The sequence below is a fragment of the Streptomyces sp. NPDC053493 genome (assembly GCF_044544825.1).
GTDB lineage: Bacteria > Actinomycetota > Actinomycetes > Streptomycetales > Streptomycetaceae > Streptomyces.
Window position 1 is genome coordinate 338,126 of record NZ_JBITXS010000005.1, and the last position, 54,779, is coordinate 392,904.

56 protein-coding genes and 1 riboswitch (2 of these 57 running past the window's edge) are annotated in these 54,779 nt (G+C 72.6%); of the genes, 29 read left to right on the forward strand and 27 right to left on the reverse strand.

What is annotated here, in order from left to right; genetic code table 11:
- Together ACIGO8_RS17800 and ACIGO8_RS17805 are read right to left on the reverse strand one after the other, a co-directional pair.
- A protein-coding gene (locus ACIGO8_RS17800; RefSeq protein WP_399730897.1) for a trans-sulfuration enzyme family protein crosses the window boundary here: on the reverse strand, window positions 1-567 show its beginning. 615 nt of this gene lie to the left of the window's left edge; the window shows 567 of its 1,182 coding nt (coding positions 1-567); it begins with the start codon at window positions 565-567; the stop codon falls past the left edge of the window.
- A gap of 224 nt (window positions 568-791) precedes the next feature.
- Window positions 792-2,240, reverse strand: coding sequence for an MFS transporter (locus ACIGO8_RS17805; RefSeq protein ID WP_399730900.1), 1,449 nt, complete (start codon window positions 2,238-2,240; stop codon window positions 792-794).
- Window positions 2,241-2,383: 143 nt separating this feature from the next.
- Between ACIGO8_RS17805 and ACIGO8_RS17810 the strand changes: the two genes are divergently transcribed.
- A complete protein-coding gene (locus ACIGO8_RS17810; protein ID WP_399730903.1) occupies window positions 2,384-3,076 on the forward strand; it encodes a hypothetical protein in 693 nt (230 codons plus the stop codon).
- 17 nt (window positions 3,077-3,093) lie between these two features.
- On the opposite strand, the gene ACIGO8_RS17815 is transcribed toward ACIGO8_RS17810, so the two are convergent.
- The gene (locus ACIGO8_RS17815; protein ID WP_399730905.1) at window positions 3,094-3,435 is read right to left on the reverse strand and encodes a hypothetical protein; all 342 of its coding nucleotides are present in this window, start codon (window positions 3,433-3,435) and stop codon (window positions 3,094-3,096) included.
- A 286-nt stretch (window positions 3,436-3,721) separates the two neighbouring features.
- Between ACIGO8_RS17815 and ACIGO8_RS17820 the strand changes: the two genes are divergently transcribed.
- Together ACIGO8_RS17820 and ACIGO8_RS17825 are read left to right on the forward strand one after the other, a co-directional pair.
- On the forward strand, window positions 3,722-4,951 hold the full coding sequence (locus ACIGO8_RS17820) for a Cmx/CmrA family chloramphenicol efflux MFS transporter (RefSeq protein ID WP_399731308.1): 1,230 nt from the start codon (window positions 3,722-3,724) through the stop codon (window positions 4,949-4,951).
- Window positions 4,952-4,999: 48 nt separating this feature from the next.
- Complete coding sequence (locus ACIGO8_RS17825) at window positions 5,000-6,019, forward strand: hypothetical protein (RefSeq protein ID WP_399730908.1); 1,020 nt, start codon at window positions 5,000-5,002, stop codon at window positions 6,017-6,019.
- Window positions 6,020-6,094: 75 nt separating this feature from the next.
- Here the strand turns inward: ACIGO8_RS17825 and ACIGO8_RS17830 are convergent, their stop codons facing one another.
- Window positions 6,095-6,391, reverse strand: coding sequence for a DUF4031 domain-containing protein (locus tag ACIGO8_RS17830; protein ID WP_399730910.1), 297 nt, complete (start codon window positions 6,389-6,391; stop codon window positions 6,095-6,097).
- Window positions 6,388-6,744 (reverse strand): hypothetical protein, encoded by a 357-nt coding sequence (locus ACIGO8_RS17835; RefSeq protein ID WP_399730913.1) that lies wholly within the window; start codon window positions 6,742-6,744, stop codon window positions 6,388-6,390. The genes ACIGO8_RS17830 and ACIGO8_RS17835 overlap by 4 nt, the downstream gene beginning before the upstream one ends.
- A gap of 103 nt (window positions 6,745-6,847) precedes the next feature.
- On the opposite strand from ACIGO8_RS17835, the gene ACIGO8_RS17840 reads away from it, so the two are divergent.
- Genes ACIGO8_RS17840 through ACIGO8_RS17850 form a run of 3 tightly spaced genes read left to right on the forward strand, consistent with a single transcriptional unit; the run spans window position 6,848 to window position 10,470 of the window.
- Complete coding sequence (locus tag ACIGO8_RS17840) at window positions 6,848-7,846, forward strand: MurR/RpiR family transcriptional regulator (protein ID WP_399730916.1); 999 nt, start codon at window positions 6,848-6,850, stop codon at window positions 7,844-7,846.
- A 20-nt stretch (window positions 7,847-7,866) separates the two neighbouring features.
- Window positions 7,867-8,787 carry an N-acetylmuramic acid 6-phosphate etherase gene (gene murQ, locus ACIGO8_RS17845; RefSeq protein ID WP_399730919.1) on the forward strand — a complete coding sequence of 307 codons (921 nt, stop codon included), beginning with the start codon at window positions 7,867-7,869 and terminating at the stop codon, window positions 8,785-8,787.
- Between the two features lie 33 nt (window positions 8,788-8,820).
- A complete protein-coding gene (locus ACIGO8_RS17850) occupies window positions 8,821-10,470 on the forward strand; it encodes a PTS transporter subunit EIIC (RefSeq protein WP_399730921.1) in 1,650 nt (549 codons plus the stop codon).
- 8 nt (window positions 10,471-10,478) lie between these two features.
- Here the strand turns inward: ACIGO8_RS17850 and ACIGO8_RS17855 are convergent, their stop codons facing one another.
- Entirely contained in the window at window positions 10,479-11,966 is a 1,488-nt protein-coding gene (locus tag ACIGO8_RS17855; RefSeq protein ID WP_399730923.1) for an alpha/beta hydrolase, read from the reverse strand.
- A gap of 100 nt (window positions 11,967-12,066) precedes the next feature.
- Here ACIGO8_RS17855 and ACIGO8_RS17860 point away from each other — a divergent pair, with 100 nt between their 5' ends.
- The 3 genes from ACIGO8_RS17860 to ACIGO8_RS17870 all read left to right on the forward strand — a co-directional run bounded on the left by ACIGO8_RS17860 (window position 12,067) and on the right by ACIGO8_RS17870 (window position 15,040).
- On the forward strand, window positions 12,067-13,002 hold the full coding sequence (locus ACIGO8_RS17860; RefSeq protein ID WP_399730926.1) for an aldo/keto reductase: 936 nt from the start codon (window positions 12,067-12,069) through the stop codon (window positions 13,000-13,002).
- A gap of 130 nt (window positions 13,003-13,132) precedes the next feature.
- The gene (locus tag ACIGO8_RS17865; RefSeq protein ID WP_399730929.1) at window positions 13,133-13,939 is read left to right on the forward strand and encodes a transporter substrate-binding domain-containing protein; all 807 of its coding nucleotides are present in this window, start codon (window positions 13,133-13,135) and stop codon (window positions 13,937-13,939) included.
- Window positions 13,940-14,287: 348 nt separating this feature from the next.
- The gene (locus tag ACIGO8_RS17870) at window positions 14,288-15,040 is read left to right on the forward strand and encodes a class I SAM-dependent methyltransferase (RefSeq protein WP_399730932.1); all 753 of its coding nucleotides are present in this window, start codon (window positions 14,288-14,290) and stop codon (window positions 15,038-15,040) included.
- Here ACIGO8_RS17870 and ACIGO8_RS17875 read toward each other — a convergent pair.
- Entirely contained in the window at window positions 15,026-15,385 is a 360-nt protein-coding gene (locus ACIGO8_RS17875) for a VOC family protein (protein ID WP_399730935.1), read from the reverse strand. The two genes, ACIGO8_RS17870 and ACIGO8_RS17875, sit on opposite strands and share 15 nt — an antisense overlap.
- Before the next feature lie 60 nt (window positions 15,386-15,445).
- A complete protein-coding gene (locus ACIGO8_RS17880; protein WP_399730938.1) occupies window positions 15,446-15,916 on the reverse strand; it encodes an SRPBCC family protein in 471 nt (156 codons plus the stop codon).
- A 179-nt stretch (window positions 15,917-16,095) separates the two neighbouring features.
- On the opposite strand from ACIGO8_RS17880, the gene ACIGO8_RS17885 reads away from it, so the two are divergent.
- On the forward strand, window positions 16,096-17,772 hold the full coding sequence (locus ACIGO8_RS17885) for a hypothetical protein (RefSeq protein WP_399730940.1): 1,677 nt from the start codon (window positions 16,096-16,098) through the stop codon (window positions 17,770-17,772).
- Window positions 17,762-19,432 carry a carboxypeptidase-like regulatory domain-containing protein gene (locus tag ACIGO8_RS17890; protein WP_399730943.1) on the forward strand — a complete coding sequence of 557 codons (1,671 nt, stop codon included), beginning with the start codon at window positions 17,762-17,764 and terminating at the stop codon, window positions 19,430-19,432. Before ACIGO8_RS17885 ends, ACIGO8_RS17890 begins: the two co-directional genes overlap by 11 nt.
- A gap of 187 nt (window positions 19,433-19,619) precedes the next feature.
- Here the strand turns inward: ACIGO8_RS17890 and groL are convergent, their stop codons facing one another.
- The 4 genes from groL to thrC form a co-directional block, all read right to left on the reverse strand.
- Window positions 19,620-21,242, reverse strand: coding sequence for a chaperonin GroEL (gene groL / locus ACIGO8_RS17895; RefSeq protein ID WP_365347643.1), 1,623 nt, complete (start codon window positions 21,240-21,242; stop codon window positions 19,620-19,622).
- A gap of 333 nt (window positions 21,243-21,575) precedes the next feature.
- The gene (locus ACIGO8_RS17900; protein WP_005315736.1) at window positions 21,576-21,779 is read right to left on the reverse strand and encodes a cold-shock protein; all 204 of its coding nucleotides are present in this window, start codon (window positions 21,777-21,779) and stop codon (window positions 21,576-21,578) included.
- Window positions 21,780-22,225: 446 nt separating this feature from the next.
- Window positions 22,226-22,504 (reverse strand): MoaD/ThiS family protein, encoded by a 279-nt coding sequence (locus ACIGO8_RS17905; RefSeq protein ID WP_399730947.1) that lies wholly within the window; start codon window positions 22,502-22,504, stop codon window positions 22,226-22,228.
- A 17-nt stretch (window positions 22,505-22,521) separates the two neighbouring features.
- A complete protein-coding gene (gene thrC / locus ACIGO8_RS17910) occupies window positions 22,522-23,832 on the reverse strand; it encodes a threonine synthase (RefSeq protein ID WP_399730950.1) in 1,311 nt (436 codons plus the stop codon).
- Window positions 23,826-23,967: riboswitch (SAM riboswitch) on the reverse strand. (Overlaps the previous gene by 7 nt.)
- A 121-nt stretch (window positions 23,968-24,088) precedes the next feature.
- Between thrC and ACIGO8_RS17915 the strand changes: the two genes are divergently transcribed.
- Together ACIGO8_RS17915 and ACIGO8_RS17920 are read left to right on the forward strand one after the other, a co-directional pair.
- Window positions 24,089-25,033, forward strand: a complete 945-nt coding sequence (locus ACIGO8_RS17915) for a glucosyl-3-phosphoglycerate synthase (protein WP_399731310.1) — start codon at window positions 24,089-24,091, stop codon at window positions 25,031-25,033.
- Between the two features lie 253 nt (window positions 25,034-25,286).
- Complete coding sequence (locus ACIGO8_RS17920; protein WP_399730953.1) at window positions 25,287-26,666, forward strand: trehalose-6-phosphate synthase; 1,380 nt, start codon at window positions 25,287-25,289, stop codon at window positions 26,664-26,666.
- Between the two features lie 30 nt (window positions 26,667-26,696).
- On the opposite strand, the gene ACIGO8_RS17925 is transcribed toward ACIGO8_RS17920, so the two are convergent.
- The 3 genes from ACIGO8_RS17925 to ACIGO8_RS17935 form a co-directional block, all read right to left on the reverse strand.
- Window positions 26,697-26,825, reverse strand: coding sequence for a hypothetical protein (locus ACIGO8_RS17925; protein WP_399730956.1), 129 nt, complete (start codon window positions 26,823-26,825; stop codon window positions 26,697-26,699).
- 120 nt (window positions 26,826-26,945) lie between these two features.
- Window positions 26,946-27,713 carry a GntR family transcriptional regulator gene (locus ACIGO8_RS17930; protein ID WP_399730959.1) on the reverse strand — a complete coding sequence of 256 codons (768 nt, stop codon included), beginning with the start codon at window positions 27,711-27,713 and terminating at the stop codon, window positions 26,946-26,948.
- A complete protein-coding gene (locus ACIGO8_RS17935; RefSeq protein ID WP_399730962.1) occupies window positions 27,713-28,258 on the reverse strand; it encodes a GntR family transcriptional regulator in 546 nt (181 codons plus the stop codon). Before ACIGO8_RS17935 ends, ACIGO8_RS17930 begins: the two co-directional genes overlap by 1 nt.
- A 177-nt stretch (window positions 28,259-28,435) precedes the next feature.
- On the opposite strand from ACIGO8_RS17935, the gene ACIGO8_RS17940 reads away from it, so the two are divergent.
- The 4 genes from ACIGO8_RS17940 to ACIGO8_RS17955 all read left to right on the forward strand — a co-directional run bounded on the left by ACIGO8_RS17940 (window position 28,436) and on the right by ACIGO8_RS17955 (window position 32,493).
- Entirely contained in the window at window positions 28,436-28,846 is a 411-nt protein-coding gene (locus ACIGO8_RS17940) for an ATP-binding protein (protein ID WP_399730964.1), read from the forward strand.
- Window positions 28,847-28,953: 107 nt separating this feature from the next.
- Window positions 28,954-29,610 (forward strand): DUF433 domain-containing protein, encoded by a 657-nt coding sequence (locus ACIGO8_RS17945; protein WP_399730966.1) that lies wholly within the window; start codon window positions 28,954-28,956, stop codon window positions 29,608-29,610.
- Window positions 29,600-29,986, forward strand: coding sequence for a toxin-antitoxin system, toxin component, PIN family protein (locus ACIGO8_RS17950; RefSeq protein WP_399730969.1), 387 nt, complete (start codon window positions 29,600-29,602; stop codon window positions 29,984-29,986). Before ACIGO8_RS17945 ends, ACIGO8_RS17950 begins: the two co-directional genes overlap by 11 nt.
- 191 nt (window positions 29,987-30,177) lie before the next feature.
- The gene (locus ACIGO8_RS17955) at window positions 30,178-32,493 is read left to right on the forward strand and encodes an immune inhibitor A domain-containing protein (RefSeq protein WP_399730972.1); all 2,316 of its coding nucleotides are present in this window, start codon (window positions 30,178-30,180) and stop codon (window positions 32,491-32,493) included.
- Window positions 32,494-32,555: 62 nt separating this feature from the next.
- Here the strand turns inward: ACIGO8_RS17955 and otsB are convergent, their stop codons facing one another.
- Genes otsB through ACIGO8_RS17970 form a run of 3 tightly spaced genes read right to left on the reverse strand, consistent with a single transcriptional unit; the run spans window position 32,556 to window position 34,973 of the window.
- Entirely contained in the window at window positions 32,556-33,401 is an 846-nt protein-coding gene (gene otsB / locus ACIGO8_RS17960; RefSeq protein WP_399730975.1) for a trehalose-phosphatase, read from the reverse strand.
- A gap of 47 nt (window positions 33,402-33,448) precedes the next feature.
- Window positions 33,449-33,688: a DUF3263 domain-containing protein gene (locus ACIGO8_RS17965; protein WP_399730978.1), complete on the reverse strand. Its 240-nt coding sequence runs from the start codon at window positions 33,686-33,688 to the stop codon at window positions 33,449-33,451.
- 10 nt (window positions 33,689-33,698) lie between these two features.
- Window positions 33,699-34,973 carry an ABC transporter substrate-binding protein gene (locus ACIGO8_RS17970; RefSeq protein WP_399730981.1) on the reverse strand — a complete coding sequence of 425 codons (1,275 nt, stop codon included), beginning with the start codon at window positions 34,971-34,973 and terminating at the stop codon, window positions 33,699-33,701.
- A 240-nt stretch (window positions 34,974-35,213) separates the two neighbouring features.
- Here ACIGO8_RS17970 and ACIGO8_RS17975 point away from each other — a divergent pair, with 240 nt between their 5' ends.
- The 3 genes from ACIGO8_RS17975 (at window position 35,214) to ACIGO8_RS17985 (ending at window position 38,440) form a co-directional block, all read left to right on the forward strand.
- The gene (locus ACIGO8_RS17975) at window positions 35,214-36,230 is read left to right on the forward strand and encodes an ROK family protein (RefSeq protein ID WP_399730983.1); all 1,017 of its coding nucleotides are present in this window, start codon (window positions 35,214-35,216) and stop codon (window positions 36,228-36,230) included.
- The gene (gene nagA, locus ACIGO8_RS17980) at window positions 36,230-37,375 is read left to right on the forward strand and encodes an N-acetylglucosamine-6-phosphate deacetylase (protein ID WP_399730986.1); all 1,146 of its coding nucleotides are present in this window, start codon (window positions 36,230-36,232) and stop codon (window positions 37,373-37,375) included. The genes ACIGO8_RS17975 and nagA overlap by 1 nt, the downstream gene beginning before the upstream one ends.
- A gap of 120 nt (window positions 37,376-37,495) precedes the next feature.
- Window positions 37,496-38,440 carry a 1-phosphofructokinase family hexose kinase gene (locus tag ACIGO8_RS17985; protein WP_399731313.1) on the forward strand — a complete coding sequence of 315 codons (945 nt, stop codon included), beginning with the start codon at window positions 37,496-37,498 and terminating at the stop codon, window positions 38,438-38,440.
- A 51-nt stretch (window positions 38,441-38,491) separates the two neighbouring features.
- Here ACIGO8_RS17985 and ACIGO8_RS17990 read toward each other — a convergent pair whose 3' ends face one another.
- Complete coding sequence (locus ACIGO8_RS17990; RefSeq protein WP_399730988.1) at window positions 38,492-39,451, reverse strand: CBM35 domain-containing protein; 960 nt, start codon at window positions 39,449-39,451, stop codon at window positions 38,492-38,494.
- Window positions 39,452-39,571: 120 nt separating this feature from the next.
- A complete protein-coding gene (gene cdgB, locus ACIGO8_RS17995; protein ID WP_399730989.1) occupies window positions 39,572-41,254 on the reverse strand; it encodes a diguanylate cyclase CdgB in 1,683 nt (560 codons plus the stop codon).
- A gap of 276 nt (window positions 41,255-41,530) precedes the next feature.
- On the opposite strand from cdgB, the gene ACIGO8_RS18000 reads away from it, so the two are divergent.
- The gene (locus tag ACIGO8_RS18000; protein ID WP_399730992.1) at window positions 41,531-42,097 is read left to right on the forward strand and encodes a flavin reductase family protein; all 567 of its coding nucleotides are present in this window, start codon (window positions 41,531-41,533) and stop codon (window positions 42,095-42,097) included.
- A gap of 107 nt (window positions 42,098-42,204) precedes the next feature.
- Here ACIGO8_RS18000 and arfB read toward each other — a convergent pair whose 3' ends face one another.
- Window positions 42,205-42,642, reverse strand: a complete 438-nt coding sequence (arfB, locus tag ACIGO8_RS18005) for an alternative ribosome rescue aminoacyl-tRNA hydrolase ArfB (protein ID WP_399730995.1) — start codon at window positions 42,640-42,642, stop codon at window positions 42,205-42,207.
- A gap of 105 nt (window positions 42,643-42,747) precedes the next feature.
- Between arfB and ACIGO8_RS18010 the strand changes: the two genes are divergently transcribed.
- Both ACIGO8_RS18010 and ACIGO8_RS18015 read left to right on the forward strand, forming a co-directional pair.
- Window positions 42,748-43,323 (forward strand): TerD family protein, encoded by a 576-nt coding sequence (locus tag ACIGO8_RS18010; RefSeq protein WP_399730998.1) that lies wholly within the window; start codon window positions 42,748-42,750, stop codon window positions 43,321-43,323.
- Between the two features lie 63 nt (window positions 43,324-43,386).
- Complete coding sequence (locus tag ACIGO8_RS18015) at window positions 43,387-43,926, forward strand: GNAT family N-acetyltransferase (protein ID WP_399731001.1); 540 nt, start codon at window positions 43,387-43,389, stop codon at window positions 43,924-43,926.
- 21 nt (window positions 43,927-43,947) lie between these two features.
- On the opposite strand, the gene ACIGO8_RS18020 is transcribed toward ACIGO8_RS18015, so the two are convergent.
- Both ACIGO8_RS18020 and ACIGO8_RS18025 read right to left on the reverse strand, forming a co-directional pair.
- Window positions 43,948-45,369, reverse strand: a complete 1,422-nt coding sequence (locus ACIGO8_RS18020) for a M1 family metallopeptidase (protein ID WP_399731003.1) — start codon at window positions 45,367-45,369, stop codon at window positions 43,948-43,950.
- 156 nt (window positions 45,370-45,525) lie between these two features.
- The gene (locus ACIGO8_RS18025) at window positions 45,526-46,077 is read right to left on the reverse strand and encodes a heme-binding protein (RefSeq protein WP_399731006.1); all 552 of its coding nucleotides are present in this window, start codon (window positions 46,075-46,077) and stop codon (window positions 45,526-45,528) included.
- Window positions 46,078-46,337: 260 nt separating this feature from the next.
- Between ACIGO8_RS18025 and ACIGO8_RS18030 the strand changes: the two genes are divergently transcribed.
- The 4 genes from ACIGO8_RS18030 to ACIGO8_RS18045 all read left to right on the forward strand — a co-directional run bounded on the left by ACIGO8_RS18030 (window position 46,338) and on the right by ACIGO8_RS18045 (window position 50,077).
- Complete coding sequence (locus ACIGO8_RS18030; RefSeq protein WP_399731009.1) at window positions 46,338-47,507, forward strand: sensor histidine kinase; 1,170 nt, start codon at window positions 46,338-46,340, stop codon at window positions 47,505-47,507.
- Window positions 47,504-48,124, forward strand: a complete 621-nt coding sequence (locus ACIGO8_RS18035; protein WP_399731012.1) for a response regulator — start codon at window positions 47,504-47,506, stop codon at window positions 48,122-48,124. Before ACIGO8_RS18030 ends, ACIGO8_RS18035 begins: the two co-directional genes overlap by 4 nt.
- 78 nt (window positions 48,125-48,202) lie before the next feature.
- Window positions 48,203-49,426: an FAD-dependent monooxygenase gene (locus ACIGO8_RS18040; RefSeq protein ID WP_399731315.1), complete on the forward strand. Its 1,224-nt coding sequence runs from the start codon at window positions 48,203-48,205 to the stop codon at window positions 49,424-49,426.
- Between the two features lie 150 nt (window positions 49,427-49,576).
- Window positions 49,577-50,077 (forward strand): hypothetical protein, encoded by a 501-nt coding sequence (locus tag ACIGO8_RS18045; protein WP_399731015.1) that lies wholly within the window; start codon window positions 49,577-49,579, stop codon window positions 50,075-50,077.
- Between the two features lie 63 nt (window positions 50,078-50,140).
- Here the strand turns inward: ACIGO8_RS18045 and ACIGO8_RS18050 are convergent, their stop codons facing one another.
- Window positions 50,141-50,812 carry a pentapeptide repeat-containing protein gene (locus tag ACIGO8_RS18050; RefSeq protein WP_399731018.1) on the reverse strand — a complete coding sequence of 224 codons (672 nt, stop codon included), beginning with the start codon at window positions 50,810-50,812 and terminating at the stop codon, window positions 50,141-50,143.
- Window positions 50,813-50,932: 120 nt separating this feature from the next.
- On the opposite strand from ACIGO8_RS18050, the gene ACIGO8_RS18055 reads away from it, so the two are divergent.
- Window positions 50,933-52,117 carry an FAD-dependent oxidoreductase gene (locus ACIGO8_RS18055; RefSeq protein ID WP_399731021.1) on the forward strand — a complete coding sequence of 395 codons (1,185 nt, stop codon included), beginning with the start codon at window positions 50,933-50,935 and terminating at the stop codon, window positions 52,115-52,117.
- A 165-nt stretch (window positions 52,118-52,282) separates the two neighbouring features.
- Window positions 52,283-53,281, forward strand: coding sequence for a zinc-binding dehydrogenase (locus tag ACIGO8_RS18060; RefSeq protein WP_399731024.1), 999 nt, complete (start codon window positions 52,283-52,285; stop codon window positions 53,279-53,281).
- Window positions 53,282-53,294: 13 nt separating this feature from the next.
- On the opposite strand, the gene ACIGO8_RS18065 is transcribed toward ACIGO8_RS18060, so the two are convergent.
- The 3 genes in view from ACIGO8_RS18065 to ACIGO8_RS18075 are tightly spaced (at most 23 nt apart) and all read right to left on the reverse strand, a layout consistent with a single transcriptional unit that may run on beyond the window.
- Entirely contained in the window at window positions 53,295-53,630 is a 336-nt protein-coding gene (locus ACIGO8_RS18065) for a hypothetical protein (RefSeq protein WP_399731026.1), read from the reverse strand.
- Window positions 53,631-53,653: 23 nt separating this feature from the next.
- Entirely contained in the window at window positions 53,654-54,130 is a 477-nt protein-coding gene (locus ACIGO8_RS18070) for a GNAT family N-acetyltransferase (protein ID WP_399731029.1), read from the reverse strand.
- A gap of 19 nt (window positions 54,131-54,149) precedes the next feature.
- A protein-coding gene (locus ACIGO8_RS18075; RefSeq protein WP_399731316.1) for an aminoglycoside phosphotransferase family protein crosses the window boundary here: on the reverse strand, window positions 54,150-54,779 show its 3' portion. The gene runs 288 nt beyond the window's last position; 630 of the gene's 918 nt are visible here — the last part of the coding sequence; its start codon lies off the right edge, out of view — the gene reads right to left on this strand; its stop codon occupies window positions 54,150-54,152.

A 54,779-nucleotide genomic window follows, 5' to 3' on the forward strand; every position in this document is an offset into this window, starting at 1 on the left:
CAGGACGGGCGAGGCGAGCGAGTTGTCCACCACGCTGACGACGCCCGTCCGGCGGGCGGCGGCCAGCAGTCCCGGCAGGTCGGCGACCTGGCCGGTCGGGTTGGCGACGGTCTCCAGGACGAGCAGCCGGGTGGCGGGATGCCGCGCCGCCTCCTCGAACTCGGCCACGTCGTCGCCCGAGACGTACGTGACGTGGACGCCGTACCGGGCGGCGAGGTCCGACAGGACGGCGTACGTCCCGCCGTACAGACAGCGCTGCGCCACCACACGGTCGCCCGGCTTCAGCAGCGCCAGCAGGACGCCGCTGACGGCCCCCATCCCGGAGGCGAAGGCGATGGCCCCGGCGCCGCCCTCGAGCCCGGCGAGCGTCTGCTCAAGGGCGCGGACGGTCGGATTGCCGCGCCTGCTGTAGACGTAGCGCCCGTCGGGCCCGGCCATGGCCTCGGCGAGCTCGTCGGCGGAGGAGAAGGCGAAGGCGGAGGACTGCACGAGCGGCACCGACAGCGGCCAGCTGCCGGCTTCGAAGGGCGGGTTGGCGACGTGGACGGCGCGGGTGTTCAGATCCATGGGTTTCCTCTCGGTGTGGGGGGTCGGTGCGGAGGCGGCCGCGCGGACACGGCCGGATCCGCGCGCCGGCATCTTCGACGCGGCCGGCTCCGGACGGCGGCGACGGATGCCGGCCACGGACTCCGGGAACCGGGATCCGGGTGGCGGCGGCCGGCCTCGGGTACGGAAAAGGGGCCGCCCGACGGCCGTGGAACGGACATCGGGCGGCCCCCTGGGGCGGGGTGTTACGCGGCGACCTTGTCGCCCTGGCCCTGCTGCTCGGCGGCGGCCGCCGGGGAGCCGGCGGCGAGCGCCTTGTCGCTCTTCATCACCAGCAGGGTGACGACACCGCCGACGGCGGCGACGACCGCGGCGCCGATGAAGGCGGCCGAGAAGCCGTCGGTCAGCTTCGGCAGGTTGCCGAGCTGGTCGGCGCCCTGCGACATGGCGACCGCGGTGAGGGCGGCGAGGCCGAGCGCGGAGCCGACGTTGTAGGTGGTGTTGACGATGCCGGAGGCGAGACCGGCCTGCTCCTGCGGGGCGCCGGACATCGCGGCGATCATCGCCGGGATGTAGGCGAGGGACATTCCGAGCGCGGCGACCAGCGAGGCCGGCAGGACGTCGACGACGAAGGTGCCGGTGGGCTCGACGGCGGCCAGCCAGACCAGGCCGGCGGCGAGGACGAGCAGACCGACGCCGATGAGCGGCTTGGCGCCGAACTTGGCCATGAGGCGGGCGGTGATGGCCGTCATGAAGATCATGAGGAGCACGGTCATCGGGAGCAGCGCGGCGCCGGAGGCGAAGGCGCCGTAGTGGAGGACCTGCTGCAGGTAGAGGTTGAGGAAGTACCACATCGGGATCCAGGCCGCGCCGAGCAGCGTCATGGCCAGGTTGGCCGAGCCGAGGCGCGGGACCCGCCACACGCTGAGCGGCATGAGCGGCTCGCGGACGGCCTTCTGGATCACGAAGAACAGCAGGATGAGGGCGACGGCGCCGGCCAGCTCCAGGACGGTGGCGGTGGCGCCCCAGCCGACCTCGGGCGCCCGGACGACCGCGAAGACGCCGAGCGCGAGACCGGCGGTGACGGCGACGGCGCCGAGGACGTCGACGGAGCCGCGGCGGGACTCGACGTTCGGGAGGAGCTTGGTGGCGGCGAGGGTCGCGAGGCCGATCGGGACGTAGATGATGAAGCACCACTGCCAGGCGGCCCACTCGGTGAACACGCCGCCGAGGAACACGCCGGCGGTGCCGCCGGCCGGGGCCGCGGCGCCGTAGAGGGCCATGGCCTTGCCGAGTTCCCGCGGGTCGTGCATGAAGAGCATCATCAGCAGCGTCATGGCGGAGGGCGCGATGAGCGCGCCGCCGACACCCTGGACGGCGCGGCCGGCGATCTCGACCCAGGCGGTCTGCGCGGCCGCGGCGAGGACCGAGCCGGCGATCATGACCGCCCAGCCGGTGACGAAGATCCTGCGGGCTCCGAGGAGGTCGGAGAGACGGCCGCCGAGCAGCAGCAGACCGCCGAAGACGATCACGTAGGCGTTGAAGACCCACTGGAGCTCGCCCTGCGAGAAGCCGAGGTCCTGCTGCATCTTCGGGAGCGCGACCCCGATGATCGAGGTGTCCATGATGACCATGAACTGGGCGGCGGCGAGCACGGCAAGTGCCCACCAGCGCCGGGGATTGACGGTTGACATTGCCCTGACCCTTCCCTCGCGGTGGCATACCCCTGGGGGGTACCTGCGGGAGCACCGTAGCATACCCATGGGGGGTATGTAAGAGTGAGATGAGGGCGCGAGGAGCGCCCGATTCCGGGGCCGCGGGCGGCAGAATGCGGGACATGACCGCCCCGATGAAGGCAGAACAGGAGCAGGAGCTCCTCCGGCGCTGGACGGCCACCCTGCTCGCGGCCCGGTCCGGCCGCGAGGGCCCGGACCCGCTCCCGTACGGCCGGAACCTGCTGACCCGCTGGAACGAGCCGCAGCGCAGGTACCACACCGCCGACCACCTGCGGGCGGTCCTCGACCGCATCGACGAACTGACCGACCAGGGCGGCGAGGGCGGTGAGCTGGAACTCGTGCGGCTCGCGGCCTGGTTCCACGACGCGGTCTACCGGCCCGACCGCTCCGAGAACGAGGAACGCTCGGCGGCGCTGGCCGAGAAGGCCCTCACCGAGGCCGGCCTCACCGCCCGCGAGGTCGCCGAGGTCGCCCGCCTCGTCCGCCTCACCGTCAGCCACGACCCGGCCCCGGGCGACCTCAACGGCGAAACCCTCTGCGACGCGGACCTGGCGATCCTGGCCAGCGGCCCGGATACCTATACGGGGTATACGGCGGCCGTCCGCGAGGAGTACGCCTTCGTCCCGGACGACGCCTTCCGCGAGGGCCGCGCCGCCGTCCTGCGCCACCTCCTCGCCCTCCCCCGCCTCTTCCGCACCCCGTACGGCGCGGCGGTCTGGGAGGAGAAGGCCCGCGCGAACATGGAACGGGAACTGAAGGAACTGACGAACGGGCCGGGAACGCCCACCGCGTGACGGCTACGGCCGGGTCGTCACGGCGACCCGGCTTCCTCCTGCTCGAACGCGAGACGACAGCGCTCCACCTGATCGGCCACCTGCTCCATGTACCACCGCATGACCTCGTACGGGACGACACGCCCGTCAGGGCTCCAGAGACGGACGGTCGGCTGCAGATCCGGGTCCTCGTCCGGCACATGCGTCGACAGAAAGGCGGCCCCCGGCACATGGTCCACCGCGCCGTCGGCGCCCCCGGCCCCCTCGCCCGGCACCGCCCTGGCTTCGCTCAGCTCCACGGCCCAGGCGTCGTCGGGCAGGGCGTAGTGGAACAGGACGGCGTAGTGGCGACCTGCGTGCTCTTTGATTTCCCACGGCATCCCGGCAGGCTGCCACACCATGCGCGGTCCCCCGCCTGTTCGTTGGACCTCCTCCGAGGACGCGGCGGTCGCATGCCGCCGGAGGTGGCGCGCGGGGGCAACGGTGGTCGTCACCTAGTACGGCCTGGCGCAAGGAACTTGGCGGACCGCACCGGCGCCGGCTCCCCGTCCCGCATTCCGAGACGTTCGGCGGCGGAGGAATGACAGGCACAAAGAGCTGGTTGCCCATGTCATGCCGTCTTCCTCCGCCGAGCCGCCCGTGTCCGCCCCCTCCACCGCCTCCCGCATGCCGCTGGCCGTCTACATCCTCGGCCTGTCGGTGTTCGCGCTCGGGACGAGCGAGTTCATGCTCTCCGGGCTGCTGCCACCCATCGCGGAGGACATGAACGTCTCCATCCCCCGCGCCGGTCTGCTCATCTCGGCCTTCGCCATCGGCATGGTGGTCGGCGCCCCGCTGCTCGCCGTCGCCACCCTGCGGCTGCCGCGCAAGACCACCCTCATCGCGCTGATCAGCCTGTTCGGGCTCGGCCAGGTGGCCGGCGCGCTCGCGCCGAACTACGCCGTGCTCTTCGCCTCCCGCGTGGTGAGCGCGCTCGCCTGCGCCGGCTTCTGGGCGGTCGGCGCCGCCGTCGCCATCGCGATGGTGCCGCTCGGCGCCCGCGCCCGGGCCATGGCCGTGATGATCGGCGGACTGTCCATCGCCAACGTCCTCGGCGTGCCCGCCGGCGCCTTCCTCGGCGAGCACCTCGGCTGGCGCTCCGCCTTCTGGGCCGTCGCCGTCGCCTCCGCGATCGCCCTCGTCGGCGTCGTCACCCGCATCCCGCACATCCCGCTGCCCGAGAACCGGCCCCGCCTCAAGGGCGAGCTGGTCATCTACCGGGACCGGCAGGTGCTGCTGTCCGTGCTGATCACCGCCCTGGCCGCGGGCGGCGTCTTCTGCGCCTTCTCCTACCTGGCGCCGCTGCTCACCGACGTCTCCGGTCTCGACGCCGGCTGGGTCTCCGCCGTCCTCGGGCTCTTCGGCGTCGGCGCCCTCATCGGCACCTACATAGGCGGCCGGTTCGCCGACGCCCACCTCTTCGGCGTGCTGCTCACCGGCATCACCGCCTCCACCGTCTTCCTCGTCGCGCTCGCCCTGCTGGCCTCCAGCCCCGTCGCCACGATCGCCCTGACCTTCCTGCTCGGCGTCTCCGCCTTCTACACCGCGCCCGCCCTCAACGCCCGGATCTTCAACGTCGCCGGCGCCGCGCCCACCCTCGCCGGCGCCACCACCACCGCCGCCTTCAACCTCGGCAACACCGGCGGCCCCTGGCTCGGCGGCAGCGTCATCGACGCCGGCCTCGGCTACGCCTCGCCCGCCTGGGCCGGCGCCGCCATGACCGTCGTCGCCCTCGCCACCGTCGCGGTCGCCCTGCGGCTCACCAGGACGCCCTCCCGGATCGTGTCCCGGTCCTCGGGCCAGGAGTCCACGAGCCAGGAATCCCGGCAGCAGGAGTCCCGCGTATCGTCTCGCTGACCCTCCGTACGGAGGCGTACACGTCAACGAGAGAGCAGGGCAGTACCTGTGCGACTCAGATCGATCCGCGCCGCCGCGGCGACGGCCGGAGCGCTCCTCCTCACCCTCGCGGGCACGGCGTTCACCGCCGCGCCCGCGAGCGCCGTCTCCGGTGACTTCACGTACGAGGTGACGCGGAACGCCGACACCTACCTGGACGTCCCCGGCACCGAGATCACCTTCGACGCCGCGGCCGGCCAGCGTTCCTTCCTCTGGTCCCGCTACTTCTCCACCGGCCCGGTCGACGCCGTCACGGCCGGCGACAACATCGGCAACACCATGGCCATCCGCTGCCGCAACGCCGACGGCACCGCACTGCCGGCCGGCACCGAGGCCGGCGCCTACTGGGCCGCCAACCTCGTGCCGCCGGGCGAGAAGCAGCTGACCGCCGCCCTGCGCTGGGTGTTCCAGGCGCCCGCGGACGGCAGCTACAGCTGCCGCCTGTCGATCGTCTCGTACTCCTCGATCATCGTGAACGGCCGCACCGTCACCATGCGCGTGCCCGCCGGCGCGGAACTCGCCCGCAAGGACTACGCCGCCACCGCCGACTGGACCCTCCAGGCCGGCAGCGGCACCGTCGTCTCCCGCTCCACCACGCCCACCACCACGCTCGGCTACACCTACACCCCGTCGCCGACCGACACCGACTTCGTCGTCTACCAGGACGCCGCGCTGTCGACCTGCGCCGCCGGCTCCTCCATCTGCCCGGGCGGCACCACCGCCTACACCGGCACGGTCGTCGACACCTGGGTCGAGGCCCAGCCCCGCAAGACCGACGGCACGCCGTGCGGAAGCCCGCTCACCGGCGCCGTCAGCCGCTGGAACATCACCAACGACAAGCACCACCAGACGGCCGCCAACCACGTCCACCTGACGACGGCCCAGCTGCCGGCCGGCTGCACCCAGGTCCGCGCCACGCTGAAGGTGCGGAACGTCGACGGCAACCCCGTGAAGATCCACGACGGTTACGCCTCGGGCACCATCGCCGCCACCCACGGCGCCGGCATCAGCTACAGCACCGCCTCCTGACTCCCTCCCGAGGGCCTCTCCGCGGCTCTCCCTGAGGCGCCGCCGCGGCTCCTCCCGACGGAGGCCCTCCTCCGACTACACGTCGTAACGCGGCAGCGTCTCGCCCTGCGCCGGCCGGGTCCTCGGCCGGCGCAGGCCCGCCTCGGTGAGGCGGCGCAGCAGTTCCTTCGAGCCGACCTCGACCGCGCCGGCCGCGACGGCGGAGGCGTAGCGGTCGGACGGGATGTCGTAGTGGTCGCGCTCGAAGGCGCGCGGCGGGCAGCCGATCGCCTCGGCGAAGGCGTGCAGCTCCTCGAAGGAGACGTCGCTGACCAGGTGCGACCACATGCGGCCGTGACCCGGCCAGGTCGGCGGGTCGATGTAGAGCGTCACGTCAGTCCGCCCACCGGTGCGACCACCACTCCCTGTTTGCCGCAGACCCAGTGCGGGTCCGGGCCCATCTCCGGTTCGACGTCGAGGGCGTGCGGGTCGCCCGAGGAACAGACGGGGCACAGCGGCCAGCGGCCGTAGCGTTCGAGCAGGGCGTCCTGCACGTCCTGCGCTATCAGACCGGCCACGAAGGCCCGTCCCTCCGGCCACTGCTCCACCCACCAGCGACGGTGGGCGACGGCGTCCTCCACCATCGAGACGACCTCGGCCATGGCGACCTCGCGGGCCATCAGGTCGGCGAGAACGAGGGAGCGGGCGGTGTGAAGGGCCTGCTCCAAGGGGTCGATGGCGTCCATGTTCACATTCTGCGCCCCGGCCTCGCCGGGGACCAACGGCCTGCCCGGGAGAGAGGGCGAACGGGGGCTTGACGCCCCACATGCCCGAAAATATCTTTCAAGTGTGACCAACCACGTGAAGGAAAGTTTCACCGGTGCGTCCGGCGGCGGCCCCGGCACCGGCACCCCGGGCGCCGGCATCCCGGCACCCGGCCCGGGCCCCGGCCCCGCGCCCGCTGCGGCCCCGCCCGCTCCCGCCGCCCTCGCGGCCAAGGTCCGCACCCTCGCCCCCTCCATGACCCGCTCCATGCAGCGCGTCGCCGAGGCCGTCGCCGGAGACCCGGCCGGCTGCGCCGCCCTCACGGTCACCGGCCTCGCCGAACTCACCGGCACCAGCGAGGCGACCGTCGTCCGCACCGCCCGCCTCCTCGGCTATCCCGGCTACCGCGACCTGCGCCTCGCCCTGGCCGGCCTCGCCGCCCAGCAGCAGTCCGGCCGGGCCCCGTCCGTCACCGCCGACATCGCCGTGGACGACCCCGTCGCCGACGTCGTCGCCAAACTGGCCTACGACGAGCAGCAGACCCTCGCCGACACCGCCGCCGGACTCGACACCGTCCAGCTCGGCGCCGCCGTCGCCGCCCTCGCCACCGCCCGCCGCATCGACATCTACGGCGTCGGCGCCTCCGGCCTCGTCGCCCAGGACCTCGGCCAGAAGCTGCTGCGCATCGGCCTCGTCGCGCACGCCCACAGCGACCCGCACCTCGCCGTCACCAACGCCGTGCAGCTCCGCTCCGGCGACGTCGCCATCGCCATCACCCACTCCGGCTCGACCGGCGACGTCATAGAACCGCTCCGGGTCGCCTTCGACCACGGCGCCACCACCGTCGCCATCACCGGCCGCCCGGACGGACCCGTCGCGCAGTACGCCGACCACGTCCTGACCACCTCCACCGCCCGCGAGAGCGAACTGCGCCCCGCCGCGATGTCCAGCCGCACCAGCCAACTCCTGGTCGTGGACTGCCTCTTCACCTGCGTCACCCAGCGTACGTACGAGACGGCGGCCCCGGCCCTCGCGGCCTCGTACGAAGCCCTGGCCCACCGCCACTCGCCCCGCAACCGCTGAGCCACGAGAGAGCCGCCCCCGTGTCCACCACGTACTCCGAACTGCGCGCCCAGCTCGCCGCCCTCACCACCGAGGCGTTCCGCCCCGAGCTCGCCGAGATCGACCGGCTGCCGACCGCCGAGATCGCCGCGCTCATGAACCGGGAGGACCAGACCGTCCCGGCCGCCGTGGCCAGGCAGCTCCCGGCCATCGCCGCCGCCATCGACGCCACGGCCGAACGGATGGCCCGCGGCGGCCGGCTGATCTATCTCGGCGCCGGCACCGCCGGCCGGCTCGGCGTCCTCGACGCCAGCGAGTGCCCGCCCACCTTCAACACCGACCCCGCCCAGGTCGTCGGCCTCGTCGCGGGCGGCCCGTCCGCGCTCGTGAAGGCCGTCGAAGGCGCCGAGGACTCCAAGGAGCTCGCGGTCGAGGACCTCACCGCGCTCGGCCTGACCGCCGACGACACGGTGGTCGGCGTCTCCGCCTCCGGCCGTACGCCGTACGCGATCGGCGCCGTCGAACACGCCCGGGCACGCGGCGCGCTCACCATCGGCCTGGCCTGCAACGCGGACAGCGCGCTCGCCGCGGCCGCCGAGCACGGCATCGAGGTCGTCACCGGGCCCGAACTCCTCACCGGCTCCACCCGGTTGAAGGCGGGCACGGCACAGAAGCTCGTCCTCAACATGATCTCGACCATCACCATGATCCGGCTCGGCAAGACCTACGGGAACCTCATGGTCGACGTCCGCGCCTCCAACGACAAGCTGCAGGCCCGCTCGCGCCGCATCGTGGCCCTCGCCACCGGCGCGCCGGACGAGCAGATCGAGACCGCCCTCGCCGCCGCCGACGGCGAGGTGAAGACCGCGATCCTGATGATCCTCGCCGACATCGATGCCAAGGCCGCCGACCAGCGGCTGCGGGACTCCCACGGCCACCTGCGCGCGGCCCTGCACGCGTGAACCCGGCCCCTCACAGCAAGGCGCCAACGCACCATGAGCACAGACAGCACGGACAGCACAGGAAGCACTGACAGCACAGGCAGCGCAGGCAGCGCAGGCGGCGCAGGCAGCACCGCAAACAGAGGCGGCGCCGGCCGCCCACGGGACAAGAACCGCGAGACCGCCGCCACGATCCTCCCGCTCGTCGGCGGCGCCGGGAACATCACCTCCGTGGCCCACTGCATGACCCGGCTCCGCCTGGGTCTGCGCGACCGCTCGCTCGTCCAGGACGAGGCCCTGCGGGCCCTGCCGTCCGTGCTGGGCGTGGTGGAGGACGACACGTACCAGATCGTCCTCGGCCCGGGCACCGTCGCCCGCGTGACGCCCGCGTTCGAGGCCCTGGTGGCCGCCGCTCCCGCGCCCGCCCGCTCGGCGGAGGACCTCGCCGGCCGGGGCGAGGCCATGAGGGCCGCCCGCAAGGCGAGGAACGCGACGCCGTTCAAGCTCTTCCTGCGGAAGATCGCGAACGTCTTCGTCCCGCTGATCCCCGCCCTCATCGGCTGCGGCGTCATCGCCGGCCTCAACGGCCTCCTGATCAACCTCGGCGTGCTGCCCGGCGTCACCCCGGCGCTCGCCGCCGTCGCGAGCGGCTTCATGGCCCTCATCGCTGTCTTCGTCGGCCACAACACCGCCAAGGAGTTCGGCGGCACGCCGGTCCTGGGCGGCGCGGTCGCCTCCGTCATCGTCTTCGCCGGCGTCGCCAAGATCGAGGTCTTCGGCCGGCCGCTCTCACCGGGCCAGGGCGGCGTGCTCGGCGCGCTCGGCGCCGCCCTCCTCGCCGTGTATGTCGAGAAGTGGTGCCGCCGCCGGGTGCCCGAGGCCCTCGACGTCCTCGTCACCCCGACGCTCACCGTCCTGGTCGCCGGCCTGGTCACCGTCTTCGGCCTGATGTTCGTGGCGGGCGAGGTCTCCCGGGCCGTCGGCGACTTCGCCGACTGGCTCCTCGCGCACGCGGGCGCGGGCGCGGGCTTCGTCCTCGGCGGTCTGTTCCTGCCGCTGGTGATGCTCGGCCTCCACCAGGCCCTCATCCCGATCCACACCACGCTCATCGAGCAGCAGGGCTACACCGTCCTCCTGCCGATCCTGGCGATGGCGGGCGCGGGCCAGGTCGGCGCGGCCGTGGCCGTCTATCTGAAGCTCCCGCGCAACGGCTCGATCCGCCGCACCATCAGGTCCGCCCTCCCGGCCGGCCTCCTCGGTGTCGGCGAGCCGCTGATCTACGGCGTCTCCCTGCCCCTCGGCCGTCCCTTCGTCACCGCCTGCGTCGGCGGCGCCTTCGGCGGCGGCTTCGTCGGCCTCTTCACCATGCTGGGCGCCAAGACCGGATCCACCGCCATCGGCCCCTCCGGCTGGGCCCTCTTCCCGCTGCTCGACGGCAACAAGGGCCTGGGCGAGACCGCCGCGATCTACGCGGGCGGCCTGCTGACCGGTTACGTCGCGGGCTTCCTGGCCACGTACTTCTTCGGCTTCAGCCGCGCGCTCCTGGAGGAGTTCGACGTGGCGACCGAGGAGACCGGCACGGTGGTCTCCTCGGGCACGCCGGTGGCGGGCACGCCGACGGCGGGCGCCCCGGCCTCGGGGACCGGGCCGGCACCCGGGCCGGAGCCGGGTTCCGGGACGGAGCCCGCGCCCGTGAAGGCCTGACCGCCCGCTCAGCAGGCCGCGTCGGCCGCCGGGCGCTCGCCCGTCAGCAGGAAGCGGGTGACCGTGCGGTCGCCGCAGGCGTTGCCGTTGCCGAGGTACATGCCGTGGCCGCCGTGGTCGACGGAGACCAGCCGGGCGCGGCCGCCGAGGGCCTCGCGCATCTTCAGGCCGGCGGAGTGCGGGGTGGCGGGATCGCGCAGGCTCTGGATCATCAGGATGTTGGACGGGCCGTCGGCGGTGAGGCGGGCCGGCTTCTCGACGGGGCCGCCCTTCCAGAAGCTGCAGGGCGTGATGTTGGCGGGCATGCCGCCGGTCAGCGGGTGGGCGGCGCGGTCAGCGGTGACGGCCCGCTCGTAGGACCGGACGGAGCCGCGCCAGCGGACGTCGTTGCAGATGACGCCGACGGTGACGGTGGCATCGGCGTCGGGCATCGGGCCCGTCAGCATCGGCGGCAGCGCGGGCGTCGCCGACGGAGTGCGGGCCTCCTGGACGAGGCGGGCGAAGTCCGCGAAGGCGGAGTCGGAGTAGAGGGCGCTCTGCAGGGCCTGGCGGAGCAGGTTGCCGGTGAGGGCGACATCGGGCGTGGTGGACGGCCTGGGCTCACGGTCCAGGCGGGCGGCGAGGTCGAGGACGAGCGGGCGGACGTCCTCGGGCCGCTCGGCGAGCCGCAGACCGGCGGCCGCCCGGTCCGGATGGGCCGCCCAGGCCGCGAAGTCGGGGAAGCGGTCGTCGGCGCCGACGGCCATGCCGCGCAGCCAGCCCTGGGCGACGGTGCGCGGGTTCGGGTCGGCGCTGCTGTCGAGGACGATCCGGTCGGTGCGGTGCGGGAACTTCTGGGCGTACTGGGCGGTGACGTACGTGCCGTACGACACGCCCCACGCCGACACCTTCTCCTCGCCGAGCGCCTGCCGCAGCCGGTCCATGTCCCGGACCTGGTTGGCGGTGGTGAGGCTGCGCAGCTCGGCGCCGCCGTTGCGGGCACAGGCGGCGGCGACCCGCCGGGAGCGCTCGACGTTCTCGTCGATCGAGCCGTCGGCGGCGGGCCAGGAGCGCAGCGTCACGAGGTGCCGGTCCTCCTCCGCGAGCCCGCAGTCCGCCTTCATGCTGCCGCCGACACCGCGCGGGTCGAAGGCCACCAGGTCGTAGGCGCCGTCCAGTTCCCTCCCGAGCGCCGCGCCCTTCTGGCCGAGCCGCTGCACACCGGAGCTGCCGGGCCCGCCCGGCACGACGAGGAGGGTGCCGCGGCGGGCCTCGGGGCGGGTGCTGCGGATCCGGGAGACGGCGAGGGAGACCTGGCGGCCGGCCGGGTCGGCGTAGTCGAGCGGCACGGTGAGCGTGGCGCACTCCTGGCCGAGGCCGGCCGGACCGCACGGGCTCCACGTCAGGGAGGAAGCCGAGGGGGCGGCGGAGGCGGAGGCCGGGGCGGCGAGGAGCGTGGCGGCGACGGCGGCGGAGGAGAGGCCGACGAGAAGGGCGTTGCGCGAGAAGGAGGTCATACGGAAACCTTCGTCGATCACGCCTTCCCGCCCCATCCGGCAGGCAGGCGATCACGGGGTGGGGCCAACCCCCGTACCGCACAAGGGAGATCAGCACCTCATGAGCAGCACCGACCAGACCGTCGACGCGCCCGACGCCGCCGCCTCCGGCACCTGGACGCTCGGCGACCTCACCGTCCGCCGGATCGGCTTCGGCACGATGCGGCTGCCGCAGACCGGCGAAGCGCTCGTCGAGCACGCCGTACCCAGGAACCGTGACCAGGCGATCGCCGTGCTGCGCCGGGCCGTCGACCTCGGCGTCAACCACATAGACACCGCCGCTTTCTACTTCTCGCCGCTGCGCTCCGCCAACGAGCTCATCAACAGCGCCCTCGCGCCCTCCGGCCGCTATCCCGACGACCTCGTCGTCACCACCAAGGTCGGCCCCGCCCGCGACGCCTCCGGCGCCTGGGCCGCCCACGCCCGCACGCCGCGCGAGCTGCGCGCCCAGGTCGAGGAGAACCTCCGCCAGCTCGGCCGCGACCACCTCGACGTCGTCAACCTCCGCGTGGTCGGCACCGATTCGATCGCCGACCGCTTCGGCGCGCTCGCCGAGCTCCGCGAGGCCGGCCTCATCCGCCACCTCGGCCTGTCCAACGTCACGCCCGAGCACCTCGACGAGGCGCTGCGGATCGCGCCCGTGGTGTGCGTGCAGAACATGTACGGGATCGGGGTGCGGCCGGAGTACGCCGCGTTCGTGCGCCGGTGCGGCGAACTGGGCGTCGCCTTCGTCCCGTTCTACGCGATCGCCGCGGCCGGCCGGGAGACGGGCGCGACCGCGGTGGAGGCCGAGGAGATCCTGACCGTCGCCCGCGCCCACGACGCGAGCCCGGCCCAGATCCGCCTGGCCTGGACCCTCCACCAGGGCCCGCACCTGCTCGCCATCCCCGGCACCGGAGACCTCGGCCACCTGGCCGCCAACGTCGCCGCGGGCTCGCTGAAGCTGACCGACGACGAACTGGCCCTCCTCGACCGCGCGCACCACGCGGACGCCTAGGCCGGGTCCGGAAAGTCCCGCCCGGCCGGCCCCGGCGGCCGGCGCCGCCTCCCGGGCGCCGCCGCCTCCCGGGCGCCGCCGCCTCGCGGGGGCCGCCGCCTCGCGGGGGCCGCCGCCTAGACTCCGGCGCATGACCGACGCCCACTCCGCCGATGTCCCGGCCTCCGCCGACGTCCTGGCCTCCGCCGCCGCCCCGCAGGCCTCCGTGCCTCCGGCCTCCGCCCGTGCCGCGCTCGTCGCCGATCTCGCCCCGACCGGGGCCCTGCGCGCCTCCATCAACCTCGGCAACCCGGTCCTCGCCCAGGGCACGCCCGACGCCCCGGCCGGCATCACCGTGGACCTCGCGCGCGAGATCGGCGCCCGGCTCGGCGTGCCCGTGGAGCTGCTCTGCTTCGACGCGGCCCGCAGGTCGTACGAGGCGATGGCGACCGGCCGGGCCGACCTCTGCTTCCTCGCCGTCGACCCGGCGCGGGAGGCGGAGGTCGCCTTCACGGCGCCGTACGTCGTCATCGAGGGCGTGTACGCGGTGCCGCGCGACTCCGCGCTGCGCACGCCCGCGGACGTCGACGCGCCGGGCGTCCGGGTCGGCGTCAAGGCGGGCTCCGCGTACGACCTCCACCTCACCCGCACCCTGCGGCACGCGACGGTCGTCCGGGGCGCGGAGGGCGTCGACACCTTCGCCGAACAGAAGCTGGAGGCGGGCGCCGGCATCCGCCAGCCGATGACGGCCTACGCCGCGGCCCACCCGGAGGTACGGCTCCTCGACGAGCGCTTCATGGAGATCCGCCAGGCCGTCGGCACGACCGCGGGCCGCGCCCCGGAGACGGTCGCCTTCCTGCGCGCCACCGTGGAGGAGTTGAAGGCGAACGGCTTCGTCACCGCCGCCCTCCGCCGCGCCGGCCAGTCCCCGGACCTCCTGGCCCCGCCGGCCGCCTGACGCCGCGTCGGCCCCGGCTCGGACCCGGCTCGGCCCCGGACCGGGCCCGCACCCAGCCCCGGCTCGGCCCCGGCCCGAGCCCGCACCGACCCCGCCCGAGCCCCGCAGCGACCCCGCCCGAAATCGTCGGGAAAGCGGGCCCGGCGCGGCCCGGAACGGCCCCGAGGCGGGTCTGCGCGCCCGCTTCCCGGGCCTCGCCCGCCGCCCCGGACCCGGCCGCCCGGCGCCCCGCCGTACGCCCGCCACAGCCCCGTACACACACTCGCCAAACCGCCTCTGACCTGGGCTTTTACCCATCCCTCCCGTAGCGTTTCCCCTGCCCGGCACCCGCCACGGAAGGGACCCGCGTTGGACCGCACGACCCGCACCACCGAGGACGTACTCCGGCTCCTGGACGGCCTGTTCGCCGACGACAGCGCCAAATGGCAGGGCTTCTACGACGACCGCTCACGGCCGGTCCCGTTCTTCGTCCCCAAGCCGGACGAGAACCTCGTCGCCCACCTCGACCAGGGCCTGATCCCGGCCCGCGGGCGCGCGCTCGACCTCGGCTGCGGGCCCGGCCGCAACGCCCTGCACCTGGCCGCCCGCGGCTTCCGGGTCGACGCGGTGGACCTGTCCGCCGCCGCGCTCGACTGGGCGCGGGAACGGGCCGGCGAGGCGGGTCTGGAGGTCCGGTTCCTGCACGGCGACGCCTTCGCCGACGAGCTGGGCCTCGGCGCCGACGGTCCGTACGACCTGATCTACGACTCCGGCTGCTTCCACCACCTGCCGCCGCACCGCCGCGCCACCTACCTCGCCTTCCTCACCCGCCACCTCGCTCCCGGCGGCCGCTTCGCCCTCACCTGCTTCGCCGCCGGCCCCGACGGCATGGGCTCCGAGCTCCCCGACGCCGCCTTCTACCGCGACCGCTCCCTGCACGGCGGCCTCGCCTACACCGCGGAGTCGCTGCGCGCGCTCTTCGGCGAGCACGAGGAGCTGTCCCTGCGCCGCATGCGCGACGAGCCGGCCGACTCGCCGCACTTCGGCGAGCGGTTCCTGTGGGCGGGACTGTTCCGACGGGCCGACGGACGGCCGCGTCCGGCCGCCTCAGCGGCGCGGTGACAGGCAGAACGGATGACCGGCCGGATCCGTCAGGACCACGAAACGCTCCGGATCCGGCTGGTACGCCGGCCTGCCCGCGCCCAGCGCGAGCAGCCGGGCCTCCGCCTCGGCCAGGTCGTCCACGGAGAAGTCCAGGTGCAGCTGCTGCGGCACGTCCTGGCCGGGCCAGGACGGCGGCCGGTAGCCGTCCACGCGCTGGAAGCCGATGAGGAGCCCGCCGGGCCGCTGGACACCGGCGAAGTCGGCGTGGTTCCTCGGGTGCGGCGGCAGACCGGTGGCGCGGTGGTAGAAGTCGGCGAGCGCGAGCGGATCGGCGCAGTCGAGTGTGATCGCGGAGAGTTCCATGCGGCCCCACCCTAGGTCGGGTCCGGAAAGTCCCGCCTGGCCTGCTCACATCTGGCCTGCTCACATCTCGCGCAGATGGTCCGCCAGCCGGTCGTACTGCTCCCGCACACCCGCCTCCATCCCCGACGCCAGCGCCTGGTCCCGGATCTCCGTCGTCGGCCAGAAGGAGGTGCTGGTCAGCGCGGTGCCGCCGTCCGGCGTCGCGTCGAAGGACAGGATCACGCGGACCGGCTCGGCACCGGGCATCTGCTCGAAGACCTCGGTGTAGACGAGCCGCTCGGCCGGGACGATCTCCTCGTACGTGCCGGAGAAGACGATCTCCTGTCCGTCCGGGCCCCGCTGGCCCCAGCGCCACGCGCCGCCCGGCCGCAGGTCGATGTCGCAGACGGACATGGTCATCGCGGCGACGCCGTACCACTCCCGTACGTGCTCGGGACGGGTCCACGCCTCCCAGACGCGCTCCACGGGCGCGTCGAACGTGCGGGTGATGACCAGCTCGCGGTCCGCCGGTGTGGTCAGCAGCGTGATCATTTGACCTCTCCCGTCCTCTTCGACCGGCTCCGAGGCACCTCTCTCCCAGGATGACCCTGACAAACTCGGGAGGCGAACAGGGAATCGAGTGAACACGTTCAACCATCAAGCGCTATCGTGCTCCCACGCGGCCCGCGATTTCCATGCGCCGCGCTTCCGACCTGTGGGGGGTCCCTCAGATGCGCTCTACGCGCACGCTGCCGCATGCCCTGGTGCGCGCGGCAACCGTCTTCGCACTTTCGGCAGGCGTCGCCCTGCCCGCCGTCGTCGCGGCCCCCGCCGCGTACGCGGAAACCGTCAACCAGACCATCACTCTGGACGACGGCCGGCTGACCCTCGTGGGTCTGCCGGGCAACGCCCTGTGGGTGAAGGTCAGCGTCGTGGCCTCCACCGCCCCGGACGCGGCCGTCCTCGGCTCGACGGACGAGCTCACGTCCACCGGCTCCTACTCCTGGACGACCGACGCGCCGGTCAAGCTCGCCGACGGCACCGCCTTCGGCGACTACCCGCTCCGCGTCGACTACCGCCTGCCCGGCGGCCTCGTCCAGCAGTGGACCGGCGGCACCTTCGGCTACAAGCTGCACACCGGTGTCTCCACGGTCGCCTTCGACCGCAAGACCACCGACTACGACCACCGCGACGTCGTCCTGTCCGGCAAGGCCACCACCTGGAACCCGGCCACCGGCGCCCGCACGCCGGCCGCCGAGGGCACGGCGGTGAAGGTCACGCTGAACCTGCTCGACGCCTACGACTCGCCGCGGACGAAGACCGCCACCGCCAGCACGGCGGCCGACGGCACCTTCACGCTGCCCGTCACCCCGGACGCCAAGATCTCGGGCGGCACGGCCGAGGTCCAGGCCACGGCCGAGGTCGACCCCGACAACGGGCGCCCGCTGCCCGCCGTCGGCGTCGACAAGCTGACGTACCGGATCACCTCCGACGCCGCCAAGTACCGCGTCAACGCGGGCACCGACGTCCAGATCACCGGCCGCGTCGAGCGGCTGACCGACGACGGCTGGAAGGGCTTCGCCGGCGCCCCGGTGGTCACCACCGGGACCGCGCCGCAGTCGTACGACCGGGTCCTCAAGGACCTGATCGGCTCCGGCACCTCGGCCGAGGACGGCGGCTTCGCCTACCCGGTGCGGGTCCAGTACTCGACGACCGGCGCCTACTCCGGTCTGCGTCCCTCGGTCTACTACGGCAACGGCAACGAGCGCCCGACCGACGTCGCGCCGCTGAGCGTGCCGCAGCAGTTCACCTTCGGCACCACCGCGCAGTCGCTCGACCAGTTCGGGCAGCTGATGGTGCGCGGTCAGCTGGCGGGCAACCGCTCCTGCGTCGACAAGCCCGACTGGGTCGCCCTCCAGGTGTCCCTGGACGGCGGACGCAGCTGGGGCCAGATGAAGTCGATGCCGGTCAGCATGGACTGCTACTACGACTTCCGGGTCTGGGGCTACGACAACGCCCTCTACCGGATCTACCACCCGGAGACGGACCGTTACGTCACCAAGACGAGCACGCCCGTCCGCCTCTCCCGCATTCCCACCCGGATCGTCAACGTCACCATCAGCCCCTCGCGTCCGCGCACCGGCGGCAGCATGACCGTCAAGGGCCTGGTGCAGCAGAAGGTCAACGGTGTCTGGAAGGCCATGCCGGGCGCGCGCCTGACGCTCTACTACAAGCCCAAGGGCGACCCGAGCTGGTACTGGGCCAAGAAGGACATCCCGACCAACTCCACCGGCAACTTCAGCTTCAGCACCACGAACTACGGTGACGGAACCTGGGCCCTGGGGTGGCAGGAGAAGTCCGGTTACTTCTACAGCGAGTCGAGGACGATCTATGTCGATGCGCTCTGACCTCCGACGGCTCTCCGCCGTCTCCCTCGTCACGGCGCTCACCCTGGGCGCGGCGGTCGGCCCGGCCTTCGCCGAGGACGCTCCCGCCCCGAGCCCCCTGGGCATCGGCCGTGCGCTCACCATCGACGCCCAGCGCGGCACCTTCCGGGTGACCGCCTGGACGGACGCGCCGCAGGCGACCGTCACCTCCGTCTCCGCCAAGGTCCGGCAGGGCGACACCGTCCTCGCCGAGATCCCGGCGCTGACGGAGAACGCCTCGAGCCGGGGCACCTTCGCCCTGCCCGAGGAGGCGACGCTCAAGCTCACCGAGGACGGCGGCACCATCCCGTCGCTCGGCAAGTACGCGATCGACGTGACCGCCACCGACTCGCTCGGCAACACGGTCACCCGCACCGACGCGGGCACGCTCGACTTCACGCTGAAGCCGCGCCTGAACGAGTTCGCCATCGGCGACCCGAGCTGGACCGACCGGAACCTGCACCCGAAGGGCGCGCTGGTCGGCGTCCAGCCCGGTTCGGGCGACGAGGTGCCGCTGTCCGGCCGTACCGTGTCGTACGAGCGCACCGGCGAGGACACGCCGTTCGGCTCCGCCGTGACCGGCGAGACCGGCGCCTTCACCGGCGAGCCGGTACCGGTGGCGACCCGGTACACGTCCGCCGAGGCCACGTTCACCGAGAACAGCACCGAGGTGCACGGCACCGCGACGTACTACGCGTACACCAGCGGGTCCGAGAAGTGGTCCACGGTCACCGCCACCGCCGACAAGGCCCGCGCGGAGCACGGCGAGACCGTCACGATCAGCGGCCGGGTCACCGACCCGTCCGCGAACGGCGCGCCGCTGGCCGACGTCCCGCTGTCGGCCCGCCTGGGCGGCGGTCTCTCGAAGACCGTGCGCACCGACGCCGAGGGCCGCTTCAGCGTGCAGCTCGTCGCCGCGCCCGGCCGGGACTCCTATGGCACCTGGTCCGGCTGGCACGTCCAGTCGACGGACCCGTTCGTCACCTTCTACACGAGCGGTCCGCTGGCGCTGCCCGCCGACTCCCGCACCTCGGTGATCGGCTACAAGCTCGGCACCGACGCGCGGCTGACCGTGTACGGCGACCTCCGCTCGCCGTACGAGAGCTGGACGTCCACGTCCTCCTCGCAGACGGTGGTCCTGGAGCAGTCCCCGGACGGGCAGACCGGCTGGAAGCAGGCCGGCTCGACGAGCTTCTACAACGGCAACGACGGCCGGACCGCCTTCACCCTGGGCGTCTGGAACAAGGGCGGCTGGTTCCGGCTCCGTCACGTGGCGAACGACTACTTCGGTCAGTCCGTCAGCAAGCCGTTCTACGTCGTCCGCACCGACACCCGCGTCCAGTCCCTCAAGGCCTCCCCGGACCCGGTCGCCAAGGGCGCGGCGGTCACGGTGACGGCCTCGCTCCAGCACTACGGCAGCGGTGCGTGGCGCGGTCTCGCCTACCAGCCGGTGAGCGTGTGGTTCAAGCCGTGGGGCGCGAACGGCACCTGGAAGCAGGTGGCGACCGGCCGGTCCTCCGGGACCGGCGCGGTCTCGGTGAAGACCACGGCGACGGCCGACGGCTGGTACCAGGTCCGTTACTACGGTGACAGCACCCACTTCCAGACCTTCAGCGGCCAGGACTGGGTCGACGTGCGCTGACGCGCGTCCTCTCCGTACAGCGACCAAGGGCGGCACTCCCGGACGGGAGTGCCGCCCTTCGGCGTCCGGCCGAAGCCACGGCGCCGGTGGGGCCGGCCGGCGCCGGTGGAAACGCCCGAGGGCGGCACCCCCGGCTGGGAGTGCCGCCCTCGGTCGCGTTCAGCGATGAACAACCGATCCGTCGGGATCAGAAGTCCATGTCACCGCCCGGCATGCCGCCGCCGGCCGGCGCGGCGGCCTTCTCCGGCTTGTCGGCGATGACGGCCTCGGTGGTGAGGAACAGGGCCGCGATGGAGGCCGCGTTCTGCAGCGCGGAGCGCGTCACCTTGGCCGGGTCGATGATGCCCTCGGCGATCATGTCGACGTACTCGCCGGTCGCGGCGTTCAGGCCGTGGCCGACGGGGAGGTTGCGCACCTTCTCCACGACGACGCCGCCCTCGAGACCACCGTTGACGGCGATCTGCTTCAGCGGGGCCTCCAGGGCCAGCTTGACGGCGTTGGCACCGGTGGCCTCGTCGCCGTCGAGCTCGAGCTTCTCGAAGACCGCGGAGGCCTGGAGCAGGGCGACGCCACCGCCGGCGACGATGCCCTCCTCGACGGCCGCCTTCGCGTTGCGCACGGCGTCCTCGATGCGGTGCTTGCGCTCCTTGAGCTCGACCTCGGTCGCGGCACCGGCCTTGATGACGGCGACGCCACCGGCGAGCTTCGCCAGGCGCTCCTGGAGCTTCTCGCGGTCGTAGTCCGAGTCGCTGTTCTCGATCTCGGCGCGGATCTGGTTCACGCGGCCCGCGACCTGCTCGCTGTCACCGGCACCGTCGACGATGGTGGTCTCGTCCTTGGTGATGACGACCTTGCGGGCGCGGCCGAGGAGGTCCAGGCCGGCGTTCTCGAGCTTGAGGCCGACCTCCTCGGAGATGACCGTGCCACCGGTGAGGATGGCGATGTCGTTCAGCATGGCCTTGCGGCGGTCGCCGAAGCCCGGGGCCTTGACGGCGACGGACTTGAAGGTGCCGCGGATCTTGTTGACGACCAGGGTCGACAGGGCCTCGCCCTCGACGTCCTCGGCGATGATCAGCAGCGGCTTGCCGGACTGCATGACCTTCTCGAGGAGCGGGAGCAGGTCCTTCACCGAGGAGACCTTGGAGTTGACGATGAGGATGTACGGGTCCTCGAGCGCGGCCTCCATGCGCTCCATGTCGGTCGCGAAGTACGCCGAGATGTAGCCCTTGTCGAAGCGCATGCCCTCGGTGAGCTCGAGCTCCAGACCGAAGGTCTGGGACTCCTCGACCGTGATGACGCCTTCCTTGCCGACCTTGTCCATGGCCTCGGCGATGAGCTCGCCGATCTGGGTGTCGGCGGCGGAGATGGAGGCGGTGGAGGCGATCTGCTCCTTGGTCTCGACCTCCTTGGCCTGGTCGAGCAGCGCACCGGAGACGGCCTCGACGGCCTTCTCGATGCCGCGCTTGAGGGCCATCGGGTTGGCGCCGGCGGCGACGTTGCGCAGGCCCTCGCGGACCAGCGCCTGGGCGAGAACGGTGGCGGTGGTCGTACCGTCGCCGGCGACGTCGTCCGTCTTCTTGGCGACTTCCTTGACCAGCTCGGCGCCGATCTTCTCGTACGGGTCCTCGAGCTCGATCTCCTTGGCGATGGAGACACCATCGTTGGTGATCGTGGGGGCGCCCCACTTCTTCTCGAGGACGACGTTGCGACCCTTCGGGCCGAGGGTGACCTTGACGGCGTCAGCGAGCTGGTTCATGCCGCGCTCGAGACCGCGCCGGGCCTCCTCGTCGAACGCGATGATCTTGGCCATGTGAAGTGGTCCTCCCGGACATGGGGTGGATAACGCTCCTGGACCGCGCCGACGCCCGCGACGGACGGCCCGCCCTCCGTGTGGTTCCTTGCCCCACGCGGCCGGCGACCTCGTCTGCCCGATCCTCGTAAGCACTCTCACCTTCAGAGTGCTAACGCCAATGATTAGCACTCGCCCTAGGAGAGTGCAAGCGACTCCCGCAGATCGAGCACCCCTGACGCATCTCCCCACCCCGCCCCCGCGACCTCCGCGCGGGAACGCGCGAGGGGCCCGCATCCCGGTCAGGATGCGGGCCCCTTGACGGAAGTGCGTCGGTGGCCGATCGCGCCGCGCTCAGACGGCGAGCTTGACCATGTCCGCCTGCGGACCCTTCTGGCCCTGCGAGATCTCGAACTCGACCCGCTGACCCTCTTCGAGGGTGCGGTAGCCGTCCATCTGGATCGCGCTGTAGTGGACGAAAACATCCGCACCACCGTCGACCGCGATGAAGCCGTAGCCCTTCTCCGCGTTGAACCACTTGACGGTGCCCTGAGCCATGCCTAACTCCCCTATTACTGGCCCTTGCGCGGGACCGCACTTCGCGGACCCGGGTCAGACCCTGCGCCGGAACGCGTCGACCGCGGCTGAATGTATCTGCCCAACTGCCCTCTGCAACAGGTCAATCGGACGAGAATTCTGGGCACGCCGGAAAGGGGAATTAGGGAGAATCCCCGGAATTCCGGGGCAAGTCGGGCCCGGCAAAGCGCGCAGAAGGTACACAAGGCACGGGCACTTTGGCTGCATCTTGTCGTGCGCGGACGCGTTTTCATATGCGCCTGGCATGAGCAGCTGAGGGGACTTCCCCAACTCTACCGCGCTCAACCATGCAGAATTGCCCCCTCCGCTTTCTCCGGCGGAAGGGGCAATTCAGGATGCGGTGCGTACCACCGGTACGCGCGGCGCACTCGATACGCGTGGTGCGCGCGGCGCGCCGCCGGTACGGCTCAGCAGCCGCCGGCCACGGCGGGAATGATCGAGACGCCCGCACCGTCCGGCGTCGCCGTCTCCAGGCCCTGCTCGAAGCGGACGTCGTCGTCGTTCACGTACACGTTGACGAAGCGGCGCAGCTTGCCCTGGTCGTCCAGGACGCGGGCGGCGATGCCGGCGTGGTTCTTCTCCAGGTCGGCGATGACCTCGGCGAGGGTCGCGCCCTCGGCGGCGACCTCGGCCTGGCCGCCCGTGTAGGTGCGGAGGATGGTGGGGATGCGGACGTTCACGGCCATGTCTGTCTACGTACCTTTCAGTGGGCCAGGCCGGCGTCGCGGAACGCGTCGAGGCTGGGGCGGATGGTGGCGGTCGCCTGCGAGCTGTCGGCCACGGCGTCCAGGGTCTTGAGGCCGTCGCCGGTGTTGAGGACCACCGTCGTCAGCGTCGGGTCGAGCAGACCGTTCTCGACCAGCTTGCGCGTGACGCCGACGGTCACGCCGCCGGCGGTCTCGGCGAAGATGCCCTCGGTCTGCGCGAGCAGCTTGATCGCGTCGACGACCTGGTCGTCGTTGACGTCCTCCACGGCGCCGCCGGTGCGGCGGGCGATGTCGAGCACGTACGGGCCGTCGGCCGGGTTGCCGATCGCCAGCGACTTGGCGATGGTGTTCGGCTTCTGCGGGCGCACCACGTCGTGGCCGGCCTTGAAGGCGGCGGAGACCGGGGAGCAGCCCTCGGCCTGGGCGCCGAAGATCTTGTACGGCTTGTCCTCGACCAGGCCCAGCTTGATGAGCTCCTGCAGACCCTTGTCGATCTTGGTGAGCTGGGAGCCGGAGGCGATCGGGATGACCAGCTGGTCGGGGATGACCCAGCCGAGCTGCTCGCAGATCTCGTACGCGAGCGTCTTCGAGCCCTCGCCGTAGTACGGGCGGAGGTTGACGTTCACGAAGCCCCAGCCCTCGCCGAGCGGGTCGCCGATGAGCTCCGAGCAGAAGCGGTTGACGTCGTCGTAGTTGCCCTCGATGGCGACGAGGTCACCGCCGTAGACACCGGCCATGACGACCTTGCCCTGCTCCAGGTCGTGCGGGATGAACACGCAGGAGCGGAAGCCGGCCCGGGCGGCGGCGGCGCCGACGGCGCCGGCCAGGTTGCCGGTGGAGGAGCAGGACAGCGTGGTGAAACCGAAGGCGCGGGCGGCCTCGAGGGCCTGGGCGACGACCCGGTCCTTGAAGGAGTGGGTCGGGTTGCCGGAGTCGTCCTTGACGTACAGCTTGCCGGGCTCGACGCCGATCTCGCGGGCGAGGTTGTCGGCCTGGACGAGCTTGGTCCAGCCGGGGTTCAGGTTGGGCTTCTCGGCGACGTCGGCGGGGACGGGCAGCAGCGGGGCGTAGCGCCAGATGTTGGCGGGCCCGGCCTCGATGCGCTTGCGCAGCGCCTCGGGGTCGCCGGTGGGCAGGTCGTAGGCGACTTCGAGCGGGCCGAAACAGAGCTCACAGGCGAAGATCGGGCCGAGCGGGAAGTGCTCGCCGCATTCGCGGCAGGAGAGCCCGGACGCGGGACCGAGGTCGACGGTGGTTCCGGGTGCGACAGTCTGTACAGCCATGGAGGCGAGGCCCTTTCTCCTCATCTTCCTCATGACGCATTTCGCCATGAGACGGATTTGGCACCTTCCCTAGCCGGGGACCTCGCTGGAGGACGAGAACCGACTGGAGGGTTGCCGGGGCTTCAACGGGCCGTTTCCCTCTGCCCCTCTGGATGAGCGGTATTCGATTGTGGATCGCGGTCGGCACCCCGACATGCATCGGGCTTCCGCGTTGTTCAAGACTGTAACCGAAGCCTTCGAAGGTGGAGACGGTCGTCCGATCCGCGAGATGGAGATCACGTTGCTGGAAGAAGTGGAGCGCTGGCTGGGCCGGCGGTCCTGGTCGGTGGCCGACCGTCCGCTGGAGCGGATCCTGGCCGCCAAGCGGGGTACGACGGTCAGTGTCGTGCTGCCCGCCCTGAACGAGGAGGCGACGGTCGGCGCGATCGTCGACGTGATCCGCCGCGAGCTGATGACGGACGCGGTGCCGCTGGTCGACGAGCTGGTGGTGGTGGACTCCGGTTCCACGGACCGGACGGCCGAGGTCGCGGCGGCCGCCGGGGCGCGGGTGGTGGCGCGGGACGCGATCCTGCCCCGCATACCCGCGGTGCCGGGCAAGGGCGAGGTGCTGTGGCGGTCACTGATGGTGACCGGCGGGGACGTGGTGTGCTTCGTGGACGCGGACCTGAGGGACTTCTCGGCGGACTTCGTGTCGGGGATCGTGGGCCCGCTGCTCACCGATCCCGGCGTGGACCTGGTGAAGGCGATGTACGACCGCCCGCTCGGCGACGCTCCCGGTCAGGGCGGCCGGGTGACGGAGCTGGTGGCCCGCCCGCTGCTCAATCTGCACTGGCCGCAGCTGGCCGGTTTCGTGCAGCCGCTGGGCGGCGAGTACGCGGCGCGGCGCTCGCTGCTCGAGCGGCTGCCGTTCCCGGTCGGTTACGGAGTGGAGCTGGGTCTGCTGGTGGACGCGCTGCACACGGTGGGCCTGGACGCGCTCGCACAGGTGGACGTGGGAGTGCGCAAGCACCGCCACCAGGACGGCCAGGCGCTCGGCCGGATGGCGGCGGCGATCTACCGTACGGCGCAGCTGCGGCTCTCGCGCGGGCATCTGGTGCGGCCGCGGCTCACCCAGTTCGAGCGCGGCGAGCACGGCTTCCTGCCGCACACCTACCCGGTGGACACGGAGGAGCGGCCGCCGATGACGGAGGTCGCGGAGTACGCGGAGCGCCGCCGCGTGGCGTGACACCCGATCCGTACCTTTTCTTCCTAGATTTTCATGTCATGGATCATACGAATCTGTGGCATGCCAATCTGTGGCTGGTGGTCGGACTGCTCCTCGCCCTGTCGGCGGCGGGAGCGGTGGCGCTGGCGGCGGTACGGGCGGGCCGCCGCGACCCGTGAGACGAGCCCGCCCGCCCGGCGCACTCCCGGCGCGCTCCGCGCCCTGTCTCCCATCCGCACGTTTGAGCGTTTACGGGACGGGCTAGGTTCGCCATATGGCTTCTGTGCTGGTGGCATCGAACCGCGGCCCGGTCTCCTACACCGTCCGGGAGGACGGTTCGCTGGACACCCGCCGGGGCGGCGGCGGACTCGTCTCGGGCCTGAGCGCCGTCTCGTCGGAGGGCTCGGCGGACGACAGCCTGTGGGTGTGCGCGGCGCTCGGCGCCGGCGACCGGGAGGCGGTGCGGCGCGGGATCGCCGAGCCGGGCGTGCGGATGCTGGACATCGACCCGGACGTGTACGCCGACGCGTACAACGGCATCGCGAACTCGGTGCTGTGGTTCCTCCACCACCACCTCTACGACATCCCGCGCGAGCCCGTTTTCGACGCCGGCTTCCGCCGCCGCTGGGCCTCCTACCGCTCCTACAACCGCGCCTTCGCCGAGGCCCTCGCCGAGGCGGCCGACGAGGGCGCGGCGGTGCTCGTGCAGGACTACCACCTGGCCCTGGTCCCGGGGCAGCTGCGGGCGCTGCGGCCGGACCTGCGGATCTCCCACTTCACCCACACGCCGTGGGCCTCGCCCGCCTATCTCGGCATGCTGCCGGACGACGTCCACCACGAGCTGGTCGAGGGCATGCTCGGCGCGGACGAGGTCGGCTTCCACACCCACGCCTGGGCCGACGCCTTCCGCGCCGACCCGCTGGTCGAGCGGGCCGCGGGCGGCACCCGGGTCGCGGTGCACCCGCTCGGCGTCGACGCCGACGAGTTGCGCGGCCTCGCCTACCGTCCCGAGGTCGACGAACGGCTCGCCGCGCTGCGCGCCGAGGTGGGCGACCGGAAGACGATCGTCCGCGTCGACCGTACGGAACTGTCCAAGAACATCCTGCGCGGCCTGCTCGCCTACCGGGAGCTGCTCACCGAGCGCCCCGAATGGCGCGGCCGGGTCGTCCACCTCGCCTCCGCCTACCCGTCCCGCCAGGACCTGGAGGTCTACCGCTCGTACACGGCCGCGGTGGCCGAGCTGGCCGAGGCGGTCAACGCGGAGTTCGGCACGCCCGACTGGCAGCCGGTCCTGGTCTCCGTCCAGGACGACTTCACCCGCTCCCTCGCCGCGTACCGCATGGCCGACGTGGCCCTCGTCAACCCGGTCCGCGACGGCATGAACCTGGTCGCCAAGGAGATCCCGGTCGTCTCCGAGCAGGGCTGCGCCCTGGTCCTGTCCCGGGAGGCCGGCGCCTACGAGGAGCTGCGCGCCGACGCCCTCACGGTGAACCCCTACGACATCACCCAGACCGCGGAGGCCCTCCACGAGGCCCTCTCCATGCCGTCCCCCGAACGCGCCGACCGCACCAAGCGCCTCGCCACCGCCGCCACCACCCTCCCACCCCGCCGCTGGTTCCTGAACCAGCTCAACGCGCTGCGCGCGGAGTCGTAGACCTGCCCGGGCCATGACGTCCGACGGCGGCTAGAGCTGCGGCAGACGGTCCGCCGTCGTGGGAGAGCGTCGCTCCTCGATCCAGAAGAGATAGACGCGGAGGTGTTCGGCAAGCTCGCCGTCGAGGTATGCGGCGTAGTTCTCGGCGGCCGTGGCCACCCCTTGCCCTGCCTTCGCGTCGTCGGCCTCCCATGCGACGCGCCGAGTCGACAGGTACTCCCGGACGCGCCCCCGGTCGCGCCTCCCTTTCCGCCTTCCGAACCCTTCGCCGGGCCCGGCCTAGGTCACCGGCAGGTGGTAGCGCATCCGATAACGGTGCGCCGCCTTCGTCATCAGAGTGACCTCGATCGGACGGCGGGCGTCGGAATAGACCACCCGGAAGGCGACCAGAACGGGCATGTCCTTCGGCAGCTCCAGCGCCACGACCTCTTCCTCCGTCGGAATCTCGGACGACAGCTCGTCCACGAACTCCCGGGGCGGGTACCCCATCGAGTCGAGCAGCGCCGGCGTACCGCCTCGGATCCGCTTCCTCTCCAGGATGGCCGTGCCTTCGGCCAGGCCCAGCGGGTAGTAGGACCTCGTGAGTTCTGTCGGCTCCTCGTCCAGAAAGAGGATCTGCTTGCGGAGCACGGCACGTTCGCCGTCCTCCAGCCCCAGCGCTTCGGCCACTTCCTTCGGCGGTACGACGACCTCGACGTCGAGGAGCTGAGTCCTGCCGACCTGCCGGCGTTTCGCGGCCTCGGACAACCACGGGTAGGGCTCGCCCTGCCCGGCAGGCCTGAGGTAGGCGATCGGCTCGACGGACTGCTGCGCGTGCTGCCGCACGTATACGCCCTTGCCCGGAAGCCCTTCGAGAAGTCCCTCGGCCTTCAGAGACTGGAGGGCCTTCTGGACGGTCGTGTTGGCCACGCCGCCGTACTGCTCCATCAACTCGGCCGTCGAGCCCAGCTTGCTCCCCGGAGGGAGGTCTCCGCGGGTGATCTGCCGTCGAAGCTCCGCCGCGATCTTCTGGTGCGGCGATCTCGGGTCCTTGAACTCCTTCGCCATCACTCGCCCCGCTTTCCGAGCCGATACGTGAGGTGTCTGCCGGCCGGCATGGTCATCACGGAGACCTCCATCGGCGTCCCGTCGGCGGTCCGCGTCAGGCGGAGCAAGCGGAGGACGGCACTGCCCTGCGGCAGGTCCAGATGCTCGCGCTCCTCCGAGGTGGCGAGGTCGGCGCTCACGTCCTCCACGACCTCGGCGCCGGTGTACCCCAGCTCCTTGAGCAGCGTGACGGCGCCGCCGGGCACCTTGCGTGGTTCGGCCAGCGGCGTGCCTCCGGCGACGGAGACCGGGTAGTACGAGTCGGCCAGCTCCACCGGCCGGTCGTCGAGCTGGATCAGCCGACGCCTGACGATCACGCGCTCGGTGGCGGACAACCGCAGGGCGGTGCGAACAGCGTCGGGAGCGTCCACTTCGCCCGCCTGCAACAGCCGTTGACCGCCGCGACGGCCGCGGCGAGCGGCCTCGTCGGTCCACGCGTCGCTCTGGCCGGGCTCGCGCGGGGCCAGGTACGGCGCGGTCTCACTGATCCACGCATCGCCCGCCATGTTCCCACCTCCTGCTCGTCGTTGTCAGTGACCCTACTTCTTCGCTCCTCCCGCGCCGCGAATCCATAAGTGCTTGCCGCTTATGGCCGTCTGCCCTTAAGGTGATGGAGCCTGATCGTGGTCCGCTTCGTCGAGCCGTCGCCGAGCCGCGACCTCCAGTCACCAAGGGAAGGCGCCATGCGCTCAGCCACCAACGCCACGCCTCAGCCCGTACAGCAGACCTTCCCCGGAGCACCCGAATCGGCAAGGGCCGCCCGGGCCTTCGCGAGGGCCGTCGTCGGCGACCGCGCACCGAACCTCACACCCGACGAGCTGCATTCCGTCCAACTCGTCGTCTCCGAGCTGGTCACCAATGCCATTCGCTACGGCACGGAGCCCGGTGACTCCTTACGCGTGGTCCTGGACGCCCGCCCCGACACCCTCCGCGTCGAGGTGCACGACCCCAATCGCCGTCGCCCCAGGGCCAAACCGGAATCGACAGATCGCAAACGCGGCCGCGGCCTGTACGTACTCGACGAGCGCGTCGCCGAGTGGGGCGTCGACGACCGACCTCTCGGAAAGACGGTGTGGGCGGTGTTCAGGTGGTAGCCGCGGGCGCCCGGCCGCCTCGGCCGAGGGTGCACGAGAGGCACCGCGCGGGGAGGATCGGTGTGGAAGGATTCGAGCACTCGCCAACGGCAGGGAGGAGGGTGGCCATGATCGACCGGTTCACGGACGGGCTCCTCACGCCTACGGAAACCTCCTCCTGCCTTCAGATTCCTCCCTCCACCCTCAACAGCTGGCTGCACGGGAAGGCGGCCGGAGCGCCGCTCGTCCACAGCGTCGAACCCGCTCGGCGCGGGCAGCCCTCGGTGCCGTTCGTCGCCGTGGCCGAGGCGTACGTCCTGCGGTCACTGCGAGAGCTCGGCCTCAGGATGAGCGAGATCCGCGAGGCGGCCGGAGCCGTCCGCGCGGCCTTCGCCACGCCGTACGGCCTGGTCTCCCGCCGCATCGCCACGGACGGCGTGGACATCTTCATCGAGCACGCTCCCGACGACCTGCGCAGGGTCCGCGACGGGCAGGCTCCGATCCGGGAAGTCGTCGCGGACTACCTGCGCTATCTGTCCTGGGACGCGGGCGACGAGTTTCCGTCCAGTCTCCGGCTACGGCAGTACCCCTCTTCCGTGCCGGTCGTGATCGATCCACGGTTCGGTCACGGCTTGCCCGTGATCGAGGCCAATCGAGTGCCCGTGAAGGCGTTGACCGACCTGTGGGAGGCCGGCGAGTCGATCGAGGACATCGCCTACGAGTACGAGATGGAGCCGGAGCAGGTGGACGCGGTCCGCCGGGCCGTGGTGCGCCTTGCCGCCTGAGTTCTTCCTCGACCGCAACTTAGGGCGGCGCGTCGCCGAGGAACTGCGGGCCCGTGGATGGACCGTGCACAGGATCGGCGAGGTCTTTCCGGGCGACGCGCAGGACGTTCCCGACGAGGACTGGATCCTTCACGGTCTCGCCAAGGGGTGGGTGCCCCTGTCGAAGGACGGCCGGATCAAAACGCGCGACCGCGAGATCCAGCCGGTTCGCGAGCACGCGGCCGTGCTCTTCTATCTGGACAACCAGCAGCTCCGCAGCCTGGAGATGGTCGAGCGCCTCCACCATTGTCGCGAGGTGATCCACCGAGCGGTCGAGAAGGGCGGCCCCGCCGCCTACGCCGTACGTGCGGACCGCATCGAGCGAACCTGGCCCTGAGGCGCGGGCAGGCGGCCCGGACGGCGACGTACGCCGTCCGGTAAACGGATTCATCGGTCCCGACCTCTCCTCGTGGGTGGTTCTTTCGTGCCAGACTCGGCGCCGATCGTTCCCCCAGGCGATCCGTACGTCTCATACGGAACCACGCGCACCATGCGGCAGACGCAGGGAAGCGAAGGGATCGCGCAGCCTTGAAGAAGACGATTGTCGTGGGCATGACCATCGGGTCGGCGCTCACCGCACTCCTCGCCGCGGGACTCACCCCCGCCGCGGCGCAGGAGGCCCCGGACACGTATGCCGGCACCACCGGCAGCACCACCGCACACCGACCGGACGACCGGCCCGGACCGCTCGGCAGGCAGCGGGCCGAGCTGCGCAGGCAGGCGATCGACCTGGTCGCCAAGGGCAAGGCCAAGGCGAACGCCCGCGGCGTCGTCCAGGTCGCGCCCGGGAAGTTCGCGGAGACCGCGACCACCACCGCCGTGCGCCAGGAGAAGATCCTCACCATCCTCTCCGAGTTCGGCGACCAGAGCTCCGGCAAGCTCGGCACCGTCCCCGGCCCGCTCCACAACCAGATACCGCAGCCCGACCGGACCACGGACAACTCCAACGCCTGGACCGCCGACTTCTCCAAGCAGCACTACGAGGAGCTCTTCAACGGCTCCGGCGAGTCCATGAAGACCTACTACGAGAAGCTGTCGGGCGGCCGCTACTCGGTGACCAACACCGTCGAGGACTGGGTCAAGGTCCCCGGCAACGCCTCCACCTACGGCGACAACTCCGTCGAGGACAACGGCGGTTCCTGGGCCTTCATCCAGGACACCGGCGACGCCTGGTGGAACGCCCAGCTCGCGGCCGGCCGGACGCCGGCCCAGATCGACGCGTACCTCGCCCAGTTCGACGTCTGGGACCGCAACGACTGGGACCACGACGGCGACTTCGACGAGCCCGACGGCTACATCGACCACTTCCAGGCCGTCCACGCCGGCATGGGCGAGGACGCGGGCGGCGGCGCGCAGGGCGAGGACGCCATCTGGTCGCACCGCTGGTACGTCAACGGCGACGACTTCGGCCTCACCGGCCCCGACGTCTCCGGCGTCCAGAACAAGGCCGGCGGCGCCCGCATCGGCCAGTCGAAGTACTGGCTCGGCGACTACACCACCGAGGGCGAGAACGGCGGGCTCGGCGTCTTCTGCCACGAGTTCGGCCACGACCTCGGCCTGCCGGACTACTACGACACCGACGGCGGCGAGAACTCCACCGCCTTCTGGACCCTGATGAGCTCCGGCTCCTGGCTCGGCCACGGCGCCGCCGCCAACGAGGGCATCGGCACCCACCCGGGCCTCATGGGCGCGGAGGAGAAGCTCTTCCTCGGCTGGCTGGACGTCGCCGACGCCCCGCTCGGCGCCACCGGCTCGTACACCCTGAGCCCGGCCGCGCTCCAGGTCGCCGGCAAGCGGCAGGCCGTCCGGATCCCGCTGCCCGACAAGACGAGCAGCACCACCTACGCCACGCCCACCTCGGGCACGCACGCCTGGTGGACCGGCTCGGCGGACGGCCTCAACCAGTCCCTCACCCGCTCCGTGCCCGCCGCCTCGCGGATCACGGTCAAGGCGAGCGCCTGGTACGAGATCGAGGCCGACTTCGACTACCTCTTCGCCGAGTACTCCCTCGACGGCGGCGCCACCTGGGCCCGGGCCGGCGCGGCGGTCTCCGGCTCCTCCGGCGGCAAGTGGACGACGCTGCGCTACGCGTACGACTCCGCCGGCAAGCCGTCCCTCTTCCGCTTCCGCCACCAGTCCGACGGCGGCGTCCACTTCGCCGGCGCCTTCCTCGACGACCTCACCATCGGCTCCGGCGGCACCTCGCTGCTGACCGACGACGTCGAGCAGGGCGCGAACGGCTGGACCGCCGAGGGCCGCTGGAAGGTCTCCACCGGCACCGAGACCGCCACCTCGCCGCACTACTACCTGGTGGAGAACCGCGAGTACGTCGGCAGCGACGCGCTGCTCGCCGAGGGGCCGTACCAGTTCAGCAAGCCCCTCACCGCCCCGGACTGGGTGGAGTTCTTCCGCTTCCAGAACGGCATGCTGGTCTGGTACGTGGACCGCGCCTACGACGACAACAACGTCAGCGCCCACCCGGGCCACGGCTCCTCGATGGTCGTCGACGCCCGCCCGGCACCGTTCCGCTACGACGACGGCACCGCACCCAGCAACCGCCGCCAGCCCTTCGACGCCACCTTCGGCCTGGAGCCCACCGACGCCACCTGCCTGCACACGGAGGTCCTGACCGGCAAGGGCAAGCAGCAGACCGTCGCGACGAAGGCCGCCTGCGCGCCCTCCGTCCCCGGCATCCCGGTCTTCGACGACACCGACCCGAACGCCTACTACGACCCGACGGCCCCGCAGGCCAGCGTGAAGGTCGCGGGCCACGGCGTGAAGGTCACCGTCACCGGCGACACCGGCGACGACCTGACGATCACGGTCGCCAACCCGGCCTCCTGATCCCGCCGGTACGAGCAGGGGCCCCGGTCCGCGTCGGCGCGGGCCGGGGCCCCCGCGCCGTCTCAGGCCTCCAGCTCGCGGGCGAGCGCGGCCAGCAGGTCCACCACCGCCGCCGGGCCCGGGACCGTGAGGTCGGCGCGGGCGGCGAGGTCGGGGACCGCGGCGGACTCGGCGGCGGAGCAGACGAGGAGGCCGGGCGTGCCGTCGGAGCGGAGTTTCTCCACGGCCGCGTAGGCCGGGATGTCGCCCAGGTCGTCGCCCGCGTACAGCACGGAGCCGGCGCCGGTCTCGTGGAGGTAGCGGGCGAGGGCGACGCCCTTGTCCATGCCCGGCGGGCGCAGCTCCAGGACCAGGCGGCCCGGTTCGAGGACGAGGCCGTGGTGGGCGGCCAGGTCGGCGAGCGGGTCCTTGAGGGCCTGGAAGGCGCCCTCGGGGTCGGTGGCGCGGCGGGTGTGGACGGCGACCGCGCGGCCCTTCTCCTCGATCCAGATGCCGGGCCAGGCGCCGATCCGGTCGAGGAAGCCGGGCAGCTCGGCGCGGACCGAGGCGACGCCCGGGTGCGGGGCGGCGGCCTGGACGGTGCCGGTCGCGGCGTCCCAGCGCTCGGCGCCGTAGTGGCCGAGGACCACGAGGTGGTCGAGGCCGGGGACGCCGGCGAAGCCGCCGTAGCGCACGGCCACTCCGGCGGGGCGGCCGGTGACGACCGCGACGGAGGACACGTGCGGGGCGAGGGCGGCCAGGGCGGGCACGGCGCCCGGATGGGCCCGGGCCCGTTCGGGGTCGGGGACGATGTCCGCGAGGGTCCCGTCGAAGTCGAGGGCGACGACGGCCTTCTCGGGCCGCGCGAGGAGCGCGGCGAGACCGTCGCGGCCGGCGGCTGTGGTCGGGTGCGGCAGGCTGCTGACCATGTGCACGACCCTACCCAGCCCGGCGGCTTCCGTCAGCGGCGCGGGTCTCAGCGGCGAGATTCCTTCTCGGCCCGCACGCGCCGCAGCCGGTTGACGGTGACCGGGTCGTGGGCGAGGGCCCGCGGGTCGTCGAGGAGGGCGTTGAGCAGCTGGTAGTAGCGGGTGGCGGAGAGGCCGAGCTGTTCGCGCACGGCGCGCTCCTTGGCGCCGGGGCCCGGCCAGGAGCGGCGCTCCATGGCGAGGACGGCCCGCTCGCGCTCCCCCAGATCGCCGGATTCGGTGGTCATATAGACCAACCTATTCCGCGCTCTCCGCCACCGTCGCCTGCCGGCCGATCCGGCCGAGCACCTCCGACGCCTTGGCGCCCGGGACGACCGCCTTGCCGATGTCCTTCTTGACCGTGCCGCTGACCTGCGCCCAGGAGGTCTTGCCGACGGGCGGCAGCTGGGAGTCGGGCAGCGCCTCCAGGAACTCGCGCAGGTTCGCGTGCTGCGGGTCGGACTGCATGGCGGCGGAGGCGGTGATGGTGGCGGGCAGCAGGTCGTTGTCGCCCGCGAAGCGCAGCACGTTCTCGTCGCTGAAGACGAAGTCGAGGAAGGCGCCGATCTCCTTGCGGTGGCCGTTCTGCTTGAAGCCCATGATCCAGTCGGCGACGCCCATGGTGGCCTTCGCCTTGCCGTCGACGCCGGGCAGGGCGATCTTGCCGACCTTGACGCCCTTCTTCTCGGCCTCCTGCATCAGGGACGGGTGGCCGTTGAGCATGCCGACCTCGCCGCGCGCGAAGGCCGCGAAGGCCTCCTTGCGGTCGAGCTCGCCGGGCGCGACGGGCCCGGTGAGGCCCTCGGCGACGAGGTTCTGGCGCAGCCAGTCGAAGGTGCGGATGTTGGCGTCGGAGTCGAACTTGTAGTGGCCGGTGCCGTCGGTGTAGCCGCCGCCTCCGCTGAGCAGCCACATCATGGTCTCGGCCTGGGCCTCCTCGGGGCCGAGCGGCAGCGCGAAGGGATAGGTGACGCCCTTCTTCTTCAGCTTCCCGGCGGCCGAGGCCAGCTCGGCCCAGGTGGTCGGCGGCGCGTCGAGGCCGGCCTTCTCGAACAGCTCCTCATTGAAGAAGAGCAGCCGGGTGGAGGCGACGAAGGGCAGGCCGTACTGGGTGTGCTTGTACTCGCCGGCGTCGACGAGCGGGGCGAGGAAGTTGGCCTGTACGGGTATGGAGAGCAGCTCGTCGGCGGCGTAGAGCTGGTCGGCGGCCGCGTAGTCGGCGTAGGCGCCGATCTGGGCGATGTCGGGCGCCTGGCCGGCCTTGACGAGCTCGGCGACCTTGCGGTCGACGTCGTTCCAGGACTCGACCTGGACCTGGACCTTCACGCCCGGGTTCTTGGCCTCGAAGGAGGCGACGAGGCCGTCCCAGTACTTCTTGGTGGTGTCGCCGCCGGTGAGGTCGTAGTCGGCGGCGACCAGCTTGAGCGTGACGTCGCCGTCGTCGCCGCCGAGCGTGCCGCAGCCGGAGAGGCCGGCGGTCAGGCCGAGCGTCGTGGCCGCCGCGGCCAGCCCAAGAAATCGTCGCCGCTGCACAGCCGTAAACCGCCCTTTGCTCGTCGTCGAGGCTTTGTCGGCCGCAAGTTTCCCCCGATCGGCCGCCGGAGGTCTACACCACTCGCATATCGCTTCTGCAACGCCTCGCGTCGCGGGGGCGCTGACCGACCGGCGGCGCAACCCTCCGCACCACCCCGCGCCCGCCGCCATTTGTATCCGACCTCAACAATCCCGCCCAGTGGACTAGACCTGTCGGGTCTTACACGCGAGACTGTCCCCGTGAGACACGTCATCGCCCTCGATGTGGGCGGCACCGGCATGAAGGCCGCCCTCGTCGGGACGGACGGCACCCTGCTCCACGAGGCCCGCCGCGCCACCGGCCGGGACCGCGGACCCGAGGCCGTCGTCGAGACGATCCTCGGCTTCGCCGACGAGCTGCGCGCCCTCGGCCGGGAACGGTACGGCGAGCCCGCCGCGGCCGCCGGCGTCGCCGTCCCCGGCATCGTCGACCCCGCGAACGGCATCGCCGTCTACGCCGCCAACCTCGGCTGGCGTGACGTCCCGATGCGCGCCCTGCTCAGCGAACGCCTCGGCGGCATCCCCGTCGCCCTCGGCCACGACGTCCGCACCGGCGGCCTCGCCGAGGGCCGGATCGGTGCCGGCAACGGCGCCGACCGCTTCCTCTTCGTGCCGCTCGGCACCGGCATCGCCGGCGCCATCGGCATCGGCTCCGAGATCGAGGCCGGCGCCCACGGCTACGCCGGCGAGATCGGCCACATCGTCGTCCGGCCCGGCGGCATCGCCTGCAGCTGCGGCCAGCGCGGCTGCCTGGAGCGGTACGCCTCCGCCTCCGCCGTCTCCCTCGCCTGGGCCGAGGCCTCCGGCGATCCGAAGGCCGACGCCGCCGACTGCGCGAAGGCCGTGGAGTCCGGCGACGCCGGGGCCGCACGCGTCTGGCAGGAGGCCGTCGACGCCCTCGCCGACGGCCTGGTCACCGCGCTCACCCTGCTGGACCCCCGCACGCTCATCATCGGTGGCGGTCTCGCCGAGGCCGGGGAAACCTTGTTCACACCCCTTCGGGCCGCCGTGGAGGAGCGCGTCACCTTCCAGAAGCTGCCCGCCATCGTCCCGGCGGCCCTCGGGGACACCGCCGGATGCCTGGGCGCGGGCCTCCTCGCCTGGGACCTGCTCGCCGCCTCGCCCGACCGACCCGCCGACCGACCGGCCGACGGCCCCGCCGACCGCCCCGCCCACCGATCCGCCGACCGCCCCGCCGACCCGGAGGTATCCGCCTGATGGCCGTTTCCACAGTTCTCGCCGGGGCCCGCGTGGTGCTGCCGACCGGGATCGTCGAGAACGGGCGGGTGATCGTCGAGAACGGCCGCATCGCGGGCAGCGCCCCCGCCGACACACCCGCCCTCGACCTGAGCGGCCACTGGCTCGTGCCCGGCTTCGTCGACATGCACAACCACGGCGGCGGCGGCGCCTCCTTCACCTCCGGCACCGTCGACGACGTCCTCACCGGCGTCCGCACCCACCGGCTGCACGGCACCACCACCACCGTCGCCTCCTTCGTCACCGGCGAGATGGACTTCCTCACCCGGCGCGCCGGCCTGCTCTCCGAGCTGGCCGAGCAGGGCGACATCGCCGGCATCCACTTCGAGGGCCCCTTCATCTCGCCGTGCCGCAAGGGCGCCCACGACGAGACGCTCCTGCGCGACCCGGAGCCGGCCGAGGTGCGCAAGCTGATCGACGCGGCCCGCGGCCAGGCCCGCATGGTCACCCTCGCCACCGAGCTGCCCGGCGGTCTCGACTCCGTACGGCTGCTCGCCGAGCACGGCGTGATCGCCGCGATCGGGCACACGGACGCCACGTACGAGCAGACGCGGGCCGCCATCGACGCGGGCGCCAGCGTCGCCACCCACCTCTACAACGCGATGCCCGCCCTCGCACACCGCGCGCCCGGCCCGATCGCCGCGCTCCTGGAGGACGAGCGGATCACCGTCGAGCTCATCAACGACGGCACCCACCTCCACCCGGCCGCCCTGGAACTGGCCTTCCACCACGCCGGCCCGGGACGGGTCGCCTTCATCACCGACGCCATGGACGCGGCCGGCTTCGGCGACGGCCGCTACATGCTCGGCCCGCTGGAGGTCGAGGTGAAGGACAGCGTGGCCCGGCTCGTCGAGGGCGGCTCGATCGCCGGCTCGACGCTGACGCTCGACCGGGCGTTCAAGCGGGCCGTGACGGTCGACCGGCTGCCGGTCGAGTCCGTCGTGCAGGCCGTCTCCGCCAACCCGGCCCGCCTCCTCGGCGTGTACGACCGGGTGGGCTCCCTGGAGCCCGGCAAGGACGCCGATCTCGTCGTCCTCGACGCCGACTTCGAGCTCAAGGGCGTGATGCGGCGCGGCGCGTGGGTGGTTGAGCCCCAAGTGGGCTGATTTCGCACCCCGTTACCTGACGGCGGTCGGCCCGGGGTCTGGGCTGACCGCCGTCTCTTTGGCATGATCAGGGCGCCGAAAGCGGACGGCGAGAGACTCGAGACGACGGGGGTGGGTCAGCTGATCCTCACGGTCACCCTCAACACGGCCCTTGACCTGACCTATCGCGTCCCGGCCCTCGTCCCGCACGCGTCCCACCGCGTCGCCCAGGTCATCGAACGCCCCGGCGGCAAGGGTCTCAACGTCGCCCGCGTGCTCGCCGCCCTCGGCCACGAGACCGTCGCCACCGGATTCGCCGGCGGAGCCACCGGCGAGACGGTGCGCGAGCTGCTCGCCACCACCACGGCGGGCGGTCCGCACCCGGTCCGCGACGCACTCGTCCCGATCTCCGGCGCCACCCGCCGCACCGTCGCCGTCGTCGACACGGAAAGCGGCGACACCACCCAGCTCAACGAGCCAGGACCGGCCATCACACCCGCCGAATGGGCCGCGTTCACCGCCCGCTTCACCGAACTCCTCGACGGGGCCCGGGCGGTGGCCCTGTGCGGCAGCCTGCCGCCGGGCATCCACGTCGGCGCGTACGCGGAACTCGTCCGGCGCGCCCGCGCGGCCGGCGTCCCGGTCCTCCTCGACACCAGCGGCGAACCGCTGCGCCGCGGCATCGCCGCGCGCCCCGACATCGTCAAGCCCAACCTGGAGGAGCTGGCACAGCTCACCGGCTCCCGCGAGCCGTACCGCGCCACCCGCGACGCCCGCCGCCGCGGCGCGCACGCGGTCGTCACCTCGCTCGGCCCGGAGGGCCTGCTCGCCGCCACTCCGGAGGGCCTGTGGCACGCGTCGCCGCCCGCGCCCGTGCGCGGCAACCCGACCGGCGCGGGCGACTCGGCCGTCGCCGCCCTCCTCGCCGGCCTGACCGAGGACACCGACTGGCCCACCCGCCTGACCCACGCCGTGGCACTGTCGGCCGCGACGGTCCTCTCGCCGGTGGCGGGCGAGTTCGACGCGCCGGCCTACGCCTCCCTGCTCCCCCGCGTCACGGTCCACGAACCGGCCTCGGCGGCGTGACGGGCGCGGCCTGCACGCCTCACGTGACCGACGCGACCGGCCTGAGCCCGGTCAGCCGCCCTCGGGCCTGATCTCCAGCCAGTCGAAGATCGCGTCACACTGGTTGCCCTGCTCGCAGGACAGCTTGATCGTGTTCCGGCCCTGCTGGAGGTCGACCGGCGCCCACGTGGTCTGCCAGTTCTTCTCCAGCGTCGGGTCCGACGAGTGGATGAAGTTCTTCAGGCCTATCGGGTTGCTGTTCGCCTTGTCGTTGACGGTCAGCGTGGCGAAGGCGTCCTTCGCCGGGATCGCGTAGCGCACGTACAGCCGGTACCTGCCGGCCGACTCCACGTCCGCCTGCCAGGTCACCGAGGACCCGACCGCGTTGAAGCCGGTGACGTACGCGCCGTCCGCGCCCTCCGCACCGGTGATGTCCTTCGCGAGCGCCGCCGAGCCGCCCAGCTTCAGCGTCGCCGCGTCCTGCTTCGGGAGTTCCGCCGACGGCTGGGAGGACGGTGTCGCGTCGGAGGACGGGGACTGCGAGGCCTGGGTGGGCGCGGTCGTCGGGTTGTTGCCGCCCGCCTTGTCGTTCTCGTCACCGCTGTTGGTGATCACCGCGGCCGTGATGCCGAGCACGACGACCGCGACGACCGCGACGGCGCCGATCAGCAGGCCCTTGGTGTTCGGGCCGCGGCCCGAACCGCCGCGTCCGGCCGGCGCCACGGGCACCTGCCGGGTCTGCGCCCCGCCGGGATACGTCTCGGGCGCCGCGTACTGCGGGTGCGGCTGGCCGTAGCCCTGCTGCTGCCCGTACGCCGGCTGCTGCGGGACGTGACCGCCGTACTGCCGCTCGCCGACCGTGCGGACCTGGTTGTACGAGGTGCGCGGGACGCCCGGCTGCGCCGCCGGACCCGGGTAGCCGTAGCCGCCGCCCTGGGGCGGCTGGGCCCCTGCCGCCTGCCCGTCCGCGTACAGGTAGCCGAACGGATCGTCGTCCTCCGGCGTCTTCGCGCCGTCGTTACCGGCAGCCATCCGGGTCACTCCTTTTCCACGCTCGCCAGCCGTCGCCGACCGGCCGAGCCTACCCCGAACGGCCCTGCCGCCGGTCCGGCCCGGTGTGTACGACCGGTGAACGAACCGGCGCCCGAGGCCCTATCCGGCCCGCCGGTGCACCTTCGAACGGGACCGCTTCTCGATGTACATCCGCTGGTCCGCGCTGTTCAGGACCTCTTCGACGGTCATGCCGCACTCGGCCCAGCCGATGCCGAAACTCGCCCCGACCCGCACCGCGCGCCCGTCGACCCGGATCGGCGGAATGATCGCGTTGCGCAGCCGGACCGCGAGATCGGCCGCGTCGGCCGCGCCCAGGCCGTCGGCGAGGACCACGAACTCGTCGCCGCCGAGCCGGGCGACCGTGTCCCCGTCCCGTACGCCCGTGGTCAGCCGGCGGGCCACCTCGATCAGTACGGCGTCGCCGGTGTGGTGCCCGAAGCGGTCGTTGATCGACTTGAAGCCGTCGAGGTCGCAGAAGAGGACGGCGAGGCCCTTCGTGCCGTCGTCCACGTCGCCGCCGGTGGGAGCGACGGTGTGCACATGGTGGTCGTACGCGCCGGCCGCGGCCGGCGAGAAGCCGAAGCCGTGCTCGTGTTCGTGCTCGTAGTCGTAGTCGTACGCCGACTCCGGGCCGGCGGCCGAGGCGCCGGGCCCGGTCGCGGCGAAGGGCCGCTCGCAGAGCCGGGCGGAGAGCCGGGAGCGCAGCTCGGCGCTGTTCGGCAGGCCGGTGAGGGCGTCGTGGGAGGCGCGGTGGGCGAGCTGGAGCTCGTGCCGCTTGCGCTCCTCGATGTCCTCGACGTGGGTGAGGAGGAAGCGGGGCCCGTCGGCGGTGTCGGCGACGACCGAGTTGCGCAGCGACACCCACACATAGGTGCCGTCGCGGCGGCCGAGGCGCAGCTCGGCGCGGCCGCCCTCGGCGGAGGTGCGCAGCAGGGTGCCTATGTCCTCGGGGTGGACGAGGTCGGCGAAGGAGTAGCGGCGCATCACGGAGGCGGGGCGGCCGAGCAGCCGGCACAGCGCGTCGTTGGTGCGCAGCAGCCGGCCGTGCTGGTCGCCGCCCATCTCGGCGATGGCCATGCCGGACGGCGCGTACTCGAAGGCCTGCCGGAAGGACTCCTCGCTGGCGCGCAGGGCCTGCTGCTCCCGCTCCAGGCGCACCAGGGCGCGCTGCATGTTGGAGCGGAGGCGGGCGTTGCTGATCGCGATGCCGGCCTGCGAGGCGTACATCTGAAGCGCCTCGCGGCCCCAGGGCCCGGGGTGGCGGCCGTTGCGCGGGCGGTCGACGGAGATCACGCCGAGCAGTTCGCGGCCGGATCCCGGCGGGCCGCCCGGGTGGGCGGAGCGGGCTCCGGGCGCGTACATCGGCGCGTAGAGCCGGTCGTGCGGGTGCCACTCGTCCTCGAAGCGGGGAGCCGGGCCCTCGGTGTGCCACTGCGGGACGTCGTCCTCGATCAGCACCCAGCCCTCGGTGTGCGGGATGAAGCGCAGGTCGCCCCAGGCCTCGCCCATGGCGAGCCGCCGGTCCCAGGAGGCGCGGGAGCCGACGCGGCCGGTGATCAGGGCCTCGGCGGCGGGGCTGCCGGCGAAGGCGGCGACGACGAGGTCGCCGTCGGGGCGCACGAGATTGACGCAGGCCAGTTCATAGTTGAGCCCCGCGACGATGCCGTCGGCGACGGCCTGCAGGGTGTCCGCAAGGCTTCGGGCGGTGTTGAGGTCCGCCACGACCTGATGCAGCTGCCGCAGGGTCGCAAGACGGACGTACGGCTCCGACTCGGTCTCCATCGCTCGCTCTCCCCGAGACCTCGACAGCTGACTCCGGTTCTGATCGGCTACGTGGTGCACTGTCCCAGCCACTGAATCACAGCGAGCTGTGCACCCGGTACACAGGGTCAACAATTACCGCCCTCTGTGACTCAAGTCACAAGCAAGTCGGTCAGGACGGCGCCCACGGGTCGCGCGCGCCGGCTGGCGCAGGCGGAGACCTAGGACCCATGAGGGAAGCGGGGCTGGTCCCGGGGCCCGATGCGGCCGCGCCGCCGTGCGGACTAGCGTGCGAGTGTGCTGCAGAAGACCCCCACGAACGGGACCACCGCCCTCGACCTGGCCATCCCTCATGCTGAGGGGGTGAGCAACGAAGAGTTCAAGGCCGCGATGGCCCGCCTGGCGGCGGGCGTGGTCCTGGTGACCGCCCACGACCCGGACGACGGTCCGCACGGCGAGGACGTCGGCATGACGGCCACCGCCTTCCTCTCCGTCTCCCTCGACCCGCCGCTCGTGCTGGTCAGCCTGCGCAACGGCTCCCGCATGGACGACCTCCTCGCGGACGTCCCGGTCTGGGGAGTGTCGATCCTGTCCCAGAGCCAGCGGCACGTCGCCGGACGCTTCGCCATGAAGGGCCGCGTCAGCGACCGTCTCCTCTTCGCCGACCTGCCCTGCACCCGCGGCCCGCACAGCGACGCCCCTCTCCTGACCGACGCCCTCGCCACCCTCGAATGCCGCACCGAGAACCGCGTCCTCGCCGGCGACCACACCCTGGTCATCGGCCGCGTCCTCGCCACCACGCTGTCGTCGGCCGAGGGCGGACCGCTGACGTACTTCCGCGGCAAGTACCGCACCCTGGGCTGAGTCCACCCGGGCTGAGTCCATCTGGGCTGAGTCCACCCGGGCTGAGTCCACCCGGGCTGAGTCCACCTGGGCTGAGCGGCCGGCCGAGGGCCGCCGCCGACGGCCCGTCAGGACCAGTCGCGGGCCTGGCGGCCGCGCTTGGTCTCCGCCCGCTGCTTCTTCTCCCGCAGCCGGCGCTCGTTGATGCCGCGCGGGATCTTCGTCGGACGGCGCGGCTTCGGAGGCGGGGCCGTCGCCTCGGCGAGCAGCGCCGCCAGCCGCACGGCCGCCGTCTCGCGGTTGCGCCACTGCGAGCGGTGCTCCGAGGCGCGGACCGTGACCACGCCGTTCACCAGCCGGCCGGCGAGCCGCTCCAGGGCGCGGGCCTTCCACACCTCCGGCAGCGACTCGGTCGCCGCCAGGTCGAAGCGCAGCTCCACCTGCGAGTCACTGGTGTTGACGTGCTGCCCGCCCGGCCCGGACGACCGCGAGAAACGCCACATGAGCTCGGCCTCGGGCAGGGAGACGGAGCCGCGGATCGGATAGGGACCGGACATGCCGTCCATGTTCCCCGCAGCGGCCTTCGCGAGTCATCCTGTTTTCGCCCGGGAACCGCCGGGCCACCGTTCGCGTTCTTCAGGAGCACGGACATCACGAGGAAAGGGACTTCCATGGCTGTAAGCCTCTCCAAGGGCGGCAACGTCTCGCTGACCAAGGAGGCGCCGGGCCTCACCGCCGTCACCGTGGGCCTCGGCTGGGACGTCCGTACGACGACGGGCACCGACTTCGACCTCGACGCGTCCGCCATCGGCGTCGACGCCGCCGGCAAGGTCGTCTCCGACGGTCACTTCGTCTTCTTCAACAACAAGTCCACCCCGGACCAGACCATCGTCCACACCGGTGACAACCGCACCGGCGAGGGCGGCGGCGACGACGAGCAGATCAACGTGAACCTCGCCGGGCTCCCGGCCGGCGTCGACAAGATCGTCTTCCCGGTCTCCATCTACGACGCGGTCAACCGCGCGCAGAACTTCGGCCAGGTCCGCAACGCCTACATCCGCATCGTCAACCAGGCCGGCGGCGCCGAGATCGCCCGCTACGACCTCTCCGAGGACGCCGCCGTCGAGACCGCCATGGTCTTCGGCGAGCTGTACCGCAACGGCGCCGAGTGGAAGTTCCGCGCCGTCGGCCAGGGCTACGCCTCCGGCCTCGAAGGCATCGCCCGCGACTTCGGCGTCAACATCTGACCCGTCCCCCGCGACTGACGAACAGCCGCCAAGGGTAGGGCCCGGGGCCCTACCCTTGCCCGGATGATCGTCGAACCGCTCGTCGTCCACGACCCGCACGCCCTGCCCGGCCCGCTGCTCACCGAACTCACCGGGCTGTACGCCTCGAACCTCGAGTTCCAGCAGCTCAGCGGCGACTTCCCGGATCCCGGCGACATCCGCCCCGAACAGGTCGCCGCCGCCCTCGCCGACGAGCTCGCGCAGCCCACCGCCGAGGTGCTGCTCGCCCGCTCCGCCGGCCGCCTCGTGGCCGTCGCCGTCACCCTCGCCCGGCATCCCGACCCGGCCGAACCCGACCCGTGGCTCGGCCTGTTGATGGTCCACGCCGAGGAGCACCGGTCCGGCCACGGCCGCCGCCTCGCCGCGTACGTCGAGGACAGCTTCCGCTCCGAGGGCCGCACCGGCCTGCGCCTGGCCGTCCTGGAGAACAACCCGCGCGCGCTCGCCTTCTGGACCTCCCTCGGCTACGAGGAGACCGCGCGCCGACCCGACCTGGCCCACGGCCGGCCCTGCGTGGTGCTGCGCAAGCCGCTCCAGCCGCTCCAGCCGCGCAAGCCGCTCTAGCCGCGCGCGAGCCGCCTGGAGCTATCCCGTGGGCGCCTTGTCGGGCTTCTCCTCGCCGTACAGCCACACGTCCCACACCTCGCTCAGGTCCCGGCCGTCCGCCACCGACTCCACGTACGCCGTGAAGTCCTTGGTGGTGGCGGTGGCGTGCCGGTACCTGGCCGGCCAGCCCTCCAGGATCTCGAAGAAGGTGTCGTCGCCGACCTCCTGGCGGATCCGGTGCAGCACCATCGCGCCCCGCTGGTACACGGGCGCGGCGAACAGGTCCTCGGAGCTGCGCGGCGCGGCCGGCGGGAAGGCCCAGGCGTCGTCGTCCGCGAAGGCCTTCTCGAAGCTCTTCTGCGCCGGCGTGTGCGCGAAGTCCTCCGCGTAGAGCCACTCGGCGTACGTCGCGAAGCCCTCGTTCAGCCAGATGTCCTTCCAGGTCGCGGGCGAGACGGAGTCGCCGTACCACTGGTGGGCCAGCTCGTGGACGAGGGTCGGGGTGTCGAAGGAGGAGGCGGGGAAGACGGGCCGGGTCTGCGTCTCCAGGGCGTAGCCGACGTCGTCGTCGCGCTCGACGACCGCGCCGGAGGCGGCGAAGGGATAGGTCCCGAAGTTCTCCTGCTCCCAGTCCAGGATCTCGGGGATCCTGGCGCGCAGGGCGGCGGACTTGGCGGCCACGGCCGGGTCGGCGGCGGTGAGGACGGGCACCTTGCCGCCGAGGGCGGTCGCGGTGGTCGTGTCGTACCGCCCGATCGCGAGCATCGCGAGATAGCTGGCCATCGGCTCGGCCGAGTGCCAGACGGAGGTGGTGCGGCCGTCGGGCCCCTTCTTCTCGGAGCCGAGGACGCCGTTGGAGACCGCCCTGACCCCGGCCGGGACGGTGACGGTGATGTCGTACGAGGCCTTGTCGGACGGGTGGTGGTTGCCCGGGAACCAGGCCATGGACCCGGTCGGTTCGCCGAGCGCGAGGGCCCCGTCGGCCGTCTTCAGCCAGCCCTCCTTGGAGCCGTCCGAGTCGGTGATGGTCTGCGGCAGGCCGTCGTACGTGACGACGGCGCGGAACTCGGCGCCCTCGTCGATGTCGTCGCGCGGGCGCAGCGTCAGCTCGTTCCCGGCCCGGTTGACCGCGGCGGGCGCGCCGTCGACGGTGGCGCCGCGGACGGTGAGGCCGGCCAGGTCGAGGTTGAAGGCGCTGAGGTCCTGGGTGGCCTTGGCGGTGATCTCGGCCCGGCCGTCGAGGCGGCCGCTGGCGGGGTCGTAGGCGAGGGTGAGCGCGTAGTGGCTCACGTCGTAGCCGCCGTTGCCGAGCTTGGGGAAGTATGGGTCGCGCAGCCCGGCCGCGCCGGGTGTGCCGTGCACGCCGGCCCCGGACCCGGAGCCGCTGCAGCCGGCCGCGAGCAGGCAGAGGACGGCGGTCGCGGCGCCGGCTCCGGCGCGCAGGCGGCTGTGTCTGTTCACATGCCGATCCTACGAAGAACCGGGACGAAAGATCAGCGGCGCCGGGCGGAGGGATCCGGGCGCCGCCGATCTGACGGTGACCTCACGGTGAGCTGACGGTCGGTCGTCGAGGGTCGGTCGTCGAGGGTCAGACGTCGGACGGTGAGTCGTCGACGGTCAGTCGTTCAGGGAGGCCACGCCCGCCTGGGCGAACTTCTCGTCCAGGTCGCCGGAGGGCGCGCCGGCCACGCCGATGCCGGCGATCGGGGCGCCGTTCGCGGTCACCGGGGCGCCGCCGGCCAGGAAGAGGGTGCCGGGGATGTCCTTGAGGTTCGGCGCCTGGGCGAGCCGGCCGGCGAGGACCGAGGTCGGGGCGTTCCAGGAGACGGCGGTGAACGCCTTCCGCACGGCCGACTCGTAGGACTGCGGGCCGGCGCCGTCGCCGCGCAGGGTGACGAGGGTGTTGCCGTTGCGGTCGACGACGGCGACGGAGACGCGCTGGTTCTCCTTCTCGGCGGCCTTCAGGGTGGCCTCGGCGGCCTTGGTGGCGGCCGCGATCGTCAGGTGCGTGTCCTGGCGCAGCTTGTCGCCGTCGGCGTCGGCCTTCTTGGCGACGGCGGCGGCCGGGGCGGCCTGCGGGGCGGAGGAGGCGTTCGCGGAGACGGCGCCGAAGGTGCCGGCGGCGAGGACGACGGCGGCGGTGGTGCCGAGGAGGAACTTCTTCTTCATGGCGGTCTGCTCCTGAGGTGGGTCGCGTCCGGGCGGGCTTCGTCCGGGCGGTCCGGCGGGGGTTTCGTTCGCTCTGCCATCGATCCTCCCGGCGGCACCGGGGCCGTACGGTCCCCGTTCCGGCTGCCGTCCTCGCGCATAGTGGACGACAGGAGGGTCAGCCGTTCGGTTGATGCCGCCCTGGTCCACCCGGGCCAGGATGGACACGAACACCCAGGTCAGAAGCGGTACGAAGCAGCGCGATACGAAGCAGGTGGACGATGGAGCACGACCCGGACGCCCGCTGGCTGGCGCGGGTCATGCACGTCGCCTTCTTCCTCCTCCTCGGCGCGTCCCTCGCCCGCTTCCTGCTCCGCCATCCCTGGGAGGACCGCAGCCCCTGGATCGTCGCCCTGTCCGGCGCGCTCGCCTCCCTCTACGTCCTCGGCCCCGTCCTCGGCACCCGCGCCACTCCGCGCCGGATCGCCTGGCTCGGCACGGTCGTCGCCGTCTGGATGGTCCTGGTGGTGCTGGCGCCCAGCTTCGCCTGGTGCGCGGTGCCGCTCTTCTACACCGGCCTGCGCACCCTGCCGCCGCGCGCCGCGCTCGGCCTCGTCGCGCTGCTCACCGTCTTCGTCGTCACCGCCCAGGTGCAGCTGTCGCACGGCGGCTTCGACCCGAACCTGGTGATCGCGCCGCCGGCCGTCGCCGCCATCGCGACCGCCGTGTTCGTGCACGCCCAGCGGCTGGCCGCCCGGCAGCGGGCGCTCATCGACGACCTGATCCGCACCCGCCGCGAGCTGGCCGCGACCGAGCGCCGCGAGGGCACCCTCGCCGAGCGGCAGCGGCTGTCGATGGAGATCCACGACACGCTCGCGCAGGGTCTGTCCAGCCAGCAGATGCTGCTGCAGGCCGCCGGCCGGACCTGGGACAGCGACCCGTCGACCGCCCGCCGCCACGTCCGTACGGCCGAGTCGATCGCCGAACGCAACCTCGCCGAGGCCCGCCGCTTCGTGCACGACCTGGCGCCCGCCGACCTCGCCGAGGGCGGCGGCCTCGAGGAGGCGCTGCGCGGGCTCGCGACCCGCGAGTCCGCGGCCTTCCGGGTCGACGGCACGGCGGTGCCGCTGCCGGACCGGGTGCAGTCGGCGCTGCTGCGGATCGCGCAGGGCGCGTTCGCCAACATCCGCGAGCACGCCGGGGCCACGTCGGCCGCGGTCACCCTGACCTATCTGGACGACCAGGTCGTCCTGGACGTCGCCGACGACGGCCACGGCTTCGACCCGTCCGCCGCCCGTCCCGCCGAAGGCGTACGCGGCCACGGCCTGCCCGCGATGCGGGTGCGGGCGCGGCAGCTCGGCGGCACGCTGACCGTCGAGTCCACCCCGGGCGAGGGCACCGTGCTCTCGGCCGCGATTCCCCTGTCGCAGCGCGCGGAGGCAGCCGAATGACCGTACGGATCCTGCTCTGTGACGACCACGCCGTCGTCCGCGCCGGGCTGCTGGCCCTGCTCGGCAGCGCACCCGACATCGAGGTGGTCGGCGAGGCCGGCAGCGGCGAGGAGGCGGTCGCGATGGCGACCCACCTGCGGCCGGACGTCGTCCTCATGGACCTGCAGCTCGGCGCGGGCATCGACGGCGTCGAGGCCACCCGCCGGATCGCCCCGACCGGCGTCCACGTCCTCGTCCTCACCACGTACGACACGGACGCGGACATCACCCGGGCGATCGAGGCGGGCGCCACCGGCTATCTGCTGAAGGCCGAGCGGCCCGAGGAGCTCTTCGCCGCGATCCACTCCGCCGCCCAGGGCCGCACCACCCTGTCGGCCCCGGTCGCCAGCCGGGTCATGGACCGCATGCGCGGCGCGGCGGCGCCGACGCTGACCGACCGCGAGCGCGACATCCTCGCCCAGCTCGCCCACGGCCTGTCCAACCGCGAGATCGCCCGCGCCCTGTTCATCAGCGAGGCCACCGTCAAGACCCACCTGGGCCGCATCTACGCCAAGCTCGGCGTCGACACGCGCGCGGGCGCGGTGGCGGTGGCGAAGGAACAGCGCCTGCTGCCGTAACACCGCGCCGGACCACCGCCTCCTGCTACTGTGCGTTGCCACTCAGGCGCACTGTGTCATGTCCTCGTGGGAGCGCACGTGAAGATCACCATCGTCGGCGGCGGGCCCGGCGGCCTGTACTTCTCCATCCTGATGAAGCGCCAGGACCCCTCCCACGAGATCACCGTGTACGAGCGGAACCCGGCCGGCTCCACCTACGGCTGGGGCGTCACCTACTGGGCCGGGCTGCTCGACAAGCTGCGGGCCGGCGACCCGCCGTCCGCGGAGGCCATCGCCGCGGCCTCGGTGACCTGGACCGAGGGCGTGGCGATCGTCCGCGACGAGCGGACCGTGCACCGCGGCGACGCCGGGTTCGGGATCGGGCGGCGGCGGATGCTGGGACTGCTCGCCGACCGGGCGCGCGAACTCGGCGTACGGATCGCGTACGAGCACACCGTCACCGGCCCCGACGCCCCCGAGCTCGCCGGCGCCGACCTCGTGGTGGCCGCGGACGGCGTGAACAGCGTGCTGCGCGAGGCACACGCGGACCGCTTCGGCGCGCAGGTCACCGCCGGCCGCAACCCGTACGTCTGGCTCGGCACCACCAAGGTCTTCGACTCCTTCAGCTTCGCCTTCAAGGAGACCGAGCACGGCTGGATCTGGTGCTACGCGTACGGCTTCAGCGGCGAGCGGTCCACCTGCGTGGTCGAGTGCGCGCCCGGCACCTGGAAGGGCCTCGGGCTCGACCGGACCAACGAGGCCGACAGCCTCCGACTCCTGGAGAAGCTGTTCGCCGACCTCCTCGACGGCGAGCCGCTGATCGGCCGCGAACAGGCCGACGGCGCCGCTCCCGCTCAGTGGCTCACCTTCCGCACGCTCACCAACCGCACCTGGCACCACGGCAACGTGGTGCTCCTCGGCGACGCCGCCCACACCACCCACTACTCGATCGGCGCGGGCACCACGCTCGCCCTGGAGGACGCACTCGCGCTCGCCGCCGCCCTCCGCGACCCGGTCCGCGACCCGGACAGGCCGCTGGACGCCGCACTCGGCGCGTACGGCCGCCGGCGCCGCTCCGAGCTGCTGCCGGCACAGAGCGCGGCCCACTACAGCGCCCAGTGGTACGAGAACCTGCCGCGCTACATGCGCCTGGAGCCGGCCCGGATGTTCGCCCTGCTCGGCCAGCGGCACTCCCCGCTCCTGCCGCACGTCCCGCCGCAGCTCTACTACCACCTCGACCGGGCGGCCGGCCGGCTGGAGCCCCTGCGCCGCCTCAAGCGCCGGCTGGGCCCCTACCTCGCCCGCGCCGCCCACCGGCGGTGAGCGGCAGGGCGCGGGGCGGGGCCGGCCGGGAGGGCCGGGCGGGCCGGGCGGGAGGGCCGACCGGGAGAGCAAGCCGACCGGGAGGGCAGACCGCGGGGCCCGGCCGCACCGCCGGCCGCGGCAGCCCGTCGGGCATGACACCATCGGTGCGTGCTCGACATCGGCTACTCGCTCTCCCGCCGCTTCCCCGACCCTCCGCAGACCGACTACCGCCGCGCGGACGTCCACGCCCTGCGCCACGACCTGTTCTGCGGAGACGTCTATCTCGCGGACACGGAGAAGGACCAGGAGCTGTCCACAGCCTGGGGATGGGTGCCGGTGCTCGACTTCGCATGGGCGCTGTGCGACATCGTCGAGCAGCTCGACCGTGACCCGCGCGGCAGCCGCGCCGCCCAGCCGCAGTACGCGGAGCTCGACTTCACCGAGTCCTCCGACCGGATGCTGTTCGAGCGCCGCTTCGGCTGGGTGGACGTCGAGGCCGACTGGATGCCGGGCGACGAGCCGCCGCTCACCTTCAACCACGCCGAACTGCGCCGCGAGGCCCGCGACTTCCTGCACGACCTGATCGCCGACCTCACCGACATGCACGAGGGCCTGGCCGACAACCCGGCCGTCTGGGACCTCCAGGCCCGCTTCCCCCGCCTTCCCTGAGCCCCGGGCCCGAGCCCTGGCTCTGAGCCTTGAGCCCTGGCCCCGAGCCCTGAGCCCCGAGCCCTACCGAGCGTCTTCCACCCGCACCCCCAACTGCGCCGCGAACACCGGCGCCAGATCCAGCAGCTGCGCCGTGGAGATCACCGCGCCCGCCAGCGCGTCCACACCGCGCGCGATCTCAAGGCGCGCGACGGTGCGCAGATCGACGTCCTTGAGCTTCGCCCGGCTGAAGTCCGCGCCCGTCACGACACAATCCCGGAACTCCACCCGCTCCAGCGTCGCACCGCCGAAGTCCGTCTCGCTCAGCACGCACCCGTCGAAGAGGACGTCCCGCAGCTCGGCCGTCCGCAGATTCAGATAGTCGAGCTTCCCGCCCCGCACCCACACCCGCTCGAGCACCGCACCGTGCAGCTTCGCCCCGCCCAGGCGCGCGTCCACGAGCTCCACGTCACGCAGCTGCGCGCCCGCCAGGTCCGTGCCCACACCCCGCACCTCCGCGAGCACCGAGTCGAGGAAACGGGCCGACGTCAGCCGCGCCTCGTCCAGCGCGCAGTCACGCACCGCGCAGTCCAGGAACCGCGCCCCGGCCCCGTCCTGCCCGGCCAGGGCGAGGCCGGCGAACTCCACCCCGTCGTAGTCCCCGTCCGGCTCCAGGCCGCCGCCCTCGTACGCCTCCAGCGGCGGCAGCCGCACCTCCGGCTTCCGCACCTTCGCGACCGTCTTCCGCTTGCTCATGCACCCATCGTGACGTACGCCACTGACAACGCCCCGGGACCGATGTCACGAACCCGGCCGGCCCGTCCGTCCCTTCCGTGAACCCCGACAAAGGGCCGGGCGTACGAAGGAGCCAGACAGATGCGGAAGATGACGATCGTCGGCGGCGGCTTCGCCGGTCTCACCGCGGCCATCACCGCCGCCGAGGCGGGCGTCTCGGTGACCCTGTACGAGGCGCACCACACCCTCGGCGGCCGGGCCCGTACGGCCGAAGGCCCGTACCTGATCAACGAGGGCCCGCACGCGATCTACGACGGCGGCCCGCACTGGACCTGGCTGAAGCAGCGCGGCCTGCTCGGCGAGCTGGCGCCGCTGCCGCTGCACAAGGCCGCCGGGCTCCGCTTCCACCACCACGGCGCCCTGCGCCGCATCCCGCCGCTCGGCTTCGTGCGCCAGACCCGCCGCCCCGCCGAACAGGCTCCGGTGGACGTCGACTTCCGGACCTGGGCCACCACGGTCGCCGGCCCCGCCACGGCCCGCGCGGCCGCCTCGTACAGCGGTGTCGCGCTCTACCACCACGACCCGGGCGCGCTGTCGGCCCGCTTCGTGCAGGAGCGGCTGCACCGCGCCGCGGCCTTCCCGCCCGAGGCGCACTTCATCAAGGGCGGCTGGGGCCGGCTCGTCGACCGGATGGCGGCCCGCGCCCGCGCACTCGGCGTACGGATCGAGACCTCGTCGCGCGTCGACCGGCTCGACGACCTGCCGCTCGCCGAAGGACCGGTGATCGTCGCGACCGCCCTGCCGTCCGCCGCCCGCCTCCTCCAGGACCCGTCGCTGACCTGGGAGTCGGGCCGTACGGTCCTTGTCGACCTGGCGCTGCGCACGCGCAAGGGCGACCCGTTCGCGCTCTCGGACCTGGACGCGCCGGGCTGGGTCGAGCGGTTCACCACCCAGGACCCGAGCCTCGCGCCGGCCGGCGAGCAGCTGATCCAGGCGCAGCTGCCGATCGGTCCCACCCAGTCGAAGGCGGACGGGATCGCGCACGTGGAGCGGCTGCTCGACCTGGGCTTCGCCGGCTGGCGGGAACGCACGGTGTGGCGGCGCGCGGCGGTCTCCCAGGGCCGTACGGGCGCGGTCGACCGCCCCGGCACCACCTGGCGCGACCGGCCGGCCGTGGACCGCGGCGACGGCGTGTACCTCGTGGGCGACCAGGTGGCGGCGCCCGGCGTGCTGGCCGAGGTGTCGTTCACGAGCGCGGTGGAGGCGGTCTCGCAGGCGCTGCGCGGCAGCATCCTCAAGGAGCGACTTGACCTCAAGCGCGCTTGAGGTCGGAGGCTTTACGCGTCCACGGCGCCACGCCACGCACCCGCCTCGCGGGCACGTCGCACCGCGTCACACCGCACCGCGTCACACCGCACCGCGTCACACCGCACCGCGTCACACCGCGTCGCGTCGAACCGCGTCGCACCACCACGCACAGGGGAGCCCACCATGCACGCCATCCGCCTCCACGCCTACGGTCCCGCCGAGAACCTGACCTACGAGGAGATCCCGGACCCGGTCCCGGGCCCCGGCCAGGTCCGCGTCAAGGTGGCGGCGGCCGGCGTGCACCTGCTCGACACCGCCCTGCGCGAAGGCCGGCCCGGCCCCTTCCCGGCACCCGTCGACCTGCCCACCGTCCCCGGCCGCGAGGTCGCCGGCACCGTCGACGCCGTCGGCGAGGGCACCGACCCGGCCTGGCTCGGCAAGCGCGTCGTCGCCCACCTCGGCATGGCACCCGGCGGCTACGCCGAACTCGCCGTCACCGACGCCACCCGCCTGCACGCCCTGCCCGACCACCTCGGCGAGGCGGAGGCCGTCGCCATGATCGGCACCGGCCGCACCACCCTCGGCATCCTCCAGTTCACCGAACTCGGCCCGGACTCCGTCGCCGTCGTCCCCGCCGCGGCCGGCGGCATCGGCACCCTGCTCGTGCAGTACGCCAAGAACGCCGGCGCCACCGTCATCGGCCTGGCCGGCGGACCCGAGAAGGCCGCCCGGGTCCGCGCCAACGGAGCGGACCTCGCCGTCGACTACAACGAGCCGTCCTGGACGGACGAGGTCCGCGCCTTCCTGGGCACCCGCACCGCCACCGTCGTCTTCGACTCGGTGGGCGGCGACACCGGCCGCGCCGCGGTCGACCTCCTCGGCAAGGGCGGACAGCACATCGTCTTCGGCTGGTCCTCCGCCGGCCTGCACGACGGCGAACCGCTCACCTTCACCGAGGAGGAACTCGCCGCCCGCGGCATCACCTCCGAAGGCGTCCTCGGCCCGGTCATGCTCCAGAAGGCCGGCGGCGACGTCCGCAACCTCGAACTCGCCGCCCTCGCCGCCGCCACCGACGGCACCCTCCGCCCCGCCGTCCACCCCTTCCCCCTCGACGAAGCCGCCGCCGCCCACCGCGCCCTGGAAACCCGCGGCACGATCGGCAAGGTGGTCCTCGTCCCGTAGAACCGCCGGAGCCTCAGACCCCGATCACGTCCCAGGAGTGCGCCTTGAACTCCTTCAGGAAATCGGGGTGGTCCTCCCACATCCGGGCGACGGAGCGCAACACGTCCCAGTTGTGCTCCAACGCCTGGTCCACCACCTGCCGCAACTCCGGCGCCGACTCCCGCTTCTCCAACAGCCCGCTCACCGCCGACGCCGCCTGCACGGTGTACCGCGTCGCCCGCAGCGCCCGCGAGGTGTCATCCATCCCGAACCCGTGATCACTCCCGTTCGCCGGGTCGAACAACGGCGTGAGCCGCCCCTCGATGAACCCCGTGATCCGCTCGAACCGCTGCTGAATATCCATGTCCATGCCCCCTTCCTACCTGAACGGCACTACGAGCCCGCACCCAGCGTCTTCAGCGCGTCGTCCGTCAGGCGGTAGACCGTCCACTCGTCCTGCGGGCGGGCGCCCAGGGACTCGTAGAAGTCGATGGAAGGCTTGTTCCAGTTGAGGACCGACCACTCCAGGCGCTCGTAGCCGCGCTCCACGCAGATCCGGGCCAGTTCGGTCAGCAGAGCCTTGCCGTGGCCGCCGCCGCGGAGGTCCGGGCGGACGTAGAGGTCCTCGAGATAGATGCCGTGGACACCCCGCCAGGTGGAGAAATTCAAAAACCACAGGGCGAAACCGGCGACCTCGCCCGCATCGGTCTCGGCGATGTGGGCGTAGGCGGCCGGGCGGTCGCCGAACAGGGCCTCATGGAGCTGTTCCGGCGTGGCGCGAACCTCGTCCAAGGCCCTCTCGTACTCCGCGAGATCGCGGACGAGACGGTGGATGACGGGTACGTCGGCAGGCGTGGCGGTACGGATCATGAGGCCAGCCTGCACCCGGTCAGGCCCCCGTGGCCAGCAGCGTCCGGGCGATGGACACCTGACCCGCGTCCAGGGCCACTTCGCCGTCCTCCACGTCCCACAGACCGTTCTGCAGCACCCGGCCCAGCGTCCACGCCCGCGCCCGCGCCCGCGCCCGGTCGAGACCCAGCCGCTCGGTGAGCAGATCGAACCGCCACCGGACCACCGCCGGCTCCGGCCCCCGCTCCCACAGGTCGGTGAGCGCCGGCAGCAGATCGAAGCCCGGATCGCCCGCCAGCGGCTTGGGATCGATGGCCAGCCACGGCTCACGCTCCGCGGCCAGGACGTTGTCGTAGTGCAGGTCCCAGTGCAGCAGCCGGTCACCGGGCTCGCCCATCACCTCCCGTACGGCCGCCGCGCAGTCCCGCAGCAGCCGCGCGTCCGCCCCGTCCACGAGCCGCGCCGCGGCCGCCGGCGCGTCGGCGACCATCCGGGCCGCGATGTCACCCAGCCGCCGCACACCCTCCGGCGCCGGCACCGCGACCAGCCGCGCCAGCAGCTCCGCCAGGATCCGCACCGCCTCACGCCCGTCGCCCAGCGTCGACAGATGCCGCGTCTCGTCCGCCCGCTCCAGCAGCATCGTGCACGTGCCCGGATCGCTCTCCAGCAG

Bases quoted from the DNA above. Each gene is read 5' to 3' on its own strand.
- ACIGO8_RS17805 (WP_399730900.1), bottom strand. From the start codon at position 2,240: ATGTCAACCGTCAATCCCCGGCGCTGGTGGGCACTTGCCGTGCTCGCC.
- ACIGO8_RS17810 (WP_399730903.1), top strand. From the start codon at position 2,384: ATGACCGCCCCGATGAAGGCAGAACAGGAGCAGGAGCTCCTCCGGCGC.
- ACIGO8_RS17815 (WP_399730905.1), bottom strand. From the start codon at position 3,435: ATGCCGTGGGAAATCAAAGAGCACGCAGGTCGCCACTACGCCGTCCTG.
- ACIGO8_RS17820 (WP_399731308.1), top strand. From the start codon at position 3,722: ATGCCGCTGGCCGTCTACATCCTCGGCCTGTCGGTGTTCGCGCTCGGG.
- ACIGO8_RS17835 (WP_399730913.1), bottom strand. From the start codon at position 6,744: ATGGACGCCATCGACCCCTTGGAGCAGGCCCTTCACACCGCCCGCTCC.
- ACIGO8_RS17850 (WP_399730921.1), top strand. From the start codon at position 8,821: ATGAGCACAGACAGCACGGACAGCACAGGAAGCACTGACAGCACAGGC.
- ACIGO8_RS17855 (WP_399730923.1), bottom strand. From the start codon at position 11,966: ATGACCTCCTTCTCGCGCAACGCCCTTCTCGTCGGCCTCTCCTCCGCC.
- ACIGO8_RS17860 (WP_399730926.1), top strand. From the start codon at position 12,067: ATGAGCAGCACCGACCAGACCGTCGACGCGCCCGACGCCGCCGCCTCC.
- ACIGO8_RS17865 (WP_399730929.1), top strand. From the start codon at position 13,133: ATGACCGACGCCCACTCCGCCGATGTCCCGGCCTCCGCCGACGTCCTG.
- ACIGO8_RS17875 (WP_399730935.1), bottom strand. From the start codon at position 15,385: ATGGAACTCTCCGCGATCACACTCGACTGCGCCGATCCGCTCGCGCTC.
- ACIGO8_RS17880 (WP_399730938.1), bottom strand. From the start codon at position 15,916: ATGATCACGCTGCTGACCACACCGGCGGACCGCGAGCTGGTCATCACC.
- ACIGO8_RS17885 (WP_399730940.1), top strand. From the start codon at position 16,096: ATGCGCTCTACGCGCACGCTGCCGCATGCCCTGGTGCGCGCGGCAACC.
- ACIGO8_RS17890 (WP_399730943.1), top strand. From the start codon at position 17,762: ATGCGCTCTGACCTCCGACGGCTCTCCGCCGTCTCCCTCGTCACGGCG.
- groL (WP_365347643.1), bottom strand. From the start codon at position 21,242: ATGGCCAAGATCATCGCGTTCGACGAGGAGGCCCGGCGCGGTCTCGAG.
- ACIGO8_RS17900 (WP_005315736.1), bottom strand. From the start codon at position 21,779: ATGGCTCAGGGCACCGTCAAGTGGTTCAACGCGGAGAAGGGCTACGGC.
- ACIGO8_RS17905 (WP_399730947.1), bottom strand. From the start codon at position 22,504: ATGGCCGTGAACGTCCGCATCCCCACCATCCTCCGCACCTACACGGGC.
- thrC (WP_399730950.1), bottom strand. From the start codon at position 23,832: ATGAGGAGAAAGGGCCTCGCCTCCATGGCTGTACAGACTGTCGCACCC.
- ACIGO8_RS17920 (WP_399730953.1), top strand. From the start codon at position 25,287: ATGGCTTCTGTGCTGGTGGCATCGAACCGCGGCCCGGTCTCCTACACC.
- ACIGO8_RS17930 (WP_399730959.1), bottom strand. From the start codon at position 27,713: ATGGCGAAGGAGTTCAAGGACCCGAGATCGCCGCACCAGAAGATCGCG.
- ACIGO8_RS17935 (WP_399730962.1), bottom strand. From the start codon at position 28,258: ATGGCGGGCGATGCGTGGATCAGTGAGACCGCGCCGTACCTGGCCCCG.
- ACIGO8_RS17940 (WP_399730964.1), top strand. From the start codon at position 28,436: ATGCGCTCAGCCACCAACGCCACGCCTCAGCCCGTACAGCAGACCTTC.
- ACIGO8_RS17945 (WP_399730966.1), top strand. From the start codon at position 28,954: ATGATCGACCGGTTCACGGACGGGCTCCTCACGCCTACGGAAACCTCC.
- otsB (WP_399730975.1), bottom strand. From the start codon at position 33,401: ATGGTCAGCAGCCTGCCGCACCCGACCACAGCCGCCGGCCGCGACGGT.
- ACIGO8_RS17965 (WP_399730978.1), bottom strand. From the start codon at position 33,688: ATGACCACCGAATCCGGCGATCTGGGGGAGCGCGAGCGGGCCGTCCTC.
- nagA (WP_399730986.1), top strand. From the start codon at position 36,230: ATGGCCGTTTCCACAGTTCTCGCCGGGGCCCGCGTGGTGCTGCCGACC.
- ACIGO8_RS17990 (WP_399730988.1), bottom strand. From the start codon at position 39,451: ATGGCTGCCGGTAACGACGGCGCGAAGACGCCGGAGGACGACGATCCG.
- cdgB (WP_399730989.1), bottom strand. From the start codon at position 41,254: ATGGAGACCGAGTCGGAGCCGTACGTCCGTCTTGCGACCCTGCGGCAG.
- arfB (WP_399730995.1), bottom strand. From the start codon at position 42,642: ATGGACGGCATGTCCGGTCCCTATCCGATCCGCGGCTCCGTCTCCCTG.
- ACIGO8_RS18010 (WP_399730998.1), top strand. From the start codon at position 42,748: ATGGCTGTAAGCCTCTCCAAGGGCGGCAACGTCTCGCTGACCAAGGAG.
- ACIGO8_RS18015 (WP_399731001.1), top strand. From the start codon at position 43,387: ATGATCGTCGAACCGCTCGTCGTCCACGACCCGCACGCCCTGCCCGGC.
- ACIGO8_RS18025 (WP_399731006.1), bottom strand. From the start codon at position 46,077: ATGAAGAAGAAGTTCCTCCTCGGCACCACCGCCGCCGTCGTCCTCGCC.
- ACIGO8_RS18030 (WP_399731009.1), top strand. From the start codon at position 46,338: ATGGAGCACGACCCGGACGCCCGCTGGCTGGCGCGGGTCATGCACGTC.
- ACIGO8_RS18035 (WP_399731012.1), top strand. From the start codon at position 47,504: ATGACCGTACGGATCCTGCTCTGTGACGACCACGCCGTCGTCCGCGCC.
- ACIGO8_RS18050 (WP_399731018.1), bottom strand. From the start codon at position 50,812: ATGAGCAAGCGGAAGACGGTCGCGAAGGTGCGGAAGCCGGAGGTGCGG.
- ACIGO8_RS18055 (WP_399731021.1), top strand. From the start codon at position 50,933: ATGCGGAAGATGACGATCGTCGGCGGCGGCTTCGCCGGTCTCACCGCG.
- ACIGO8_RS18060 (WP_399731024.1), top strand. From the start codon at position 52,283: ATGCACGCCATCCGCCTCCACGCCTACGGTCCCGCCGAGAACCTGACC.
- ACIGO8_RS18065 (WP_399731026.1), bottom strand. From the start codon at position 53,630: ATGGACATGGATATTCAGCAGCGGTTCGAGCGGATCACGGGGTTCATC.
- ACIGO8_RS18070 (WP_399731029.1), bottom strand. From the start codon at position 54,130: ATGATCCGTACCGCCACGCCTGCCGACGTACCCGTCATCCACCGTCTC.